Source organism: Streptosporangium sp. NPDC000509 (assembly GCF_042898365.1).
Lineage (GTDB): Bacteria > Actinomycetota > Actinomycetes > Streptosporangiales > Streptosporangiaceae > Streptosporangium.
Window position 1 is genome coordinate 24,722 of record NZ_JBIAYX010000007.1, and the last position, 56,257, is coordinate 80,978.

The window sequence follows — 56,257 nt, forward strand, 5'->3', positions numbered from 1 at the left end:
CGAGCACCGCCATCACCTGGACCGCGACGAGCAGCCACTGTACCCGGACGCGCGCCGGACGCCGTACGAGTACGGCGTCCGGCGCGCGGTCGGTGTCGATCGATGTCACTTGACCTTGTCCGCGGCCTCGGCGAGCGCCTTGACGTAGTCCTCCAGCACCCATGAGATCGACAGGGGGGTCGGGTTCGCGGCGGTGCCCAGGGGCGTGCTGCCGGGCAGGAGGTACACCGAGCCGCGCTTGACCGCGGGAATCTTCGACAGCAGCGGGTCCTCGCGGAGCTTTTCCAGCAGGTCGCCCTTCTCGTCGCCGTATCCGGTGATGATGTCGACGTCGTTGAACAGGTCGACCTGTTCCGCGCTCCGTGTCAGGGCGAACTTGTCCGTGCCCTCGGACGCCTTGGCGATGCTGCCCGGGATCGTCAGCCCGAGGTCCTCGAAGAACAGCGTGCGGGTGTCGTGCGTCGTGTAGAAGCCGACCTGGCTCACGTCGTTGGGGTCGACGTGCGTCATGAACATCGTCGACTTGCCCTTGAGCTGCGGATACTTCGCGACGACCTCGCTGATGTCGCCCTCGATGTCGGTGATGAGCCTCTCGCCCTCGGTGGCGAGCCCGATGGCCTTGCTGTTCATCTCGATGATCTCGCGCCACGGGGTCGCCCACGCGGCCTTCGGGTAGGCCACCACGGGGGCGATGTCGCTCAGGGTGTCGTAGTCCTGTTGGGTCAGGCCCGAGTAGGCGGCCAGGATCACGTCCGGCTTCGTGTCGGCGACGGCCTCGAAGTCGATGCCGTCGGTCTCGTCGAACAGCACGGGCGTCTTGGCCTGGAGTTCCTCCAGGCGCTTCTTCACCCAGGGCAGCAGCCCGTCGCCGTCGTCGTCGCCGAAGTTCGCGGCGGCCATGCCGACCGGGACGACACCGAGGGCGAGCGGCGCCTCGTGGTTCGCCCAGTTGACGGTGGCCACCCGCTCCGGCTTCGCCGGGATGGTGGTCGTCCCCAGCGCGTGCTCGATCGTCACGGGAAAGGCGCTCGCGTCGCTGTTCGCGCTCGGGCTGCCGATCGCGCTCTCGGCCTTGGTCTCCGGGGTGCCCCCTCCGCAGCCCGCGAGGCCCAGCAGGACAGTCGCCACGACGAGGATGCGAAGGCTACGTGGACGCTTCATCCGTACTCCACTTTCAGAAATTTCCGCCGGTGCCGGCGCTCGCACGCTCGGACCGCTGTACGCGGTCGCGGAGCGGTGCGCCGTGACCACCGCGAGCTTTGATCTAGTTAGGCAAGGCTTACCTTCGCTGCACCTTAGGAGAAATGACCGACTTGTCGCAATAAAGCTTTTGGGACAGCCGTTATCGAGATCGGGACACGAAGTCACCGGGGCAGGGGCACGGAAGTGCTCGGGACAGGGACACGAAGGCGCTCGGGATCACGCCACGAAGGCCCGAGAGCGCGCTTCCCAGGTCACCCGTGGTCACCGTGACCGGAACGCTCCAGGGGTCAACCCGGTCGTCCGCCGGAAGGCCGCGCCGAACGCGCTCGCCGAACGGTAACCGACCTCCTCCGCCACGGCGTCGACTCCCCAGCCGCGGGTGAGCAGCGCGACCGCGTGCTGGGCGCGCACCGCGGCGACCCAGCGGGCGAAGCTCGTCCCCGTCTCCGCGTTGAAGGCGCGGGTGATCGTTCGGGCGCTCACGCCGAGGTGGGACGCCCATCCCGCCAGCGTCCGCGAACTGCCCGGATTCCGCTGGATCGCGTCAGCGATCGGGCGCAGCAGGTCGGAGGTGGGCACCTGCAGGAACAGCTCGTGCGAGGAAGGGGTGAGCACGTCGAGCACCATCGCCTCGGTCACCGCACGCGAACCGGAGGACAGTTCCGTGTCGGCGAGCCGTTCCAGCAACAACCTGAGCAGCGGGGTGATCTCGACGCCCACGGGCGTGGGGGAGATCGAGGTCATGGTGTCGAAGCCGAAGAAGCCGGCGCGGCACCGGGTGCCGACGGTCGCCAAGCCGGAGTGCAGCGTGCCCGCGGGCATCCAGAGACCCAGGGTGGGAGTGATCGTCCAGACCCGCTCCCCCACCACGGCCGTGGACGCGCCCTGCTCGTTCCAGAGCAGTTCGTGGAAGGGGTGGGAATGCTCGTTCCACGCGGTGTCGCGGGCGATGGTCTCACCCCAGCCCAGGATCGCGAACGGCATCTCGACCGGCCCCGCCGCGAGGGCGGGCAGCGTGCGGGTCTCCCTGGTCATGGATGGACGCAGTGCGACACAAGCGACATTTCTTCACCCTAATAGCGGATGAGGGGACAACACGCCGAAGAGGAAGCGCGGGTGGCCGCACCGGCCGTTCAGGGGGGAGCGGCCCCTTCCGCGCGTCCGATCACCTCGTGGGCGCTCCTGGCGACCGCCGCGTCGATGAACCGGCCCCTGGCGTCGAGCGCGACGCCGCCCGTCTCGGCCAGGCGGCGGACCAGGTCGCGGGCCTCCTCCAGCTCCTCGGGCGACGGGGTGAAGACCTCGTTGATCGGCGGGAGCTGGCGGGGCGACAGCGCGGTGCGGGCACGGAACCCCTGCCGCAGCAGGGTCCGGGTGCCCGCCACCAGCGCCTCCGTGTCGCGGACGGCGGTCTCGACCGGGCCGACCGGCGGCAGGATCCCGGCCGCCGCCGACGCGACGACGATCCTCGACCGGATCGGCCAGAGTTCCTCGCGCCCGGGACCCGGGCGCAGCCCCAGCTCGCCGGCGAGGTCGGCCTCCCCCACGCCGAGCCGTACCACCCGGGGCGACGCCGCGACGCGTTCGGCCTGAACGACGCCGGAGGCCGACTCGATCAGCGCGAGCAGGGCGAACGTGCCCGGCGCGAGGTCGCGGGCCGTCTCGGCCTCGGTGAGCAGGGCGTCGGCGAGCTCCAGCAGCGCCGGTTCGGCCTTCGGGACCACGATCCCCTTCAGCCCCGGCACGGCCACCGCCGCGATGTCCGCCTCCGGGGTGTCGGCGTTGACGCGTACCCAGACCTCGCCGGGCAGTCGCGGGATCGCGGCGGCGGCGTTCTTCCTGGCGGCGGCCTTCGCCCCGGGCGCGACCGCGTCCTCCAGGTCGAGGATGAGCGCGTCGGCCCCGCGCCCCGCGGCCTTGGCGAGCCTGTCCTCCTGGTCCGCGGGGACGTAGAGGTAACTGCGCGGGGTCATGCGCCGGTCGGCCTGGCCAGGTAGCGGCCCTGCGGGGTGCCGGTGACCTTGCCGTCGGCGAGCACCCGGTGGCCGCGCAGGAACGTGTCGGTGACCCGGGCGGTGAGCTCGAAGCCCTCGAACGGGGTGTACTCCTGCGTCGACTCGGAGTCGGCCGCGCGCACCGTCCAGGTCGAGTCGGGGTCGACCAGGCAGAAGTCGGCGTCCAGGCCCTCGGCGACGGCGCCCTTGGTGCGCAGGCCGAACCGCCTGGCGGGGTTCCAGGACAGCAGGCGGGCGATCTCGCCGTAGCCGAGACCGCGCCTGGAGCCCTCGGTGACCAGGCCGGGCAGCAGGTACTCGGCGCCGCCGAAGCCCGACTTGGCGACGAAGACGTCCTCGCGGGGGTCGCCGAACTTCTGCTCGTCGCGGCAGCAGGCGTGGTCGCTCACGACCCAGTCGACCTTGCCGTCGAGCACGTGGCCCCACAGGGCCTCGACGTCCTCGCGGGGACGCAGCGGCGGGTTGACCTTGCCGCCGATGCCGCTCGCGGTGGTGATGTCGGCCAGCAGGTGGCCGATGGTGACCTCGCGGCGGAAGTCGATGTGCGGGAACGCGTCGGCCATGCGCAGGGCGGCGTCCATCGCCTTCGCCGACGACAGGTGCAGCAGGTTGATCGTCGGCAGGCCGGTCTCGTGCGCGAGGTAGGAGGCGATGCTGACGGCGAGGCCCTCGGAGTGCGGCGGGCGGGAGGCGCTGTAGGCGGCGAGACCGGTGAGGGTGCCCTCCTCCTCGACCATCTTCGTGTACGCCGTCATGATCTCGGCCGTCTCGCAGTGCAGCGAGAGCGAGATCTCCTCGGCGAGGTCGGGGAACCTCTGACGGGCGGCCTGGATGCCGCGCATGACGAACTCGAAGTGGGCGACGTCGTAGCGCTCGCCCTCCGGGATCATCAGGAAGGAGTTCTGGTCGGCCGAGCGGCCGTGCAGGCCGTGGCTGCCGTAGAACATGAACACCTTGAACGAGGTGACGCCGTGGTCGCGGACCAGCGACGGGATCTCCTCGATGTGGCGGCGCATCATCGGGGCCAGGTGGAACGCGTAGTCGACGAAGGCCCTGCCGTCGGAGGCGGCGAGCACCTCGGGGAAGACCTCGGCGTACTCGCCGCCCTTGTTGAGGTAGTACTGCCCGGTGCGCATGTACGTCAGGGCGGAGGTCACGCCGCCCTGCGCGCAGGCGCGGCTCTCGGTCTCGGTGTCCACCGAGAGCGGGTTGTAGATGCCCCAGTGCTGGTGGGCGTCCACGACGCCGGGGAAGGCGAGCCGTCCGCCGCCGTCGACCACCTCGCGACCCTCGGCCGGGTCGATGCCGGGCGCGACGCGGGCGATCCGCCCGTCGAGCACCGCGATGTCGGCGTCCGCCGGCTCGGCGTGGTCGTGGTGGACGACCCGGACGTTCTTGATGATCAGGTCAAACGAGGTCACAGGGAGACTCCTTCGAGGTGGGTGAGCGGGCGCAGCACGTCGGCGACGCCGGGCAGCCGGTCGAGTGCGAGCACCTGGTCGCGGACGGTCTCCGCGGCCTCGTCCGGCAGGCGGCCGGCGACGTTCTCCCGGAACTTGCGCGACAGCTCGGCGTCCGAGAGCGGCCTGGCCGGACCGCCCCGGTTGGCGAGCACCTCCTCGGTCCACTCGCGGCCGTCGTCGGTGCGCACCCGGACCACGGCCGGGAACTGGTGGGGGTAGATCTCGTCGCACCGCTCGTCGGCGACGACGTCGACCTTCGCCATCAGGGCCCGTCGCCACGGGTCCCTGGCGAGGTCGTCGGTGAAGTCGTCCAGTCCCACGCCGAGGCCGGAGCCGCCGACGAGCCCGGCGACCACCGCGTAGGGGCCGCTGAACTGGGCCTGGTAGCCGGTCTCGGGGGCGCGCTTGCCGCTGATCGGCTGGCCGATCGTGCGGATCACCGCGGAGGGCACCCGGAGCTCGATGTGCTCGATCCGGTCGAGCGGCAGGCCCCGCGCGCGCAGCGCGAGCCCGGCGTCGATGGCGGTGTGGGTGAAGTGGTTGGCCGGGTAGGGCTTGAAGAAGACGCCCGGCACCGCCCAGCGGTCACCGAGTCCGTCGAGCACCTGCGACAGGTCGGTCTTGTCGTCGCGGATGAACGCCTCGAAGAAGCCGAACCGGCCCTCCAGCACGGTCGGCGGACCGGTGAAACCCCGTCCGACCAGCGACGCGGCGGTGACGGCCGAGTGGGCGGCCCAGCCGCAGTGCAGCCGCTTCACGGTGCCGCCGGTGCGGTTGGCCTCGATGATGCCCGAGGCGAACGAGGCGGCGACGCCCAGCGCGTCGCGTACGCCGTCCTCGCCCAGGCCCATGAGCAGGGCCGCCGCGGCGGCGCCGCCCATCGTGCCGCAGATGGAGGTGGCGTGCTGGCCGTGTTCGAAGAAGACCGAGTTGCCGAGCGTGGTGTCGTAACCCGCCATGCCCAGCCGGACGGTGATCTCCAGTCCGGCCGCGATCGCCGCGACCGTGTCGGCGCCCGAGGCCCCCGAGGCCTGCGCGGCGGCGAGCGCGGCCGGGATCACCCCGGCGCTCGGGTGCAGCACCGACGGCAGGTGGGTGTCGTCGTAGTCGAGCGAGTGCGCCAGCACGCCGTTCGCGAACGCGGCCTGCGCGGCGGGCAGCGCCTGGGCGACTCCGACGGCGTACGCCTCGGGCCGCCCGCCCTGGTCGGCGGCGTAGCCGGAGGCGGCCACGCTGGTCGGCAGCCGGTAGGCGGCCACGCACAGCCCGAGCACGTCGAGCACCCGCTGCCGTACGCTGGCGATCACGTCGGCGGGCGGCCGGTCGCCCAGGGTGGCGGCGGCGAACCTGGCGAGTTCGGCCGCGAGGATCGGCTCACCCACGGCCCACCACCGCCAGCGGACGGACCGGCGAGCCGGTGGCGCCGAAGATGGGCAGCGGGGCGAGCACGAACGTGAACTCGTGCACCCCCGCGGCGGCGAGTTCCTCCAGGTCGAGCGTCTCGATGATGTAGACGCCGCGCTCGACCAGGAGCACCCGGTGGGCGGGCAGCACGCTGTGGCCGCTGCCGGGTTTGAGGCATTCGAAGGCGATCGTGTCGGCGCCCGCCGCGTGGACGCCCTGGTCGGCGAGCCAGGTCGCGCCCGCCTCGCCGACACCCGGCACGCCCGAGTCGCGGCCGATGTAGACGTTCCGGTCGGGGTCTCCGAAGAGGCGGCCCCAGCCGCTGCGCACCAGCACCACGTCTCCGGGGGCCAGGGGGGTGCCCTGGCTCGCGACCGTCCTCTCCAGGTCGTCGGGGGTGATCTCGTAACCGGCCTCGCAGCCCTCCGGGACGCCGAGGGCGGCGGGCACGTCGAGCAGCACGCCGCGCCGCACCATCGGGGCGATCGTGTGCGCCCCGAGCTCGGCGAACCGGCCGCCGCGGCTCGCCTCGAGGGCGTCGGAGCCGTCGATGAGGCGGCCGTCGTGGGAGACGTGGGCGAAGGCGTCGATGTGGGTGCCGACGTGGGTGCCCATGCTGATCATGTCGTTGGCGGCGGAGCCGCCGTCGGCACGGACCATGTCGCCGTGTCGGCGGGGCAGCGTGTGCCAGAAGGGGGGGTGGTTCGGTGACTGCGGCATTCCGATGGTCAGCGGACGGCCCAGGTCGTAGATGCCGACCCCGTCGCGGACCGCCTGTAGCAGCGGGTCGGTGGTAGCGGTGCCGCTCACGTCGCCTGGCCTTCCGTTTCCGGTGCTCACGCCGGTGGTCCCGGCGTCTGTCGTACGGTTTCCGGTCCTCACACGGGTGGTCCCGGTGTCTGCGGTGTGGTTTCCGGCGCTCGCGCCGGTGGTCCCGGTGTCTGTCGTGTGGTTTCCGGTCCTCACACCGGTGGTTCCGGCGTCTGTCATGCGATCACCTTGCGTACGCGCAGGTCGGTGGTCGTGGCGGCGTCGACCCCGAGCTCCCGCAGGATCTCGTCGGTGTCGGCGCCCAGGGGCCGGCCGGTGAAGCGGACCCGCCCGGGGGCGCCGGGCATCCGCCACATCACGTTGTGCATCAGCACCGAGCCCAGGTCCTCGTCGGGAACGCGGGTGAGCATGCCGGTGCCGGTCACGTGGGGGTCCTCGGCGAGGTCGCGGGCGTCGTATACGGGTGCGGCGGCGGCGCCGACCCGTTCGAACTCGGCCATGACCTCCTCGCGGGTGCGTTCGGCGATCCAGCCGCCGACGTGGGCGTCGAGCAGGTCGGCGTGAGCCGCCCGCTGCCGCCCGGAGGCGAACCACGGTTCGGCGATCACCTCGGGGTGGCCGACCAGCGTCATAACCCGTTCGGCGATGCTCTGGGCGCTGGTGGAGATGGCGACCCAGCTGCCGTCCTTGCAGCGGTAGGTGTTGCGCGGGGAGTTGTTGCCCGACCGGTTGCCCTGGCGGCGGCCGATCACGCCGAGCTGGTCGTAGACGGTGGCGTGGGGACCGACCGCGGTCATGATCGGTTCGAGGAGGTTGATGTCGACGACCTCGCCCCGGCCGGTCCGTTCCCGGGCCCAGAGCGCCATCATCGTCGCCGAGCTGGCCGCGATGCCGCAGATGCTGTCGGCGAGCCCGAACGCCGGGAGGGTCGGGGGGCCGTCGGCCTCGCCCGTGAGGTGGGCGAAGCCGCTCATCGCCTCGGCGAGGGTGCCGAACCCGGGGCGGGCCGCGTAGGGGCCCTCCTGCCCGAAGCCGGTGATCCGGACGATCACCAGGCGGGGGTTGATCTCGTGGAGCGTCTCGGGCCCGACGCCCCAGCGTTCGAGGGTGCCCGGCCGGAAGTTCTCCACGACGACGTCGGCCGTCTTCACCAATTCCAGGAACAGCTGCGCGCCCTCCGGAACGGAAAGGCTCAGTCCGATCGTGCGCTTGTTGCGCGAGATCTCTTTCCACCAGAGCGGGACGCCGTCCTTGGAAGGACCGTGGCCGCGCATGCCGTCCCCGGCGACCGGGTGCTCGACCTTCACGACCTCGGCACCTTGGTCTCCGAGGATCTGGCAGCAGAGCGGGCCGGCGAGGATGGTCGACACGTCGATTACCCGCAGACCCGTCAGAGGTCCGTCTTCCACCATCACTCCTTGTTCCGCTATAGCGAACGCCGGTCCGCTCAGAGAGTATGTCAAGGCGGTTGGTACGGTCAACGCCGTCCCCCTCCTCCGAGCGCCGCCCCGATGGCGTACGCGCGGGCCACGGCCGCGGCCAGGGAGGTGCCGCCACCCGGGTAGTGGTCGCCGAAGACGCTCGCGGAGACGTTCCCGGCGGCGAACAGGCCGTCCACCGGGGTCCCGCCGGGGGTGAGGACCTGTCCGTGGTCGTCGGTGACCACGCCGCCGCAGGTGCCGAGGGTGCCCGGAACGACCGGGACCGCGGTGAACGGCCCTTCCGCCAGCGGCGCGAGGGACGCCGGACCGCGCCCGAACCTCCGGTCGGTGCCCGCGAGGGCGTCGGCGTTGAACTCCGCGATCGTCTCGGCCAGGGCCGGCCCGTCGATACCGCAGGCGCCGGCGAGTTCGTGCGGCGTCGAACCGGTGACCGCCCAGGACGGGGTGCCTCCGGGAGGGCCGCCCGCGACCGGATACCGGGCGCGGTGGACGGCGTCGTACACGAACCAGGCGGGGACGTGCCGGGGCGCGCCGGTGGCGGGGTCGGTCTCGCGGAACACCTTCGTCAGGTCGTGGTAGCTTCCCGTCTCGTCGGCGAACCGGCGGCCGGAGCCGTTGACCATGATCGAGCCCGGCCTGGTCAGCTCCACGGTGGCGAGCCGTCCGGTGGGCAGCCCGTCGTAGCGGGCCTCGGGGTCGCAGAACACGGGCACCCCCCACGAGGCGGTCAGGTCGGTGACCGCCGCCCCGGCGCGCAGCGCCATGAGCAGGCCGTCCCCCTCGTTGCCCGGTGCCCCGATCGGGGTGAGCCCGGCGGGCAGGAACGCCCGCTGGAGCGCCGGGTTCCACTCGAAGCCGCCGCCGGCCAGCACGACCGCCCGGCGCGCGGTGATGTGACCGGAGTCCTCGAAGGTGAGGTCCCACGACCGGCCCGACCGTTCCAGGCCGACGGCGCGGGCATCGAGCAGGAACTCCACACCGCGGGCGCGGGCGGAGACGGCGAGCGAACCGGCGAGCGCCCCGCCCAGCGTGCGCACCCCCCGGTCGCGGCGCTCACGGTCGAGCGCGGCGAGGTCGGCGCCGGTGTCCTGCTCCCGTTCGGCCATGGTGAGCCAGGGCAGATAGGTGGGCGGCCGGAGCAGACGCTCCAGTCCCGGGTACGCGGTGACGTCGAACGGCCGGTTGTCCAGGGCCCGGCCCCCGTGCCTGGCACCGGGCAGATCGGCCCGGTAGTCGGGGCGTTCCAGGGCGAACAGATCCACATGGGTCTCGTCGCACAGGTAGCGTACGGCCTCCCCGATCGTGCGCAGGAACCACTCCAGGCGAGCGCGCGGCACGGTATCCCGGGTGACCGCGACGAGGTGGCGCAGGGCGTCGGCGGCACCGTCGGCAGCACTGTCGGCGTCGGCGAGGTGGTTGCCCGGCGCCCAGATCACGCCGCCCGACACGGCGGTGGTGCCGCCGAGCACGGAGGCCCGTTCCACGACGACGACGTGGTGTCCGGCGTCGGCGGCCCTGCAGGCGGCGGTCAGCCCGGCCGCGCCGCTGCCGACGACCAGCACGTCACACGACGTCGGCGGATGATCGAGGGTGGTGAAGTTCATCAGGTCGCCTCCCATGCGGCCCGGTTGACCAGCACGAGGAGTGCGGCCAGCCCGCAGAACGCCGCCGCCAGCAACCAGCCGGCGGCGTACGAGTGATATTGCGCCACTGCTCCCACGAGCAGCGGCCCGAGAATGCCCCCGGCCGCGCCGCCCGACTGCACGACGCCGGACGCGGCGCCCGGCATGGTGGCGTAGGTCTCTGCGACGGTGAGGGCGACCAGGCCGGTCCAGCCCCAGCCGGCGCCGCAGGCCACCAGCGTGCCGACCAGGAACAACCCCCGGTCGCCGGGAATGAACAGCAGGAACCCGACCCCGCCGAGCGCCATCATCGCGGCGACCGTGAGACGGCCGTACCTGGTACGGCCCAGGGTCAGCCGCACGGCGATGATGACCGCGCTGCTCACGGCGAGCGCGATGCCCGCGAAGGACGGGGACAGGCCGAGCGTGACGCCGTAGTCCACGAAGAAACTGCTCAGCGCGGTCGCGGCGGCCGAACCCAGCAGGAACGCGCCGGTGACCAGCAACAGGGGCATCAGCGGCGTCAGCTTCACCCGCGCGGGGCGTCCCGCCGAGGCCGGAGCCACCGTGCCGGGCACCCGCATCAGCAGCAGCGCGGCGACCGCGACACCACCCACGAGGAAGACCAGCCGCCAGTGCATCACGGTGGCGAGCAGCGGCAGCGACAGCCCGGCGACCAGCGTCGAGGCCGGGATCGACGACCGTTCGAGGCCGAACGCCATCGGTCGCCGGGACGCCCGCACATTTTCGACGATCAGTACGGTGCCGATCGAGGCGCCGACCGCCGAGCCGATCCCGCCCACGGCGAGCGCGGCGAGCAGACCGGCCCATGACCCGCCGAACACGGCCACCCCGACGAGGCAGAGGCCGGTCATGACCGCCGACAACCGCAGGGCCCTGCGCGGGCCCACGCGGTCGGCGATCCGGCCGCCCGGGGACATGGCGACCGCGCCGACCACGTAGAAGACGCTGACGGTGAGGCCGAGGCCCGCACTGTCGAGGCCGATGTCGTGCCGGATCGCCACGCCCAGGGTGCCCACCAGGTAGGCGGGATACATATAGGTCATGCCGAGCAGCACGGCCAGGGCGACCGCCCGACGCGACGTCGGGGAGTCGCTCACCCCCAGATTTCGTCCGCGTAGCTGATGTTCACGTTCGCACGCCAGCCGGTGGCCTCGTCCTGCCCCCACTTGGCCCGCCAGCGAGCGGCGTGGTCGAGGATGACCGGGTCGCCGAAGTGCAGCTTCCCGTCGGCGTGGAAGGCGTCGAGGTCGTCGACGAACATGAGGTCGAAGTGCCGGAAGCTCTCCTCGCCCCGGACGTTCCTCCGCACCACGTAGTTCGCGTAGTCCTGGATGCCGGGGTTCTGGCGGAAGGCGGGGTAGTCCACCGAGCGGGTGAAGTCGGCGTACTCGGTCAGGTCCGATCCGGGCCGGATGTCGTAGGTGAGCAGTACCAGTTTGCGCGCCATGGCGGCGCCTCCTTTGTCCTCTGTCGTTTTCACGGGGCATGGGGGGTGGGGTTCACAGGGCGCGGGCCGTCGTTCTCACGAAGCCGCGGGCCGTCGTTCTCACGGGGGCGCGGGTTCGTCGGACACGGGTTCACGGGGCGCGGGTTCATGGGTTCACAGGGCGCGGGCGAGGGCGTGGCCCTCGTACATGGCGTCGAGCAGGGATCGGGGCGCCACCGCGTCACCGATGACGTGCACGGTCAGCCCGCTCCCCGCGAGGTCGGCGGCGAGGGTGTCGAGGGCGTCCGGAGGGTCGAGTTCGATCACGTCGGTGACCCCGTCGATCACGGTCTCGGCCGAGACGAGGGCGGAGCGCACCACGGCCCGTCCCTCACCGAACTCGGCGACGGCGCCGGTCCAGATGTCGACGCCCCGGTTTCTGAGCCGTTCGAGCGCGGTCATCCGGCTGTACTCGGTCACCCCCCACAGCGGGGACGTCGCCGGGGTGACCACGTGCACCGTCCCGCCGGACCCGGCGATGGTCTCGGCGACGGACGCGCAGGTCCAGGTGCCCTCCCGATCGACCACGACGACGGTCCGTCCCTCCCACGAACGACGTTCGAAGACGGCGAGGGGGCGGCGGCGGGCCGATCCGGTGGCGATCACCACGACGTCGGGAGCCGCCGCGACCACCTCCTGGGCGGTCACCGCCCCCGCCCCGGTCCTGACGGTCACCCCGAGCCTGTCCAGCTCGTGCTCCTCGTAGGTCCGCAGCAGGTCGAGTTCGTGCCGTCCGATCCCCCGCCGCCCGACCCGCACCTGGCCGCCGAGCTCGTCGCCCCGCTCCCACAGGCGCACCCGGTGGCCGCGTTCCGCGGCGACCCTCGCGGTCTCCATTCCCGCCGGGCCGCCGCCGACGACGAGCACCGTCCTGGCCGGGCTCGCGGGTTCCGGGAGAACCGGCCACTCGGCCTCGCGTCCCACGGCGGGGTTCATCATGCAGGTGATGGCGCGGTGCCCGGCGATCTCGCCGATGCAGAAGTTGCACGACACGCAGGGCCGTACCTCGCCCTCGCGCCCCTCGGCCGTCTTGGCGAGCAGGTGCGGGTCGGCGATGTGGGCGCGGGTCATCGCGACGGCCGCGATCTCGCCGCCCGCGAGGACCCGTTCGGCGTCGTCGACGTCGACGAACCGGCAGGCCGCGAAGACCGGAACGTCACCCGCGACCTCGGCGATCGCGAGCGTCTCCGGCAGGTAGGGCGTCCGGCCCTCGCTCATGTCGGCGACGTGGTGGCCGATGGACGGCACCGTGTAGGAGGCGACCGACACGTTGAGGAACGCGATCGGCCGGGTCCGGCACAGGAGTTCCGCGATGCGCCGCCCCTCGGCGAGGTCCTGCCCGCCCGGCAGCAGCTCGTCGGCGCTCATCCGCACCCCCACCAGCGCCGACGACCCGACCGCGTCCAGCACGTCGTCGAGCACCTCCAGCGGGAACCGCAGCCGGTTCTCCTCGGTGCCGCCGTAGTCGTCGGTCCGCGTGTTCGCGGCGGGTGAGATGAACTGGTGCAGCAGGTGCCCGTGCCCGAAGTGCACCTCGATCCCCTGGAACCCCGCCTCCACCGCGAGCAGCGCCGCCGCGACATAGGCCCGTCGCACCTCTTTCCTGTCGGCGGCGGTCATCACGTGCGGGACCTGGCCGGTGGTGTGCCAGGGCACGGCGCTCGGCCCCCACGACGCGGTCCGCCGGAAGAGGTTGTCGCTGTGGCGCCCGGTGTGGGTGATCTGGGTGAAGATCGCGGCGCCCTCGTCGCGTACGGCGGTGACGATGTCGGCCAGGCCCGGCAGGGCGGCCCGGGAGGCGCTCAGCCCGCCCACGCGGCCCAGGCTCGTGTCGTGCACGCGCAACGGCTCGGTGATGATCAGCCCGGCCCCGCCCCTCGCCCGTTCCCTGTGGTAGGCGACGTGGCGGGCGGTCGGCAGGAAGTCCACTCCGAAGTTGGTGGTGTGGGCCGACACGAAGACGCGGTTGCGCAGGGTCAGGCCGCCCAGGTTCAGGGGGGCGAACACGTGCGGGTGACGTTCAGTCATCCCGCTGCTCCCGTACGGTGACCGTGACGACGGCGTTGCCCTTCACCACGTTGGAGATCGCGCAACGGCGTTCGGCGACGGGGATCGCGGTCTCCAGCGCGTCGCGCGGCACGCCCCTGGTGGTCACGTCGAGACGGATGGCGTCGATGGTCCAGCCCGCCGCGTCGATGCGCAGCACGCACGTGCCGGTGACCTCGACGGCCTGTTCCGGGGTACCGGGGGCGACGGCGTCGAGGGCGCCGCGCAGGGCCATCGCGAAGCAGGCGGCGTGCGCGGCGGCGAGCAGTTCCTCGGGCGAGGTCGCGGGCGCGACGCTGTTCTTCCTGCTCTCCAGGGAGATCGGCAGCGGATCGGTGGCACCCGAGGCGAGGGCGAGGCGGCCGGCTCCGCCGCGCAGCGCGCCGTCCCAGGCGGCGGTGGCGACGCGGCGTACCGTCGCGGTCGTCGTCGGCACGGCCGGCGTCGTCGCCGTCGGCGCGGCCGTGCGCCAGCGCGGGTCGATCTCCTCCGCGGTACGTGCCCGGAGCACGCCGCTGATCTCCAGGTCGTTCCAGACCCGCTGCTCGACGATCCGGCCCGCGCTCAACCGGAACCGGTCCACGTAGCGCACGCCGTCGTACCCGACGCCCTGGTTGTTCTCGCCGTACAGGGTGCCCATCGACCAGACGACGACGTCACCCGAGGATTCGGTGAACGCCTCGTACTCGGTGCGGTGCTTGTCGACGTGCCGGTAGCGGGTGGCGGAGGCGTCGGCCAGGTCGCGCAGGGTGGTGTAAAGGCGGTCGCCCGGGAAGATCATCACGGCGTCGGGGGCGAGGTGGGTCCCTGCCGACTCCAGATCTCCCCGGCCGACCGCGGCCAGGAAATCCTCGACGATCGCGATGGCCGCGTCGGTGGTGCTCATGGGGTGTCCTTCATCCGGTCGGCGGCGCAGCGGATCGAGCGCACGATGGCGGCGTAGCCGGTGCAGCGGCACAGGTTGCCGTTGATCGCCTCGACGATCGCGTCGTCGTCGGGGTCGGGGTCGTCCTCCAGCAGCTCACAGGCGGTGAGCAGCATGCCGGGCAGGCAGTAGCCGCACTGGAAGCCGAACTCGTCCCAGAACGCCCGCTGCACCGGGTGCAGTCCGTCCTCGCCCGCGAGGCCCTCGATCGTGGTGAGGTCGGCGCCCTCCGCGCCGACCGCGAGCACCGAGCACGACTTGACGGTGGCGCCGTCGACGCGCACGGTGCAGGCGCCGCAGTCTCCGGTGAGGCAGCCGACGTGGGTGCCGGTCAGTCCGAGGTCCTCGCGGATGGCGTGGACGAGCAGTTTCGACGTCTCGACGTCGATCTCGCGCGCCCGGCCGTTCACGGTGAGGTTGACCCTGGTCATCGCGGTTCTCCTTCCTGGGCGGAGCGCGGTTCCCGGATGCCCCGCGATTCCTCGACGGCCTGCACTTCCTCGACGGCCCGCAGTTCCCGGACGGCCCGCAGGGCCGCCACCGGTGCGACCCGGCGGCGGTAGTCGCCGTCCGCGAGCACGTCGCTCCACGGTTCGGTGAGCACCCGCCCGACCTCCGCGCGCACGTGCCCGGGGTCGTCTGATTCGAGGTGCACCGGCAGCGGTGTGGCCGCGACCCCGCCGAGGGCGAGCCGCAGCCCTCCTCCGGGCAGGCGCACGCAGGCCGCCGTCGCGATGGGCCAGCTGCTCTCGGCGAGCTTGAGCTTGTGGTAGCCGAAGGGGCCGGCCGGGTCGGGCAGCACGAGCGCCGCCAGCGCCTCGTCCGGCCGCCGCGCGGTGGTGAAGGCGCCGGTGAAGAAGTCGGCCGCCGCGACCTCGCGAACCCCGGCGGCCGAGACCAGCCGCAGCTCCGCCCCGAGGGCGACCAGCACGGCCGGGACCTCGGAGGACGGGTTGGCGTAGCAGGCCGACCCGCCGACGGTGCCCCGGTTGCGGATCTGCGGGCCGCCGGTGATCCCGCCCGCGATTCGCCGCAGCGGTGGCACCTGCTCGCCGCCGTCGCGCAGAAGACGGGTGTACGTGGTCGTCGCGCCCACGACCACGGTGTCACCGGCCCGGGTGATCCCGGACAGTCCGGCCCGTGACAGGTCGACGACGACGTCCGCCGAGGTCCGGCCGTGGGTGAGGTCGGGGACGACCATCGTGCCGCCGCCCACGATCACGGCGTCGTGCCCGGTGAGCGCGGCCACCACCCCTTCGAGGTCGGTGGGTGCGTGGTAGGCGAAGTTCTGGGTGATCATTTCGAGCGGGCCCGTTCGATGAGGTCGAGCACGACCGGCGCCGGCAGCGGCACCTGTGTCACGGTGACGCCGAAGGGCGCGAGGGCGTCCTCGATCGCGTTGGCCACCGCCGCCTGCGCGCCGCCGACCCCGGCCTCGCCCGCACCCTTGTTGCCGTACATGGTGAAGGGGCTCGGGGTGACCTGGTGTTCGAGGCGGACCTTCGGCAGGTCGCCGGCGCGAGGCAGCAGATAGGACTTGAAGCGGTCGCTGAGCAGGCGGCCCTCGTCGTCGTAGACGAGTTCCTCGGTGAGCGCCGCGCCGAGGCCCATCACGATCGCGCCGTGGGCCTGGCCCTCGACAAGGGCGGGGTTGATGACGACCCCGCAGTCGTGGGCCATCACGAAGTCGACCAGTTCGGTGAGGCCGGTGTCGGCGTCGACCTCGACGACGGCGGCGTGCAGACAGTTGGAGTAGGTGGGGTAAGGCTGGATACGTCCGCGTTCGTCCGGGACGTGGTTGATGTTGCCCGGCTTGAAGGCACGGGTGGCCTCCAGAACCGGCTCGACCTCCGAGGCCACGGCGAACGCGCGGGTGAGCACGGCCGCGGCGACGTCGGGCACCGGCACCGACCGGTCGGGCTCGCCGGAGACCCGCACCACGCCGCCGGTCACCTCGACCTCGTCGGAGGAGACGCCCAGCATGCGGGCGCCGACCGTGGCGATTTTGGCCCGTACGTCGCGGGCGGCGAGCGCGGCGGACCCGCCGCCGACGACCATGCCGCGCCCGCTGAAGTTGCCGAACCCGCTCGGGCACCGGTCGGTGTCACCCTGGACGACCTGGATCCAGCTCAGCGGCACCCCCAGCTCGTCGCAGACGATCTGCGCGATCGCGGTGTCGTTGCCGCCGCCGGGGCTGGTCACCCCGGTCAGCACGGTGACGCCGCCGCTCATGTTCATCCGGACCGTCGTCACGTCGAACCCGGAGACGAAGGTGCCGGGACCGTCGGCCGACTCCGGCGTGAGCTCGAAGGCGAGCCCGATCCCGAGGTGCCGGCCCAGGGAGCGCAGCTCGCGCTGGCGGTCGCGCAGGGCGTCGTAGTCCAGCGCCTTGAGCGCCTTGTCGAGCAGGCCGGGGAAGTCGCCGCTGTCGATGTTCAGGCCGGTCGCGGTGCGGAAGGGGAATCGGTCGGGCGGTACGAAGTTGACCCGCCGCACCCGCGCCGGATCGGCCCCCAGCCCGCGGGCCACCAGGTCGACGACCCGTTCCATCACGAAGTGGGCGCCGTCCTTGCCGAAACCCCGCGCGGCGTTCAGCGGCGGCTTGTTGGTCGCCACCACGTGCAGTTCGGCCTCGACGTTCGGTACGAGGTAACCGGAGGCGAGCGTGGTCGCCGACATGTTGGGCATCGCCCAGCCCGGCTGGGCCGTCACCGCGCCCGCGTTCGCGACGATCCGGTCCCTGACCGCGACGATGCGCCCGTCGCGCATCGCGCCGACGGTGACACGGTGCACCTGTTCGCGGGCCCCCGACAGGAAACACTCGCGGCGGTCCTCGATCCACTTCACCGGCGCGCCGGTGAGCCTGCTGAGCAGGCAGATCAGGGTCTCCTCCGGGTGGCCCTGCATCTTCAGCCCGAAACTGCCGCCGACCCGCGCGGTGACGACCCTGATCCTGGTCTCGTCGAGACCGAGGCTGCGGGCCAGCATCCAGCGAAGCTGGTGGGGGTTCTGGACGGAACCGTGCACGGTCAGCGACTCGTCGAAGCGGTCCCAGGAGGCGAGGTAGCCGCGCGGCTCCATGGGCGCGGTGGTGGTACGGCCGATGCGGATCGTCTCGGTGACGACGAGGTCGGCCGTTTCGAGGGCGGCGTCGACGTCGCCGGTGCCGTAGTGGTTGTGCAGGATGACGTTGTCGGGCCAGTCGTCGTACAACCGGGGCGCGTCGGGCCGCAGCGCGGCGTCGGCGTCGAGCACGTGGGGCAGCCGCTCGTAGCCGACCCTGACCAGCCCGGCCGCCGCCTCGGCCTCGCGGCGGGTGCGGGCGACCACGGCGGCGACGGCCTGACCGGCGTGGACCACCTTGTCCACGGCGAGGCAGCGCACCTCGGCGCGGCGTCCGCCCCGGGCGGCCGGGTCGATGAAGTGCGGGATCGGCCCGCTGTGCCGAGCCGCCCTCTCCCCGGTCAGCACCAGCTCGACACCCGGGGCACGCTCGGCCTCGGAGGTGTCGATCCCGGTGATGCGCGCGTGCGCGACGTCGCTGCGGACGATCGCGGCGTGCATCATGCCGGGCAGGACGTAGTCGTCCACGAACCGGCCCCGCCCGGTCAGCAGGACCTCGCCGTCCGCCTTGCGGACCGAGGTGCCGATCGCCGTCACGGCAGCCGGACCCTGACCCGCTGGCCGGTGCGGTGGAACGGATTGCGCTTCTCGACGTCGAACTTGTCGAGCTCGCCGTTCTCGTCGAGGCGGCACTGCAGGCCCTGGGTGAGCCGTTCGTGGCTGGTGATCAGGAAGAGCTGGCCGTCGACCGAGGGGAACGGCGGCTCGTGCCAGGTGCCCCGGTAGAGGTTGATCGACACGTCGCCCGGCACCACGAACGCCTTCACCTGGTCGAGCGGCGGGAAACCGTGCTCCAGCGGCACGTCCGGCGGCGCGACGACGGCGACGTAGGGCTTGCCGCCGAGCGGGATCATCGTCTGCGTCATCTCGACGTGGCGCTCCAGGTAGCGCAGGTTGTCGCCCCGCATGCCGACGCGGAACACCAGGAACTCCGGCGGGGTGTCGGAGTCGAGCCGGATCGGCCCGTGCACGGCGTTCTTGCCGGAGTAGAAGTCGATCGGCAACCGGGGGGTGGCCTCCAGCGACATCACCTCGCCGTAGGGGGCGAAGTCGGCGGCCGTGAGCGGCTGCGGGGTGATGACGTGCTGCGGACTGTCCGGGCTCAGCATGGCTGTCCTCCTGTCGTGATCGTGACCAGGGCGCGTACGGGGGTGTCCTCCGCCGTCAGGAGCAACTCGGCGGCGCGGTCGGCGGCCTCCTCCCCGGCGACGGGGACGGCCGAGCCCCGATACTTGCCGAGCAGCTCCTGGCTGGTCAGCGGGTTGCGGCTGTCTCCTGCGGGCAGGTCGATCTGGCGGGTGTGCGTCCCCTTCCCGGTCGTGACGGTGACGCGGGTCGCGGTGTACTCCGGGTAGCGCGCGTCGAGGTCGGGGGCGACCCGGATGCGGACCGAGGCGGCCACCCGGTTGACGAGCGGATCCGAGGTGCGCTCCGGGGCGTACTGGGCGGCGGTGACGTCGCGGTCGGCGAGGGCGACGGCCGCCACGTACGGCAGGCTCAACGTGCACGGCACCACCGAGCCACCCGCAGGTCGGTCGACCAGGACCTTGGCGACGTCGTAGGTCTCGACGTCGACGGCGGTCACCTCGGCCACGTCGAGGTCGTGTTCGGCGGCGAGCTCGGCGCACGCCTGGGCGGCGCCGTGGGTGTGGCGGCACCCGGCGAAACGCTTCTGGTGGACCTCCAGGACCGTCCACTCCTCGCCCAGTCCGTCGGTGAGGCGGGAGTCCGTGGGGTCCCCGCGGAACAGGGCGACCAGCCCTCTCGGGTGTTCGACGACCTCGTCCCAGCCGGTGAGCCCGGCCTGGGCGTGCAGGGCGCCCTCGACCCCCGCGCGGGCGATCTGCCCGGCGAACGCGGGCTTCACGGTGAACCCGGCGAAGATCTCCTCGATCATGACGGCGGGCACGAAGAACCCGGCGGCGCCGACGGCCGAGACGATCCCGTCCTCGTCGAGGCCGAGCAGCTTCGCGCATCCGGCGGCGGCGCCGTACCCGGCGGCCACCGGGAACCATCCGGCGACGGTCGCGCCGGGGTGCATGACCCGGCCGATCCGGTTCGCCACCTCGTACGCCGCCACCACCGCCGTCAGCAGCGCGCGCAGGTCGGCGTCGCGGGACTCGGCCACCGCGAGCAGCGCGGGAAGGGCGTGGGAGGGATGGAATCCGCCGAACCGGTACCCGTCCTGGTGTTCCAGTACGTCGGCCGCGCATCCGTTCGCGTAGGCGGCGTCCGCCAGGGTGGTGGAGAAACCGGCACCGAGCACGGTCGCCTCAGGGATACCGCCCCTGGCGCGGACCAGTTCGGTGATGGTGGCCGCCTCCGGGACCCGGCCGCCCGCCAGTGCCGCCCCGAAGAAGTCGAGCAGCAGGTGGCGGGCCTTGGCGACGACCGGCTCCGGCAGGTCGTCGAAGGTCAGCTCCGCGACGAAGCGGGCCAGCGCGCGGGTCGCCCCGCGGGTCGATTCGTCCGTCGTCCCGCCCATCAGATCTCACCGAGCTGGGAGCGCAGGTGCTGGACGATCTCCCCGAACTGCGGTGTCTTGACGATGTCGAGCGACCTCGGGCGGGGGAAGTCGATCTCGACGACGTCCTGGATGCGTCCGGGCCGCTGCGAGAGCAGCACCACCCGGTCGGCGAGGAAGACCGCCTCGGAGATCGAGTGGGTGACCAGCACGGTCGTCTTCCCCGTGTCCATCCACAGCTGCTGGAGCATGGAGTTCATCCGGTCGCGCGTCATCGCGTCGAGGGCACCGAAGGGCTCGTCCATGAGCAGGATCGACGGCCGGTGGATCAGCGCCCGCGCGATGGCGACCCGCTGCTGCATGCCACCGGAGAGCGCGCGCGGGAAGTGTTCGAGGAAGTCCGCCAGGCCCATCATGTCGGCGAGTTCCTCGGCCCTGCGGCGGCGCTCCTTGCGGCCGACGCCCTTGCCCTCCAGCGGCAGGGCGATGTTCTTCCAGATCTTCCGCCACGGCATCAGCGTCGCCTGCTGGAAGACGAAGCCGAGCGAGCCGAGCGCCTCCCGCGAAGGAGTGTTGTCGCCCTCCGAGTACAGGAGTTTGTCGCCGATGACGATCGTGCCCTCGGTCGGCGCGATGAGCCCGCCGAGCATCCGCAGGAGCGTCGTCTTCCCGCAGCCGGAGGGGCCGAGCAGCACGACGAACTCGCGCGGCTTGATCTCCAGGTCGGTCGGGACGAGGGCGCGGACCGGTCCGGCGTCGGTGGTGTACTCCTTGCCGACGCCCTTGATCGAGATCGCCGCCCCGCCGTCGATCATCCGTTCATCGGACATACGCACGCTCCGACAGCTCGTCCCAGGTGTTGCCGGGTTCGGGGACGCGGTACTCGGTGGTCGGCGCCGCGTCGGAGCGGATGAACGACATCGTCCCGCCGCGTGAGTAGAGCGGGCCGTGGAAGACGCCCGGGGAGCGGAAGAAGTAGCCGCCCTCGCGGATCACGCCGAGCGGGCCCATCAGCACGTCGCCGTAGATCTTGAACGACTCCTCGTAGACCGGGTGGGCCTCGGCCATGGGCGACTTCCAGCCGGGCATCATCGCGGCGAGGTAGATGTAGACCTCGCCGTCGGAGCGCAGCGTCTTCGACATCGCCCCGACCTCGAGCTCCACCTCGCCGCTCCAGCCGGCCGGGATCCACGGTTCCCGCTCGGGGGTGATCCGCAGGAGCGGCTCACCGGAGCCGACGCCGGCGGCGAAGCCGGGCTCGCCCCAGAATCCGGCGTAGACGGTGAGGCCGCGTACCGACGCGACCAGGTCGATCGCGCTGCCCGCCCGGGCGTAGACGTAGTCGCCGGTGCGGAGCGGCTCTCCGTCGAGCAACCCCTCCCCCGCGACCACGAACAGATCCACCCCGGCGGACAGCACACCCTGGTGACGGCCGGTCAGCCGGTGGACCGCGGTCTCCGCGCCCGTGCCGGCGTCGCGGCTCAGCAACCGCTTGAGCCCGCCCTGTGCCGCGCCGAACGCCCCGTCCTGGACGGGCTGCCACGGCACGTCCTGGGTCTGGACGAAGTCGACGTCAGGCCTGTTCCACATCACATGCTCCCTGGATCGGTGGTGGCGCCGGCCGCCCGGCGTCCGAGCATCCGGCCGAACCCGAGTGCGGGAGTGACGCTCATCCCGCTCACGAACGACTTGCCGGACAAGGTGCTGCCGCCGATGACCTCGCCCGCGGCCCACAGGTTCGCGAACGGGCCGTCGGGCCCGATGACACGCAGCCGGCTGTCGACGGCGAGCCCCGCCGGGCTCTTCAGCGTGGTGCCGTGGTTCAGTACGGCGTAGTACGGCGGTTCTGCGATCGGCGCGGGCAGGTGGGCCCGGCCGAAGGGGTCGTCGCCCGAGGCGACGGCCGTGTTGTAGGCGGCCACGGTGTCGGCCAGGACGCCGGGATCCATCCCGGCGGCCCGCGCCAGCGTCGTCAGGTCGAGCGCGGTGACGAACGACGGATGGCCGTCGAAGGCCCGGTCGAGCTCCGTCTCGTCCCAGGTGGGGAACAGCGCCGGCGCCGATCGGCGGATCGCGGCGTCGTACACCACCCAGAACTTCAGCTCGGGCTGGGCGAGCAGGGCGTTCTCCCGGTCGTCGACGCTCGGGGCGTCCTCGGCGACGAACCGCTCGCCGCGGGTGTTCACGTGGATCTCCCACGGGGCCCGCGCCTGCGGGGTGAGGGCCGGATAGTCGTCCAGCCCCACCGTCTCCCAGGTGCTGCCGGACCGCAGCACCCCGCCGTACGTGGGAAGGAAGCGGTCCTGACCGCGCACCCGGCCACCGGCGTCGACGGCGGCGAGGATGCCGGAACCCTCGGCGCCCGGCGAGGCGGGGCCCGCGAGCGGCGCCCCCGACGTGAGCCGGGGGAACAACTCGGGGTTGCCCGCGTAGCCGCCGCTGGTGAGGATCACGTTCGTCGCGTCGATCTCCCGGAACGTTCCATCGGGGTCCCGGACCGTCACCCCGGCCACCCTGGGCTCCCCGGGCTTTCCGGTCTCCACGGCGCGTTCCGCGGTCCGGAACGCCACCAGTTCGGTGCCGAGCGCCAACGTCACCGATCCCGCGCACGCCTTCTCGAACGCCGGGAGCAGCACCTCCAGCACCGACCGCCCCGCGTCGCGCCCCCAGTAGGTGCGCGGCAGCAGGTAGGGCTCGTGGAAGTGCAGCACCGCCGGGGCGTCGGGGTCCATGTCGAAACCCGAGGCCATCAGCCATTCGATCGTCGCGGGCGCGTGGTCCACCGCGAGCCGGACCAGCTCCGGATCGGCGGTGTTCCTGCTGATCCGCATCACGTCGTCGAAGTGCAGGTCGGGGCTGTCACGGATGCCCTTGGCACGCTGCAGGGCGGTGCCGCCCGCCGAGAGCTGTGCCCAGGACCGCCACAGGGTGCCGCCGGGCCGGTCGCCCTTCTCGACGACCGTGACCCGCAGACCGTGTGCCGCGGCCTCGATCGCGGCCGGCAACCCGGCGGTGCCGGCGCCGACCACCACGAGGTCGGTGGTCGTGGTGCGCTGCATCAGGAGCGGCCTTTCACACGGAGTCGATGAACGTGGTGTCGACGAAGTCGGTGACCGGCCGCTTGGTGTCCTTGATCATTCCGGACTTGCGCATCAGCTCGATCCCGCTCTCCCAGACGGCGGTGTCCATCGACAGGAAGTCACCGTTCTTGGCGGTGCTGACCTTGACCTCGGCGGCGACCTTCGCGGCGGCCAGCGCCTTGTCGGAGACCTCGATCTCGTTGAGCACGCCCACGGCCTCCAGCACCTTGTCGGTGTTGGCGGTGTCCGCCATGAACTTCCACGCCTTGCGGCAGGCCCGCAGGAAGCTGGTGATCGCCTCGCCCTCGGCCTGCGCGGTCTCCCTGGTGACGAAGTAGGAGTCGCCGGGGAGCGGCGCGAACAGGTCGGTGTTCAGGTAGTTCAGCTCGATGTTGCGCTGCCTGAAGGCCGTCTCGGAACCGATGAAGGTGATGAAGCCGTCCACCTCGCCCCGGTTGAGGAACTCCAGCGAGCCGACGTCGGCGCCGGTGACGACCTTCTTCACCTTCGTGGGGTCGAGCCCCGCGGCGACCGACATCGCGTCGAGCAGCAACTCGGTGGTGCCGCCCTTGGAGATGACGCCGATGGTCTTGCCCTGCCACTGCTCGGGGCTGGTCAGCGGCTTGTCCGGCAGGGACGCGACGCTGTACTGGCTGACCTGGTCCTTCTGGCCGACCGTGACGATCGGGGTGTCCTGGTCGGCGATGAGCGGGCAGGTGATGACGGAGGCGGCCTTGCCGAACATGGCCTGCTTGCCCGCCACCTGGGAGACGGAGCTCGCCGTGCCGGTGCCGCCGATCGACGTGATCAGCAGGCCCTCCTCGGCGAAGAACCCCTGGGCCTGGGCGACGTACACGTCGGAGTGGGCGATGATGTGCTGGAACGGGGTCATGTAGACGAGGTTGCGCAGCTGCTCACCCGAAGGGCCGGTGCTGGCGGCGGTGTCCCCGCCGGAGCCGTCCGACGAGCACCCGATGAGGAACTGGCTTCCGGTGGCGGTGGCGACGAGCAACCCGGCCCCACGGAGGAAGTTGCGGCGGTCCATGTAGGTGTTCCTGTTCTAGAGAGACGTGGGACGGCCGGACGACTCGTGCCAGGGGATCGCGAACCTCCGGATGGCCGCGGTGACGGCGTAGAGGAGGAAACCGAGCACCGTCATCACGATCACGACCGCGAAGAGCATGTCGGTGCGGAGACCGGCCAGCATCATCGTCGCGAGGGCACCCAGGCCCTCGTCGCCACCGAGGTACTCGCCGACGACGGCGCCGGTGATGGCGAAGACGATGCCCAGCTCCACGCCGGTGAGCACGTAGGGCAGCGAGGACGGGATGTCCAGGGAGATCACACGCTTCCACCAGGGTGCCTGGATGACGCGCATGAGATCGCGGTGACCGGGTTCGATCGACCGGATCCCGAGGATCGTGTTCTGCATCATCACGAAGAACGCGATGATCGCCGCCATGAAGATCTTGGATGTGGGTCCGAAACCGAACCACAGAAGGAACAGCGGGACGATGGCCACCTTCGGTACGACCTGGGTGGCGATGAGGAACGGCGACAGGACCCGTTCCAGTCTGCGTGCCTTGCCGAGGATGATGCCCAGGGCCACCCCGACGACGGCGGCGAGGGCGAACCCGACCAGCGTCTCGTAGAGGGTGACCTTGATCGCCTCGTAGATGAGCGAGCCCTGCATCAGCTCGACCAGGGCCGCGCCGACCGTCTCGGGCGGGGGAAGCATCAGCTCTCCGACGCCGAACAGCACGGTGTAGGCCTTCCACGCCCCGATGAAGACCAGAAGCAGCAGAGGGGTGGTGATCCACAGCATCAACGAGGAATCGGTCCACTTACGTCGAGGCGCGCGGGGCCGCATCTCCTCCGAAGTGCGGACTGAGGTCGACATGTGCTGCCCTCCAGGCTCCCGGTGTATCGCTGGGCGGAACGCCGTACCGGATACCGTGATGCTAGGCGCGCCACCAAAAGCAGGTCAAGGGATCCATCACTGTTTTTCGAGTTTGTAACACGCAGGGGCGATTTGCCGCTTTTATCACCATATCTGAGGGTGACCGGTGCACAATCGATCGCTACACAGAGTGATATCAGCAGGTAAAAGAGCCGCCGTCACATCGACGGCGGGCGCCTGTCCGGGCTTTCGGTCAGTCGGCCCTCAGGGGCGGTCGGCCCGAACGGTGAGCCGGTCCCGAGGATCAACCGCGTTCCGCTCAGGAAACCGGGCGGCGAAGCCGGGAAGGCGACGGAGCCAAGGGCGGTGAGACCAAGGAGGGCAGGAGGACAGCGAAGCGGGGAAGGCAGTGAAGCGGGGAAGGCAGTGAAGCCAGGGGCGGTGAGGCCAGGAGGGCAGCGAAGCCAGGAAGGTCGCGAGGTAGGGAGATGGAGCCAGGAAGGCGGCGAGGTCAGGAGGAACGGTAACCGAGCTGGCGGGAGACCTCGGTGGCGGCCTCGTGGACGAGGCGGCCGTACTCCTCGATGTTGCCGACGCTGAGCCGGCTCACCGGCCCGCAGACCGAGATCGAGCCGTAAACCCGGCCGGTCGCCTCGTGGACCGCCGCCGCGACCGACGCCGCCCCCTGCTGGCGCTCGCCGAGGCTCACGGCGTAACCGCGCTGCCGGATGGTCTCCAGCTCGTCGGCGAGCCGGACCGGGTCCTGGATCGTGATCCCGGTCAGCGCCTCAAGCGGCTGCGAGGACAGGTAACCGCGGATCTCCTCGGCCTCCATCGCGGCCAGGATCGCCTTCGACGACCCGCCGGCGTGGAGCGGGTAGAGCCGCCCGAGCTGCACCGACATGCGGATCTCCTGCGGTGAGAGCACCTGGGTGAGATACATGCGCTGGGTGCCGTACCGCACCGAGAGGGTCGCGGTCTCCTTGGTGTGGGCGACCAGCCGTTCGAGGTAGGGCTGGGCGATCCTCGGCACCTCCATCTGCGCCATCGCCGCCAGGCCCACGCTCACCGCGCCGGGCCCCAGGCGGTAACGCCGGGTGCGCTCGTCGAAGGAGAAGAAGTCGGCCGCCACGAGGGTGCGGACCACCCGGTGGACCACCGCCTTGCTCAGCCCGAGCGACCTGGCCAGCTCGGAGACGCCGATGTCGGGCTCCTTCGCCGCCGCGACCGCGAAGATCACCTGCAGTGCCCTCTCGACACCGCTGCTGGTCTGCCCGTCGTCGGCAGGGGTCCCGTTCGCCGTACTCTCCTCCGCCCGCACAAGCTCAGAGCATAGCCCGCCCCCGGGTCGTCCGGCCTCACCCATCCCTGATACAAATGTCCGGATGGCGAAGACTTCCCTGGTGGTGGGGGGTGCGGGTGGCATCGGCCGCGCCTGCGCCGACCGCCTGCGCGCCCTCGGCCACGACCTGATCGTCATCGACAGAGCCCTCGGCCACGACGCGAGCGCCCCCTCCTCGGTACGTGAGGCACTCGGTGACACCCCGATCCTGGACAACGTCGTCCACGCCGCCGGCTCCGTCGGCGAGGGCAGCATCGAGGACCTCGACCTGGCCCAGTGGCGCCGGGTGCTCGACGACAACCTGACCTCCGCCCTCGTCGTCACCCAGGCGGTGCTCCCCCTGATGGGCGAGGGTGGCTCGGTCGTCCTGTTCAGCTCGGTCAACGGCCGCCACGGCGGCAACCGCCTGTCAGGCCCCGCCTACGCCACCGCGAAGGCCGGGCTGATCGGCCTCACCCGCCACCTGGCCAAGGACCAGGCGGCGAGGGGGATCCGGGTGAACGCGGTGGCCCCCGGCCCGGTGGCGACCCCGATGCTGACCCGCCTGTCCGAGGAGGAGATGGACGCCCTGCGACGCCAGATCCCCCTCGGCCGGGTGACCAGCCCCGAGGAGATCGCCGGCACGGTCGAGTGGTTGTGCTCCCCCTCCGCCGCCTCGGTCACCGGGGCGGTGATCGACGTCAACGGCGGCATGTGGATGGGCTAGCCCCGTACGGGGACGGGGCTCACCAGTCGTAGAAGCCCCTACCCGTCTTGCGCCCGAGGTGTCCCGCGGCGACCAGTTCGCGCAGGATGCGGGGAGGTTCGAAGCGCGCCCCCAGTTCGCGGGCGAGGTGTTCGGCGATGGCGAGCCGGACGTCGAGTCCGACGACGTCGGTCGTCTTCAGGGGGCCCAGGGGGTGCTTGTAGCCGAGCGTCATCGCCGTGTCGATGTCTTCCGCCGACGCGACCCCCTCCTCCAGCATCCGCATCGCCTCCAGGGCGAGGGCCACCCCCAGCCGGCTGCTCGCGAAACCCGGCGAGTCGCTCACCGTGATCGCGGTCTTGCCGAGGGCGGTCACCCAGGTCTGCGCGTCCGCGACGAGGTCCCGTGAGGTCTTGGTGCCGACGACGACCTCCACCAGCTCACTGGCCGGTACGGGGTTGAAGAAGTGCAGGCCGACGAAGCGCTCCGGCCGGGCCAGCTCCCTGGCCAGGTCGTCGATCGACAGGCTGGAGGTGTTGGTGGCGAGCACGGCGTCCGCCGCGACCTCCTCCACGTCGCGCAGCACCCGCCGCTTGAGGTCGGGATCCTCGGGGACCGCCTCGATCACCAGGGCACACGCCCCCAGCGGGGTGCGGTCGGTGGTGACGACCAGCCGTGAGAGGAGCTCGGTCGCGGGCGCGGGGAGTTTCCCCCTTCGCTCGGCGTTCGCCACGCTGCCCTCCACCCGCTCACGGGCGGCCCGCACGGTGTCGTCCGAGGTCTCGACGATCCGCACGTCGGCGCCTGCCAGCAGGAACGCGTGCGCGATGCCCGCGCCCATCCGCCCGCCTCCGTACACCCCCACCGTCGACGGAGCGCTGGTGGACCGCATCATGACCACTTCCCTGTGTCGGTGACGTTTTCCAGTACGACGGCGAGGGCCTGTCCCACGCCGATGCAGATGGCCGCGACGCCCCAGCGCTCCCCTTCCGAGGCGAGGCGCCGGGCGAGCGTGCCGAGGACGCGCGCGCCCGAGGCCCCGAGCGGGTGCCCGATCGCGATCGCGCCGCCCTTGGTGTTGACGATGTCGGGGTCGATCTTCCAGGCGTCGACGCAGGCGAGTGACTGCGCGGCGAAGGCCTCGTTGAGCTCGACCGCGCCGACGTCGGACCAGCCGATCCCCGCCCTCGCCAGGGCGACCCCTGCCGCCTCGACCGGTGCGAATCCGAAGTCCTGCGGATCCAGCGCGTGCACTCCCCGGCCCGCGAAGCGGGCCACCGGGTCGGAGCCGATGAGCGATCCGGCCTCCTCCGACCCGACGACCAGGGCGGCCGCCCCGTCGCTGAGCGGGGACGCGTTGCCCGCCGTGATGGACCCGCCGGGCCTGAACGAGGGTTTCAACCCGGCCAGCGTCTCGGGGGACGAGCCGGGTCTGATGCCTTCGTCCCTGTGCAGCCCGGTGTTCTCGATCGGAACGACCAGATCGTCGTAGAACCCGTCCTCCCAGGCGGCGTGGGCGAGCCGGTGCGAGCGCGCCGCGAACTCGTCCTGCCGCTCGCGGGTGATGCCGTACCTGTCGGCCAGCTGCTCGTTGCACTCACCCAGGGAGATCGTCCACTCCTTCGGCATACGCGCGTTGACCAGCCGCCACCCCAGCGTCGTGGAGACCGCGCTGAGGTCACCCGCGGGATAGCCGCGCCTGGGCTTGGGGAGCACCCACGGCGCCCGCGTCATCGACTCGGCACCGCCGGCCACGACGACCTCGGCGTCACCCGCCTCGATCATCCGGGACGCCGTCATCGCCGCGTCCAGCGACGAGCCGCAGAGCCGGTTCACCGTCGAGCCGGGCACCGAGGTGGGCAGCCCGGCGAGCAACACCGCCATGCGCGCGACGTTGCGGTTGTCCTCACCGGCGCCGTTGGCGTTGCCGTAGATCACATCGTCGATCAGCGCGGGATCCAGCGCCGGCACCGTGTCGAGCACCCCCGTGAGCGCGGCCGCGGCCAGGTCGTCGGGACGCACCTCGGCGAGGGCGCCGCCAAAACGGCCGAACGGCGTACGGACGGCGGCGTAGAGAAACGAGGTGGTCACCCGTGGAGTCCTTCCTTCATGGTGCGAACGTGGTGCGGGCCCGGTTTCCGGTCCGGTACGAGTCCGGAAACCGGGTCCGGTTTCGGTCCCGGCGCGATCCCGGTCGCGGGTCTGGCGCGATCCCGGTCGCGGGTCTGGCGCGGGTCCGGTCGCGGACCCGGCGCGAGGCGCCGGGCGCGCGGATCGGCGTGGCCGGATCGCGGGCGAGGCTCAGCCCAGGCCCGTCGTCAACACGACCTTGCCCTTGACCCGGCCCTCCTTGACGTACTGCAGGGCGTCGCCGGCCTTCTGGAGCGGGAACGTCGTGTCGACCGCCGCGTCGACCTTCCCGTCGACGAACAACCGGAACACCTCGGCCATGGTCGAGCGCATCAGTTCCGGCATCCGGTCGCGGTAGTCGCTGCTCTGGAGTCCCACGATGCTGATGCTCTTCACCAGGATGTGTCCGGGCTTGATGGGGTTCTGACCACCCGAGGCGAATCCGACGATCACGATGCGGCCCTCCCAGGCGGTCGCCCGGATGATCTGGGTGAGAAAGTCACCGCCGAGCATCTCGAGGACCACGTCGACGCCCCTGCCGTCGGTGGCCGCCAGCAGGTCGTCGCGCAACGTCTCCGGGGTGGAGGTGAGCACGACGTCCGCACCCTGCCGACGGGCCAGCTCCGCCTTCGCGTCGTCCTGGGCCAGCGCGATCACCCGCGCGCCGTACGCCTTGGCGAGCTGGACGCCGGCGGAACCGACGCCTCCGCCCGCGCCGGTGACCAGAACGGTCTCCCCCGGCTTCATCCGGCCTCGGCGCAGCAGCCCGAAGTAGGCGGTGGAGTAGACGAGGCCGGAGGCGGCCGCCGACTCGTAGGACATCGCGTCGGGCAACTCCATGACCAGTTCCTCGGGGACGCGCAGCTGCTCGGCGTAGCCACCGAACTCGACCAGCGCGAGGACACGCTGGCCGACCCGGAGTCGTTCGACGCCCGCACCGACCGCCTTGACGCGTCCCGCCGCCTCCTTGCCGGGGCTGAAGGGCCGTTCCGGCAGGTTCTGGTATTTGCCCTCGACGACGAGAATGTCGGGGAAGTTGACGCTGACGGCACCGACCTCGATCACGACCTCGCCCGGACCCGGTACCGGGTCGGGTACGTCTTCGACGACGAGGCTGGTCGGGGGGCCGAACTCCTTGACGAGTGCAGCGCGCATGGATGTCTCCTTCGGTTGGTCGGGCGTCAGGACCAGGGCGACTCTTCGCCCAGATCGGCGAGTGCGGGGTAGGGCACGGTGCCGGGTCCCTGACGTAGCGTCGGCGAGATGGGGCTGGGGAGGGTCGCGAACGAGTCCCGCGTTCCGGGTGCGGACACCCGCTGGGGCGCGTCGACGTCGACGAGGTTCGCCTCGACCGCCTCGTCCCACGTCGCGACGACGACGGTGCACACGTCCTCACCGTCGAGTACGGACCGCCAGTGGTCGGCGGACTCGGAGGCGAACCGTCCGGCCAACGCGCCGATCACGGCCCGCTCCTGGCCTCGGTCGTCGTGGAAGCTCGGGTCGAGCCCCACCAACTCGACCAGCCGGTCCCAGAACTTCTGCTCCAACGCCGCGCAGGCGACGTGACGGCCGTCCGCGGTCTCGTACACCTGGTAGCGCGGGCTGCCGCCGGTGAGGAGTTCGGCGCCGGGACGAGGCCAGCCCCCGCCCGCCTGGTGGGTGGCGAAGTAGCCGTACGCGAGGAGCTGCAGGTTGTGGGTGATCGAGATCTGCAGGTGGACCGGGTCACCGGTGACGTCCCGCTGTCGCAGGGCGAGCAGGATGTTGACGACCGCGGGGTAGGTGCCGCCGGCGATGTCGGCGAGCACGGTCACCGGCAGGCCGGGGGATCCGGTGCCGTCGACGGCCACCCCGAGCAGGGCGGACTCGGCGAGATAGTTCAGGTCGTGGCCCGCGCGGGTGGCCCGTGGGCCCGTCGGGCCGTACCCGCTGATGGAGCAGTAGACGACGTCGGGGTTCACCGCGCGCACGTGCTCGTACCCCAGGCCGAGCCGGTCGGCGACGCCCGGCCGGAACTGCTCGACCACGACGTCGGCCTCGGCGGCGAGTTCGAGCACGCGGTCCCGCTGGGCGGGGTCCTTGAAGTCCGCGGCGTACGCCCGTTTCCCCCGGTTGAGTACCGCGTAGTTCGCACTCGCCTCGCCGAAGCGCGGCTCATAAGTGCGCATCTCGTCCCCGCGGCCCGGCCGTTCGAGTTTGACGACGTCGGCGCCCGCGTCGGCCAGCATCAGGGTCGCGAGGGGTCCCGGCAGCAGGGTGGAGAGGTCCAGGACCTTCACTCCGTGCAGGGGGAGCCGAGGCCGCGAGGTCGGTACGGGGGGTGTCATGACGCCTCGGCCTCACGGAGCGGGCCCAGACCGACGAGGGTACGGGCGGTGAGAGCGGTGGCGGCCTGGGTGTCCGTCGCCGCGCGCAGCGAGACCGCGTCACGCAGGTGGCGTTCGACGGGGTACTCGGCCAGGTAGCCGTAGCCGCCGTGGGACTGCAGGGCCGCGGCGGCCACCTCGATCGCGGCGTCGCAGGCGTGGCGTACGGCGGCGAGCGTCCGCACCGAACCCTCGACGCCCCCGACGCCCCCGACGCCCCCGCCGCCGTTGTCCCCCCGGTCGCCCTCGCCGTCCCCGTCGCTCTCGTCCGCGGCGAACGCCATCGCCAGCGCCACCGAGGTCCGCATCGCCTGGTCGAGCAGCGACTGCCGCACGGTCGGCAGATCGGTGAGGGGTCCGCCGAACTGGTGGCGCTCCGCGGCGTAGGCGGCCGCGGCGTCGGCGGCGGCCCCGGCGATTCCCGCGGCGACCGCCGCGGCCCCCTGGCGCAGCCGGGTCCGCGCCGCGCCGACGTCGACGTTTCCCATCCGGTGAACCGCGCCCGCGGGAACGGTGTCCTTGAGCCGCACCGATCGTGTCAGGGCGCCGCCCAGCCCGGTCCGCTCCAGCGGCCGGGCGGTCATCGCCTCCGGTCCGACCAGCACCGCGGTGTCGTCGTCGCCGAGCAGCAGCAGGTAGGGGGCCTCGGCGGCCGGATCGATCCGGTCCACGGAACCGCTGAGCGCATCCGCCGACCAGTCCAGCCGCACCTGCGGCGACGTCGCGTCCACGACGGCGATCGCCACGGCGGCCGTGTGCACGGCGGCGACCACCTCGGCGAACCGGTCGTCGCCGCCGAGGACGTCGACCGCCGCGTGCGCCTGGGTGGCCGCCCAGCCGAGGGCCGGCCAGGCACGTCCCAGCCGCTCCATCGCCACGGCGGTGGTGAGGCGGCCGGCTCCGCCGCCGCCGTGCCGCTCGTCGGTACCGATGGTCCAGACGCCCAGTTCGGCGAGCTCGGTCGCGAGCCCGCCGACGACGTCCGCGTCGTCGGACAACACCACGTCGTGATCGGCGACGAAGGCGTCCAGCATCGCCACCAGGTCGCGCTGCTCCTCGTCGAGGGCGGGGCCGAACCGGCTCATCATGGTCCTTTCCGCGTGGAGATCCCTGCCGTGAGGTGCGGAGACGACGTCACGACCAGAAGCTTTCCGGGTCGGGCGCGCGACGCTCGCCGAACGAGTCGCTCAGCTCGTGGGCCTCACGGGTCTGCAGGTAGAAGGAGAGCTGCTGGTCGTGGGCCATCCGCGCCTGGCCGGAAACGCCGTTGTGGCGAGCCGAGAACGCGGCCTTCATACCGGCGATCGCCATCGGACCGCGGGAGGTGAGTGCGCGGGTCACCTCGGCGACCCGCTCGCGCAGCCGGTCGGCGGGCACCACCTCGTTGACCAGCCCCATCGCCAGCGCTTCCTCGGCGGAGTACTTCTGGTTGAGGTACCACATCTCCTTAGCCCGCTTGCGGCCGATGGTGTCCTCCAGATACCAGGATCCGTAACCGGCGTCGAAGCTGCCCACCATGGGCCCGACCTGCCGGAAGACCGCGTTCTCCGAGGCGATCGTGAGATCGCACACCGTGTGGAGCACGTTGCCTCCGCCGACGGCGAACCCGTTCACGGCGGCGACCACGGGCTTGGGGATGGTGTCGAGCGCCTGGTAGACGTCGACGATCGGCAGGACCTGCGACTGGTCCAGGGAGGTGACCGGGTCGTGCTCGCCTCCGATGCAGAAGAACTTCTCTCCAGCCCCGGTGAGGACCGCGGCGCGCAGGGCGGGGTCGAGGCGGAAGCGCTGGAGCGCGTCGAACAGCTCCAGGCAGGTCCGGTGGCGGAACTTGTTCCCCGCCTCCGGCCGGTTGATCGTGATCGTGACGACCGGGCCTTCGAGGTCGATGAGGATGTCCTCGTAGTGCGATGGTTTCATCGAGTCCTCTTCTCTCCGGCGCGGAAACCCTTGCCGTTCTTGGTGCCGAGCCGGCCGGCGGCGACCATCTGCCGCAGCAGCGGGGGCGGCGCGTAGCGGTCGTCGGAGGTGGCGGCGTACGCGTTCTCCGTGGCGTGCAGGTGCACGTCGAGGCCGATCATGTCGAGCATCTCCAGCGGGCCCGACCTGTAGCCCAGCCCCAGCTTGAGCGCCAGGTCGATGTCCTCGGCGGTGGCGAGCCCCTCGTCGTACTCCTGGATGACGTCGTTGAGGTACGGAAGGAGCAGCGCGTTGATCAGAAATCCTGGGCGGTCCTTCACGACGACGGGCTGCTTGCCGTCCAGGCTGTTCACGAGCGCGACGAGCCGGTCGACGAGGCCCTGGTCCGTCTGCAGGGCGCGGACCACCTCGACGGTGCGCATCACCGGCGCCGGGTTGAAGAAGTGCAGCCCGGCGACCCGCGCGGGGTTGGGCAGCAGGGCCGCGAGCTCGGTCACCGACAGCGCCGAGGTGTTGGTCACGATCGGGGTCTCGTCGCCGACGGCGAGAGCGGCGGCGGCGAGGACCTCGCGCTTGACCTCGAGGTTCTCGGTCACCGACTCGACGACGAGGTCCACGCCGGCCAGGTCGCCCGGCGACGTGACGGTGGTGATGCGGGCGAGTGCGGCCCGTTTCTCCTCGCCGCTCACCTTGCCGCGGGCCACGCCACCGTCGAGGAAGGCGCCGATCGCGGCGACGCCCGCCTCGGCCCGTGTCCGGTCGGCCTCCACGGCGACGACGTCGCGGCCGGACATGGCGAACACCTGGGCGATGCCGCCGCCCATGGTTCCCAGGCCAACCACTCCGATTCTGTGGAACTGGTTCATCGTCTGCCTCCTTCAGGATCCGAAGAGCCGGGTGTCGTCGTACTCGTAGAAGCCACGACCGGTCTTGCGACCGAGGTCGCCGGCCGCGACCATCCGCTCGACCATCGGCGGCGGGAAGAAGCGCGGGTCGCGCAGTTGCTCGTACAGCCGCGTCGCGACCTGCTGGTGGATGTCGAGGCCGACGATGTCGAGCAGCCGGAAGGGGCCCATGGGGTGGCCGACGGCGCCGAGCACCGCGGCGTCGATGTCCTCCTTGGTGGCCACGCCCGCCTCGAGCGCCCGGATGCACGAGTTCTCCCACGGGATGAGGAACCTGTTCACGATGAACCCGGGGCTGTCCTTGGTGACGACGCTCACCTTGCCGAGGGAGCCGAGGAACTCCTCGGTCGCCCTGTGCGCCCAGCCGGCGGTGTGCCGTCCGTCGGCCACCTCGACGAGTTTCATCAGCGGCGCGGGGTTGCAGTAGTGGGTGCCGACGACCCGTTCCGGCCGGCGTGACCCGGACGCGATGCCGGTGACCGAGAGCGTCGAGGTGTTGGTGTGGAACAGCGTCGAGTCCGACACGATCTCGTCGAGGCGGCCGAACATCTCCTTCTTCACCCGCAGGTCTTCGAAGACCGCCTCGACCACCACGTCGCAGGGCGCCAGGTCGGTGAGGTCGGTGCTGCCCACGAGGGCGTCCTTCGCCCTCCGCGCCGCTCCCTCGTCCATCTTGCCGAGCCGGACGCCCTTGTCGAAGAAGCCGTGCACGGTCTCGATGCCGCGTTTGAGGTTGTTCTCGTCGACGTCGAAGAGGATGGTCCGGTGCCCGGCTCGCGCCATCACGATGGCTATGCCGGAGCCCATGGTGCCGGCGCCGAGCACGGCGACGGTCTTGCTCTCGTTCCTCACGGGGTCTCCTCCTCGCTGTGGCCGGGGTTGTGGCTGCGGCCCGGGCCGGGGCCGGGGCCGGGGCTGGAACCGGGGCCGGGGCTGCGACCGGGGCTGGGGCCGGTCATCGGACGCTCTGGCCGCCGTCGACGACGATGACCTCTCCGGTCATGAAGTCCGAGGCGCTACCGGCGAGCAGCAGCAGCCACGGCCTGAGCTCGTCGGGCTCGCCGATGCGACGTGCCGGGATGGTTCGTACGACCTTCGCCAGGACGTCGGCGTCCTCGCGCATCCCGGCGTTGAGCGGGGTGGCGAAGTATCCCGGCGCGATCGCGTTGACCTGCACTCCCGAGCGCGCCCACTCGATCGCCATCGAGCGGGTGAACCCGATCACGGCCGCCTTGGAGGCCGAGTAGGCGGCGTGGTCGGCGACGCCCTGGAGCGCGAAGTTGGAGGCGATGTTGATGACCTTGCCCGCTCCCTGGGCCACCATGTGCCGGCCGGCCGCCCGGGTGGCGAGGAAGGTGCCGCGCAGGTTGGTCGCGACGACGCGGTCCCACTCGGCGGCCGGCTGGTCGAGCAACGGCGTGGAGGCGACGATCCCGGAGTTGTTGACGAGCACGTCGACGCGCCCGAAGGTCTCCACGGTCGCCGCGACCATGCGTTCCACCGCCGCCTCGTCGGTGATGTCGGTCGGGCAGGCGAGCGCCCGGCCTCCGGCGTTCCCGGCCTCCTCGACGAACGTGTCGAGCTCGGCGGCGGTGCGTGCCGCGACCGTCACCGAGGCTCCGGCGTCGACGAGCGCCGCCGCCATCGAGCGGCCGAGCCCGCGACCGGCTCCCGTGACGATCGCGACCTTGCCCTGCAGGTCGCTCATGTCGCTCCCTTCATCGAACGGGTGATCTCGCGGCCGATCAGAATTCGCTGGATCTCGTTCGTGCCGTCGTAGATCTGGGTCACCTTGGCGTCGCGCAGGCAGCGTTCGACGCCAAGGACCGCGAGGTCGCCGTAGGGCCCCAGGATCCGGGTGGCCTCGACCGCCGCGGCGAAGCCCAGGTCGGTGCACGCCTGCTTCATCATCCCGATCTGCCCGGTCGAGATGTCGTCGGCGGCGTCCGCCCGGCGGGCCACCGCGTGCAGGAGCAGCCTGCCCTGCAGGATGCGTCCGCGCAGGTCGGCGAGTGCGAAGACGTGCTCGTCCGGCAGGCGCGTCCCGTGTGTCCTGGTCAGGACGGCGAGTGTGCGCGCGTAGGCGGCTCTGGCCAGCCCGACGCCCTGCGCCGCCGCGCTGATCCGTGACTTCACGACCGAGTTCATGACCACGCGCCAGCCTTCGCCTTCCGCGCCCAGGCGGTGGTCGGCCGGGACGCGCACGTCGTCGAAGAAGAGTTCGGCGGTGCTTGAGCCGTGCATCCCCATCTTGTCGAACGGCCGGCCGGGGCGGACTCCGTCCCAGCCGGCGTCGACGACGAAGGCGCTGACGCCGTCGCGGCCGAGGGTCTTGTCGGTGGTCGCGAAGCAGACGATCACGCCGGCCCTGTCACCGGTGGTGATGAAGGTCTTGGAACCGTTGAGCAGGTAGCCGTCCCCGACGGGCCGGGCGGTGGTGCGCAGGCCGGACACGTCGCTGCCGGCGTTCGGCTCGGTGATGCCGAGCGCCCCGTACACCGACCCGTCGAGCAGGCCGGGAACGTGGCGCCGTGCCAGGTCGTCGCTTCCGGCGATCATGATGGGGTACGCCGCGTGGGTCTGCGTCATGAACACCAGGGACGTGGCGGCGCAGCCCGCGGTGATCTCCTCCATCGCGACGGCGTAGGCGACGTTGGTGTCCCCGGTTCCGCCCAGGCTCTCCGGGAAGATCAGCCCCATCAGGCCCGCCCGGGCGAGCGCCTGGACGCTGTCGTGCGCGAAGGCGTGGGTGCGGTCGAGGTCGTGGGCTCGCGGCGCCACCTCGCGGGAGACGACGTCCCGGGTGAGGGCGCGCACCTCCAGCTCCCTGTCGCTCAGTGCCACGTCGGCGACGGGTTCGTCGAGCCGCTCGTGAAGGGCCAGGTACGCCTTCGGGTCGGTGTCGAGGTCGAGTCGTGCCAGTCGTTCCGTGTTCACGCGGACTCCCCGGGGCTGGACGCGGGGTCGGTGAACCGGGGCGGCCGCCGCTCCAGGAAGGCGGTGATCCCCTCGTCGGACTCGGCGCCGGCGACGGCGAGTGCCGCCAGGCCGGTCTCCATCTGGAGTCCGGCGTCGAGCCCGGCGTCCCGGCCGCATTCGAGGGCGGTGAGGATGGAGCGGACCGCGATCGGCCCCTGGGCGGCGATCTTCTCCGCGAGTGCCGTCGCGGTGGACATGAGGTCGGCGGGGGCGACGGGAGGGATCGGGGTGAGTCCCAGTTGGTAGGCGCGTTGCGCGTCCAGCCGCGCTCCGGTGAGCATGAGGTGCGCGGCCGCGGGGGCGCCGATCGCGCGGGGCAGCCGCTGCGTGCCGCCGTACCCGGGCATCAGCCCGAGCCCGGACTCGGGCAGCCCGAGGGAGGCCCCGGTCGACAGGACCGGGAACGTCGAGGCGAGCACGAGCTCGAAGCCGCCGCCGAGCGCGACGCCGTTGACCGCCGCGATCACGGGTACGGTCGCCCGCTCGATGTCCCGCAGGATCCGCTGTCCGGTGCGGAGCGTCTCATGGGCGCGGTCCGCGCCCATCCCGGCGAGTTCCTTGAGGTCGGCGCCGGCGCAGAACGCCTTCTCACCGCTTCCCGTGACGACGACGGCGCGGACCGCGGGGTCGGCGTCGGCGTCGAGGACCGCGGCGCGCAGCCGGGACAGGACCTCGGCGTTGAGCGCGTTGTACGCCTCCGGCCGGTTGACGGTCACGATCGTGACCGGGCCGGTCCGCTCGACGAGGACGCTCTCGGACGGGGTCATGACGCGATCTCCGCTGCCTCCAGACCGACGACGCGGGCCGCCGCGAGCTCGTCGATCTGCTCCTGTGTGTATCCCAGATCCAGCAGGGTCGTCCGGGTGTCCGCCCCCAGCGCGGGGAACCGCTCGTTACGCGGTTTCTCCTGCGAGGCGAGGCGGAACGGGCTGCGAACGCTGACGAGGTCGTCGTGGCCCCCCGGGACGGGAAGGATCGCGCCGCGCGCCACGACCTGGGGGTCCTTCGTGACCTCGGAGAGGGTCTGCACCAGCGCGGCCGGCACCTCGACGTCGGCGAGCAGCCGGAGCCACTCCGCCGCGGGCCGCGTGGCGAGTCGCCGCGCGACCAGTTCGGTGATCCGTGAGCGGTCGGCACGGCGGCTCGCGTTGTCCGACAGCCCCGGATCGGCGCCCAGCTCGGGAAGCTCGATGGCGTCGCAGAACCGCTGCCACATGGAGTCGTTGCCGATCGCGATCACGATGGTCCGGTCGGCGGCCTCGAAGGGCTGGTACATGGCGAGGACCGAATCGGTGCCGCCGCTGGGCGCCGGTTCCGGCTCGCCGGCGAGGAACGCGGCGACCCGCGGCGCCATCAGGGCGAGGTCGGTGTCGAGCAGGGACACGTCGATGGCGTCGCCCTGTCCGGTACGGCACTGACGGACCAGTGCCGCGTTGACGGCGATCGCCGCGGCCATCCCCGTCGCCACGTCGGAGAGCGCGGTCGAGACGCGCTGGGGTGCCCCGCCCTTCTCCCCGGTGACCGACATCAGCCCGGACCGCGCCTGGGCGACGAGGTCGTATCCGGGCAGGTCGCTGTCGGGGCCGGTGAGGCCGAACCCGGACATGGCGCAGTACACCAACCGGGGGTTGCGGCGCCGGAGGGTCTCACCGTCGATCCCGATGCGGCTGAGCTTCGCGGGGTTCATGTTCTGCAGGAAGACGTCCGCGGTGTCGAGCAGCCGCAGGAGCACCTCGCGCCCCTCGGGCGCGCTGAGGTTGAGGACGACCGACCGCTTGTTGCGATTGGCGGAGGCGAACCACGCCGAGACCCCGTCGACGAACGGCGGGCCCCAGGACCGGGCGTCGTCCCCGCTGCCGGGGCGCTCAACCTTGATCACTGTCGCGCCGAGGTCGGCGAGGTACATCGCGGCGGTGGGGCCGGCGTAGGAGGTGGTCATGTCGACCACGCGCACGCCGTCGAGAGGCCCCGACGGCTCGTCCACAGGCCCACTGCTGGTGTCCAATGAAATCACCTACTAATAATGTTGGACATTTATCGATTGGTCAACACCGTCTGGTTTGTCCTCATAGAGCTCAGGAGGCGTCGGAAGATCCGGCCGACGGCAGGGCCGGCGTCAGGACGGCGACCCCGGACAGGACCGGACGGTCGGACTGGCGGGCCTCGACGCGTACGGACTCCCGGCTGTCACCGCGCTCGAACCGCACCCGGATGGGCGCTCCCGGCAGCATCGGCGCCTGGAACCGGCACTCGAACGAGGCGAGACGGCCTCCGTGTCCGTCCGCGTGACGCCCGAGGTAGGTGGCCACGTATCCGTAGACGTACATGCCGTGCAGGATCACACCGGGCAGGCCGACGCGGCTCGCCACCGCCTCGTCGAGGTGCACGGCACTGTGGTCCCGAGAGACCCGCGCGTAGTCGCGCGGCACGTCGGCGGCCGGCTCCCACACGAGAGGAGCGGGCACGGGGACCTCACCCATGACGCAGAGCCTGGGTGCTGGTGCCGCGCAGGCACATCCGGCCGTCTTCGGTGAAGGACTCGGTCTCCACATCGAAGAAGACGGCGCGCGCGCCTTCCTTGATACGGCCGATCCAGGCTCGGGTCTCGATCGAGGCGCCCACCGCGATGGGCGCGTGCCACGTCAGGGACTGCGCCGCGTGGACGTTGTGGTCGAACGGCAGGTCGAGGCGGTGATCGTGCAGTACGCCGAGTACGGCGCGCATCGTGAGAGCGACGGCCAGGCCGGGCGGCACCTCCCGAGTGCCGGTGAGGTCTTCCCCGCCGTGGCCACCGGCGTCGGCGCGGTCCCCCCTGCCATGGTCACCGACATCGGCGGAATCCTCCCCGCCGTGGTCACCGGCACCGGCGCGGTCCTCCCCGCCGTGGTCGCCGACGTCGGGACCGTCCGGCGGGGTGCCGCCGGTCACCCCTTCCTTCTCGCGGTCGCCGAAAACGGATCGGCCGGCCGGAACGTCGCAGAGGCGGGCGTGGCCGAGCGCGTCGGCGGGCTCGATGATCTCGCGGGTCCGCCACGACTCCTGGCGCTCACGCAGCGCGGCGAGCCGGGCGAGCACCGGAGCGGGGTCCCAGGTCACCGTCATTGGGGCGCCGTCTCCACCAGTGCCAGCCGCTGACGGAGCTCGACCTTGCGGATCTTCCCGCTGGGCGTCTTGGGCAGACTCGGCACCAGCACCAGGCGCTCCGGCAGGAAGTGCCTGGACACGCCGCTGTCGAGCAGGTGCCGGTTGAGCTCGTCCAGGGTCAGATCATCGGTGCGGGAGTGCACCACGGCGCAGGCCCGCTCGCCGAGACGCTCGTCGGGGACACCGACGACGGCCACGTCGACGACGTCGGGGTGGGTGTAGAGCACGCTTTCCACCGCGACCACCGGGATGTTCTCCCCACCGCGGATGACGATGTCCTTGCTGCGCCCTTCGAGGTAGACCAGCTGGTTCTCGTCGATGCGGGCGGTGTCGCCGGTGTCGAACCAGCCCTCCGCGTCGATCTCCTCGCGGGTCCTGTCGGGCAGGCCCTGGTAACCCAGGAAGAGTCCCGCGCTGCGAACCTGCATCCGTCCCGGCGTGTCGGCGGCCACGGGCTCGCCGTCCGTCCCGACGATGCGGACTCCGACGCCGGGCACCGCCCGGCCGTCGCTCGCGAGCTCAGGGTCGGACATACCGGGCCGGCAGGAGACCCCGATCCCGATCTCGGTCATTCCCCACGCGGAGCCCACCCAGCAGCCGAAGGCGCTGCGCCCGGCACCGGGAAGCGCACGCGGGACCGGCGATCCCGTCGTGATGACGGCGCGCAGCGCGCAGCGCGGGTCACCGACGAGGTCGGTGGTGAGCAGGTCCTGGAGGAACGTCGGGGCACCGAAGAACACCGTGGCCCCTTCCTCGCGCAGGAAGGTCGCGGCCGTCGCCGGGCTCCACTTCTCCAGGTAGACGGCCGTCCCCCTGAGGTAGGCGGTCATCAGGACTCCCCACAGGAAGCCGCTGTGGTGGCCGACGGGTGAGACCACGGCGTTCACCATCGGGGCGCCGAGGTTCTCCGCCCCGAAGTAGGCCAGCCAGTTCCGAAGCACCGCGATCAGGGTCTGGTTGGTGTTCATCACCCCCTTGGGGGCGCCCGTCGTACCGGAGGTGAAACCGATGTGGCACAGGCCGCGGGGGTCCACGTCCGGGAGTCGCGCGCCGTCGGCGGCCGGGGCGGCCAGATCCCCGAGCGCGATCTCGCCCTCGCCCCTGCCCGAGTCTCCGCGCACGACGACCAGCGGCGCCGCCTCTCCGTACGAGGCTCGTACGACCTCCAGCGGGGTGGCGCTCGCGACCCGTTCCTGCGTCACCACCACCTTCGCGCCGGTCGAGGCGAGGATGTGGCGGACCTCCTTGGTGCCGTAGGCGACCGGGATACCGGTGTAGACGGCGCCGGCGCGGTTGATGGCGAAGATGAGCGCGGCGAACTCGATGCAGTTCGGCAGCATGACCACGACGGAGTCACCCTCGGTGACTCCCCGGGCCCGCAGGCCCACGGCGAGATCGGTGACGTAGGCGTCGAGCTCGGCGTAGGTCATCGCGCGGCGGCTTCCCCCCGGCCCGGCGGAGTCGACCGCCGCGGTCAGCTCGGGGTGTGCGACGGCCGCGTCGGTGAGCAGGGAGGTCAGCGTCTGTGAGGTCCACTGGCCGCCGGTCTCGTAGGTGGTCGCGAGATCCCGGGTCAGCCTGCTGTCCGGGCGGATGCCCGGGTGCTCGCCCGCGGCGGGTGTGTTCTGCGAACTCACGATGCGCTCCTCATTGGTTGGTGTTGCTCGACCGCTCAGCGCGCGGTCTCTCCTCCGTCGACGGTCAGCACGGCTCCGGTGAGAAACGTGCTGTGGGGGTCGCACAGTGGTCCCATCGCGGCGACGACGTCGTCGACCGTCCCGAACCGGCGCGCGGGCACGGCCCTCGTCACACGGGCGCTCTGTTCGGGGTCCGCGCGGATGCTCGCGTTGAGGTCTGTCGCGATGAACCCGGGGGCGATGGCGTTGACCTGGACTCCGTGGCGCGCCCACTCGACCGCCATGCTACGGGTGAACGAGACGACGGCCGCCTTCGACGCGCAGTAGGCGGCGTGCCCGCTCACCCCTTTGAAGGCGTAGTTCGAGGCGACGTTCACGACCCTGCCGGAGCCCTGGGCGGTGAGGAGGACCCCCGCGGCGCGTGTCACCCGCACCGTGCCGAGGACGTTCGTTTTCCACACCGCGTCCCACGGCTCGTCACCGGCGTCCAGGAGAGAGCCCGAGGCGAGCACCCCCGCGCAGTTGACCAGGAGATCCAGTCCGCCGAGGCCGTCCACCGCCTCCGTGACGAAGCGCTCAATGGAGTCGTGATCGGAGACGTCGACGATGTGTGGGTGGGCGGTGCCCCCCTGGGCGGCGATCTCGTCGGCCACCGCGCTCAGCGCCGCGGAGTCGCGGCCGCCGATCGCGACCGTCGCGCCGGCCGCGGCCAGCGCTCGCGCGATCGCCCGGCCTATCCCCCTGCTGGCACCCGTGACGACGGCTCTTCGTCCGGCCAGATCCGGGAAACCCGACATGCTGTTGCTCCTCATCGCGCGGGGGCGTCTTTGCCGCCCTCTCTCGGGAACGAGTCGACCACGTCCGCGAAGCGGTGCCGAGTAAGCATAATGTCGAACATTCATCACATAGGCAAGTAGCATCCGTTAGGAGCTACGACATACTGCCGCCCTGGGAAGCCAGTAGACTTCTGCTTCGGCGGTTGACTGATGTAGGACACTTGTCAACCCCCCGGAAACGAGAGGCCCACATTGGAGACCTTTGGTGAGCCCCGTGCTCTCGGGCAGGCGGTCGTGCGCCCGCGCCAGCAGGTGGAGGACCGCATCCGTCGGGCGATCCTCGACGGCGAGCTCAAGCGCGGCGAGCGTCTCCCCTCCGAGACCGAGCTCGCACGTCAGTTCGAGGTGAGCAGGACGACGGTGCGCGAGGCGCTGCGCTCGCTGTCGACACAGAACTTCATCGAGAAGGTCCCCGGGGCGGGAGGCGGCAGCTTCGTCCGGGCCGTGGACCACGAGGCACTCAGCGAGATGCTCTCGGAGTCCATGAAGAACCTGCTCAGCCTCGGCAGCATCGGGGCCGACGAGGTGCAGTCGGTGCGCGAATACCTTGAGGTCCCCGCGGTCCGGCTCGCCGCCGGCCACCGCAGCGCGGAGGACCTCGCCCAGATGCACAGGATCATCGAGCGCCAGAAGTCGGTCCGCGTGACGGACCCGTCCGTACCCCAGCTCGACGTCGACTTCCATTCCGCGGTCGCCCGCGCGTCCGGCAACCGGGTGCTGGGCTCCTTCGTCCAGGCCCTGCACGAGCAGACGATGCCCGTACGGTTCCTCGACCTCTCCGAGCAGGTCGGCGCCGAGACCGTGCTCCAGCACCTGCAGATCGTGAAGGCGATCGAGGCGGGCGACGAGGACGCGGCCCAGAACGCCATGGTGACGCACCTTCGCTACCTGCAGGCTCACCGCGTGGCCGCGGCGGAGCACGACTGACCCGGCGCCTCCGGCTCCGGCCCGTACGAGCGCCTCTCACCCCCGTGCGCCCCTGACGTCGGGCCCGCACGGGGCGTCTCTCCGATCGCGCGACCCTGGCTCCGGGCCCGTACGGGGCGTCTCCTTGACCGGGCGCCCCTGACTCCGGCCCGCCCGGAGCATCTCCGACCCGCCGCCTCCGATCCCTGGTCCCGTACGGCGATTCGGCACACCCCGGCTCCGGCCCGCGCGGCCGAAAACGCGTTGATTTCTCCCCCCTTGCCGCATTCCGAACTGTCCGACAATAATCGGTTAGTCCTTAAATAGCCGATGCAGGGAGTACGCGATGGGTTTCGAGGGGCAGGTAGTGGTCGTGACCGGTGCGGCGGGAGGTCTGGGACGCTCGATCGCGGGCGAGTTCCTCGAAGCCGGCGCGAGTGTGGTGCTCACGGATCGGGACGTCGGCCGCCTGGAAGAGGTCGCCCTGCGGCTCGGCCTGCCCGACCGCGTCATGGCCCACGCCGGGGATCTGACCGACGAGCAGGACGTCGTCGGTCTCGCGGAGGCGACGGCCGGCAGGTTCGGGACCTGCCACGTGCTGGTGAACAACGCCGGCATTCTGGGCACTCCCGGGCCGTTGGCGTCGCTCTCCACGGCGGCGTGGAACGAGACGATCGCGGTGAATCTGACGGCCGCGATGCTCTGCACTCGCGAGCTGGGCCGCCTCATGATCGACAACGGCCGCGGCGCCGTCGTGAACATCGCCTCGGTGGGCGCCCACTCGCCGAACACCTCCCCCACCTACGGCGTCTCCAAGGCGGGCCTGGTCGCACTGACGCGACACACCGCCGTGGAGTGGGGCCCGCTGGGAGTGCGGGCGAACGCGGTGAGCCCCGGGTTCGTGCGCACGGAGATGTCGGCGGCCCACTACGCCGACCCCGATCTGCTCGCGTTGCGCACCCAGCTCACCCCGGTGCGCCGCATCGGCGGCGCGTCCGACATCGCGAGCGTGGTCGCCTACCTGGCGAGCGACGCCGCCGCGTTCGTCAACGGCCAGGAACTGGTGGTCGACGGGGGGTTCCTGTCCGCCCCACTGATGCACGTGCAGCGTCACGCGGATCAGTACGGCGGCCATTCGGCCCCCCAGCCCGCGCTCTTCGCGGATCGCCTGCGCTCCACGGAGACTCGGCGATAGCGCGACATCACCATCATGTCATGATCGAACGTTACGAATCCATCACATCTCGTAACGAACATCAACCAGAAACCGTGCGATAAAGTCCCATGACCTGGGGCTTTCACACAGAGCCTCCGACCGGACACCCAGAGCGCCCCCCGGATCGACGACCAGGCAGGGCAAGGCGCCACCGCACACCCCCACGCAGCGCGGCCACCCCTCGGGCGGGGGGCGGGAGATCGCGATTCACCGCCGGAAAACCCGGCCGGCCCCCTCACCGCAGCCGAAGCGAGCCGGTGAGCACGACAAATAAGACTGTTGCCTTCATCACGGCCCACCGGTATCGTCCGTCCATCAGGTCGAATGTCGAACATTAGGAATCCGGTATGACACAAGACGCTGTCGCCGCCACCAACAAGGGCGCCCCCCAAGCCAGCAAGAACTCCATCCGCAAAGTCACCACCGCCTCCATGGTCGGCACCGTGATCGAGTGGTTCGACTTCAATCTTTTCGGCGCCATGGCCGCGCTGGTTCTCGGGCCGCTCTTCTTCCCCTCGGACAACCCGCTCACCAGCACGCTGCTCTCCCTGGCGACGTTCGGCGTCGCGTTCGTCGCGCGGCCCTTCGGCGGCATCGTGTTCGGCCACTTCGGCGACAAGTACGGCCGCAAGAAGATGCTGGTCCTCGCGCTGCTCATGATGGGTATCGGCACGTTCGCCATCGGCCTGCTCCCCACCTACGCCTCGATCGGGATCGCGGCCCCGATCCTCCTCGTCACGCTCCGCCTGATCCAGGGTCTGGCGCTGGGCGGCGAGTACGGCGGTGCGGTGCTGATGGTGGTCGAGCACGAAGGGGCGGCCAAGCGTCGCGGCTTCTTCGGAGCCTGGATGGGCAGCGCCTCACCGATCGGATACATCCTCGCCGCGGGACTGATCGCCCTCACCTCGGCGTTCATGCCGGAGGACGCCTTCAACTCGTGGGGCTGGCGTATCCCGTTCCTGCTGAGCGCCATCATGGTCATCGTCGGCCTGTACATCCGCCTGTCCCTGGAGGAGTCGCAGGCGTTCAAGGAGGTCGTCGAGCAGTCGAAGACCACGGAGGTCGTCAAGATCCCCCTCATGGAGATGTTCAAGCGCTACCCGCGCAGCGTCCTCTCCTCCATCGGCGCCTCGCTCGGCATCCACGCCGGCTACTACCTGTCCATCATCTTCGCCCTGTCGTACGCCCGTAACGAGGTGGGCTTCAGTGCGACGGCCGGCCTGGTGATGGTCCTGATCGCGTCCGTCTTCTACTTCAGCGCGATCATGGTTTCCGGCCACATCTCGGACAAGGTCGGCCGCAAGCCTCCGATGCTCATCGGCGTCATCGGCTTCGCCGTCTGGGTGTTCGCGCTGTTCCCCCTCATCGCCACCGGCAACCCCCTGTTCGCGGGCATCGGCTTCTCGGTCGGCCTGATCTTCCTCGGGTTGCTCTACGGCCCGATGAGCACCTGGCTCGCCGAACTGTTCGGAACGCAGGTCCGCTACACCGGCATCTCGTTCGGCTACACCATCGCGGCCGTCATCGGTGGAGGCATCACGCCGGCGCTCGCCGTCGCGCTGATGGACAGCTACGAGAGCACGATCCCGATCTCGTTGTTCGCCGCGGGCATCTCGATCATCGCGTTCCTCACGATCCTGTTCACGCGTCGTGGGCTGTCCCACGAGGAGGAGGACCTGAGCAATGTCTGAGATCGGCACCGCGAAGCCGGGAGTGTTCCTGGTGCGCGCCGAGGTTCGTGACGACCTGCGTGACGACTTCGACCACTGGTACGAGACCGACCACCTCCCACTGGTGATCAGGACGCTCGGGGCCAGGTCGGGGCGACGCTGCTGGAGCGTGACCAGTCCCGGGGTCCACTTCGCCGAGTACGAGTTCGACGACCTCGACGCCCTGGTACGGATGGTCGGGTCCCCGACGCTCCAGCCGCTGCTCGACGACTTCGACGCCCGATGGCCGGAAGGGGTCGTGCGCACGCGGGAGATCCTCGAACCGGCGGGCGCGAAGCGGTGAATCACCCCGGATGAACGCCTCCGGCTGCCCGTCAGCCGAAAAGGCGGACCGAATCAAAGGCCCGGGGCGGCGAAGACCGCCCCGGGCCTCCGCTTTCCCGCACCCAGCCGCCCCGCTCCACCGCCTCACGCAGGGGCCGCACGCCTCCCTCGGCCACCGCCGCGCCATAACCCCCGGCCAGGCGGCGTTCCCGTCGCAGGCGTGCGTTCTCTCCACAGGCGGCGTTCTCTCCCCGGACGACGTTCTCTCCGCGGACGGCGACGCGAGCGACGGGCCCGGCTCCCCCCGAAGCCACGGGTCACCCCTCGGCCTGGACACCCGGCCGGACGTACGCGGCGAAGAACCGCAGGACGGCATCCGCGATCTCGCCGGGCTTCTTCTCCGGCGCGAAGTGGTCGAGCGTACCGAACGTCGCGGTCTCGGAGCGCGGAATCGTCTCGGCCAACCGGGCGAGGGCGACGCTCTGCCGAGCGGTGTCACGCCCCTTGCCTCGCATAATCAGAGCGGTCGCGGAGATCTCACGATAGTCGGCCAACCGGCCGTCGAGCCGCCCCACCTCGGTGTGCTCGTTGATCGCCTGGGGCATGAGCGCGAGTTTCTGCCGCTTCTCCGCGCGGGGAATCGCGTACCGCAGGATGATCCGGAAAAGCCGGCGTGGAAGGTGTCCGGTCTGATCGGGGTTGGCCCCGTGAGCGAAGGTGACGAACGCCTCGAAGTTCGCGCCTTTGGAGATCTCATCGCGTGCTCGCTCGATCCAGTCGACCGGGACCGACCCGTCGACCGACACCCCGGGCTCGTAGACGGCGACCGCGTCGAACGCCGAGGTCTCACACGCGGCTCGCAGGGCCACCAGTCCGCCGAAGCTGTGCCCGAAGATCAGCCGCGCACCGGTTCGTGCGCGTACCGCCTCGACGTCCTCGCACTCCCGCGCGATGCCGTACCGATCGCCCTGCGGGCCGCTGCCGCCACGGCCACGCCGCTGCACGATGTGCACGGTGTGCCGGGCCGCCAGGAGTCCGGCGAAGGCGGCGAGGTCGGACGCCACCGCGAGCGCTCCGGGGACCACGATGACATCGGGCCCGCACCCCACACTGAGGTATTCGACGGGCGTGCCGTCCGCCGATGTCACCGACCGAGTGTCCAGACCAGACATGGTGTTCTCCGTTTCTCTCGTCGCCCGGACCCACCCCCGAGCGGTGCTTACAATGTACGCAGCGACGAAGAAGCCCCACCACCCAGCACCGCTGCGAGCTAGTGCACTTCGCATGTCATCGCAGAACAGCGGGGTAGTACAGGGATCCGTCGGCTCACGACCGCACTAGTGCACTGGAGAGTCATGACAGACCGACCGCTCTATCTGCGCATCGCCGACGAGATCGCCGGCGACATCCGGAGCGGGCGACTGCCGGAAGGCCGGCCGGTGCCGTCCACCCGGCAGATCGTCCGGGACCGTGGGGTCGCGATGGCCACCGCCACCAAGGTCCTCGGCGCCCTGCGCGAGGCGGGCCTGGTCGAGGCGGTCCCGGGCCGCGGGACCGTCGTCCGGCGGCGAGACGAGCCTGCGACCGGGAGGACCGGCCCGTCCACCGGCGAGCGGACACGGCGCCCCGGGCTGACCCAGCGCGAGATCGTCGAGGCCGCCGTACGGATCGCCGACACCGACGGGCTGCCGCTCGTCACGATGCGACGGGTGGCCGTCGCCCTGGACGTCTCCACGATGGCGCTCTACCGCCACGTCCCGAACAGGAACGACCTGACGCTGCGAATGGCCGACAGCGTGTTCGCCGGCGCCAGGCTGCCCGAGATCCCGATGACGGCCTGGCGACGACGCCTCGAAGCGGCCGCGCACCTGTTCTGGACCGTCTTCGGCCGTCACCCGTGGGCCGCCGAGGTGTTCTCGCTGAGCCGCCCGCAACTCATGCCCAACGTGCTGCCGATCGCCGAGTGGTCGCTCAGCACACTGCGCGCGATGGGGTTCGGCGCGCACGACATGCTGTGCACGCACATCAACCTGTTCGGGCACGTACGCGGCATGGCGCTCGTCCGTCTCGCGGAGGCGCAGGCGGAAGAGGACACCGGGATGTCGGCGGACGACTGGATGAACTTCCAGGACGGCCCGCGCCGGTGGGCCTCCACCGGCAATCCCGGACTCGGCTACGCCGCGCGGGAACCGTTCGACTTCGACCTGGACGCGGTCTTCGAGTACGGGCTGCAACGCCTGCTCGACGGCATCGACGCCCGCCGCCGCGAGCTCGGGCGGGCGACCTGACGCGCGGTCCGGGACGGTGGAGAACGTTCGGTGATGAAACGCGGGTGAAGCGCCGGGATGTTCAGTGATGCAGCGCGGGTGAAGCGCTGGGATGACAGGCACAGCCGGCCACCCGTGCCGCGGCCGGGACGGCCTCCCGAGCGGCCGTGATCACATCGTCCAGCATGCGCTGCCGCTGTGCGCGATCGATCAACCGGCCTCGAACGAACACCGCGCCGATGCGCGTCGTGTTGCGGATGTCGCGCAGCGGGTCGGCGTCCAGCAGCACCAGGTCCGCCACCTTTCCGCGCTCGACGGTCCCGTGGTCACGCAGCCCGAGCTGCCTCGCCGGTTCCAGGGTCGCCGCCCGCAGGATGCTCATGCCGCTGAGCCCTGCCTGGGACAGCAGCTCCAGCTCGTCGTGCAGGCCGAAGCCGGGCATCACATACGAGGTGCCGGTATCGGTGCCCGCCAGCAGCGGCACCCCGGCGCGATCGAGTTCGGCGACCAGCCGCAGCCGGCGTTCGAAAAGCTCCCTGCGTGACGCGGCCTGCTCCGCAGGACGGTCTTTCAGATACACCTCCCGCATGGTCATCTCCCACAACTGCCGTATCTGAGCGGGGAAATAGCGGTGACGTGGGTCATCGGTGCGCACACTCGACGGTGTGTCGACGACCCGGTGGTTGGTCAGCGTCGGCGTCAACCGGGTCTGGTTGCGCGCCAGGCGGTCGAAGACGCGGGCGACCATCCGCCTCCACCGCGCCGTACCGCACCCGACCGGCGGGCGAAGGCCCTGGACGCCGACGGTGACAAGAACGCCACAGCCTTGGATGCCGCGCGACTGGAAGCGTGCTCACCGGATGGGACGCTTCCGGTACGTGACCCGCTTGTCCCCCTCGCCGGGGAACGCCATGATCAGCAGACGCTGGCCGTTCTCGTGCACACCCTTCCAATCGAACCAGTCGTAGTGCACGCGGATCCGGTAGTGCCCCGCACGGCCGTTGAGCGACAGGTCGGGAAACTCGGTGCCGCTCAGCCGGAAGGAGCACACGAATCGCTGATCCCGGGTGAGGTCGGGTTCCTCGGGCTCGCCCGTCCACGTCTCGCGTGGCCCGCAGTCCTCGGCTGCGGTGACCAGGCCACGGGCCTGGTCCGCGGCGGGTACGAAACCGAGCGCGACCAGTGTGGCGAGCACGGCCGGCAGCACGCGACGGCGTACACGCGGGGCGGGCGCGGCCGGGTACAGAAGCACCAGGAGCAGGGCGGAGCCGAGCAAGGCCACGCTGTACCACAGCGGTGAGATGCCGAAGAAGATCTCACCGTCCTTCCCCGGGGTGAACATCTCCTCCGGGTAGATCTGTGCGCCTTCGTAGAAGAAGTCGCCGGACTCCCCTGACCTCGGCGTCGCCGTGAGCGCGCTGACGAGGCCCACGGCCGCGGCGACGGTCAACGCCCGCGTCGTGAATCGCACGAGAGGGCGGGTCCTGCGCAGGACGGCGACCAGGATCAGCAGCGCCGCGCCGCCGACACCGACGGAGACGTCCAGGGCGAGCCATGTCAGAGCATGCCCGTTGCCTCCGTACCTGCGGACGAACTCCTCGATCGCGCCCCTGGGGCCGATCCAGTGGTACATGCCGTACGCGAGGTTGACGGCGGCGGGGATCAGCGGGAGCGCGACCGCCGCGGCGGCCAGCGGCCACCACCTGGCCGCCGACCGCGCAGGCGCCTGCCGGGGAACCGACCCCGGAAGAGGGTTCGCCAACTCATGAGCGGTCCTGGCGTTCCACACCAGCCCGAAGACGCCGGCGGCGCCGAGGAGCGTATAGACCGTGAGGATGTCGAGGGACCCGTTGTCGCCGAAGGAGACGACCCCGTTGGGCTGGAGGATGAACGCCATCTGCGCGATGACGCCTATCCGGACGGTCGCCGCGCTCCATCGGGGATCCCTGGCCTGGGCGATCAGAATCGACACGAACCATGCCAGCCAGACATATCCGTACCCTCTGGCAAGGGCGAGGATCTGCGCGACGGAGCTCATATCGAAGACGCCCGCGATCTCCTGGCCGATGCCGCTCACGCAGGCGATGCTCCCGACGACGAGTGAGAACAGCCGAAGCCCGCGGGAGACGATGTCACGGAGCACCAGGAAGAACAGCCAGACGACGGCCAACTGCACGAAACCGGAGACGATCCCCGTCACCGACCAGAGCCAGTAAATCTCCAGTGCGAAGACCAGCGGGGTACTGACGATGCCGAGCAGGCCACAGCCGACGCCGAGGTACAGGGCGAGTCGCAGCAGGCCGACCTTCCTGCCCCGGTGTGTCAGCTCGCCGCGGGCGCGCCCGCGCAGCACTTGCCACAGAGCCCACGCCTGGAGCGCCCCGATGAGGATCAGGACGAGCGCCAGCCCCCACGAGACGGTGAACGTGTCTCTGTCGGGGCCGAAGAACCAGCCCATGTCGGACTCTCGGGTGACGACTCTCCAAAGGAGATCACCGCGGTCGGTGGTGAGCGCGAAGGCGCCCAGTACGGCGACCGAGACGAGGTAACCCAGCGCGATCAGGGCGGCGATTCTGCCGAAACGGTAGCGACGCATGGCCATCTCTTGGGGACGGGGCGGTCAAAGCGCCCAACCATAGCGAGTCACCAGGAAATTGACCAAGGCATCGCGAATTTCGATGCTTTTTCGATCGCCTTCCGGATATCGCGCAACAGGCGGGAGTAGTGAGCCGTTTTGTCGTCGGCGGAAAGAGAGAAGCCGTCCAGGAAAGGGTTGTCGATGACGGGCACGCCTTGTCCGCGCATTCTCTGTCGCGCGGGTCGCGGCCAGCCCCGTACGGCCAGGCCGTGTTCTTCGGCCGACGCGACCGTCAGGTCGAGAATGTCGTCTCGCCCCCTCGGCCAGGCAGTGGAAGTCCAGATGCGTCGGCGTGATCTTCGCGCTGTACAGTTCCGCTTCATGCGTACCCCCCATATCGCCCTGTCGGCCGGAGTTCTGGTCGGCCTGTTGCTTACCGGCACCGCCCACGCCGACGCCGGTATCGGCGCACCGGTTCCCACCGGCACCAAGGCATTGACCCATAATCCCCTGTATCGCAGCGGCAAACTGACGCTGCCCTGTGCGCGGCACCCCGAAGACTCCGGCAGTGTCGCCGCCGCGAAAAAACACCTGACGGCGATACTGGGCTGCTTGAACGCCTCATGGTCCAAGCAGTTGAAGAAGACAGGCATGCCGTTCAAGAAACCGACGATTCAGTTCATGACCAAGCCCGGCCGCGCATGCGGATCGGCATGGGGCAGGTACCACACCGGCCGCTACTGCACCAGCCAACAGCGGCTGGTCATCATGATCAGCGACTATGCCGTCAAAGCACCGGCCGACCCGGTGATGCTGCATCTGATGGCACACGAGTACGCCCACCACGTGCAGAACCTCACCGGCATGTGGAACGCCTACAAATACATGCCGGCCCGCACCAAGGCGCAGGCACTGACGCAGAGCCGCCGCCTGGAGCTGCAGGCCGACTGCCTGGGAGCGGCGTTCATGGCCGGTGTCTGGTCATCGCAGAACTACCGGGACGAGGACTGGAAGGAGGTCGTGGACCACTACCGGATCAGCGGCGACGAGGAGGTCAACAAGGAACGCAGTCACGGCACAGGCAAGAACCGGGCCGCCTGGCTGCAGCGGGGCTTCACCGGCGCTTCCCCAGCCGCGTGCAACACCTGGACCGCACCGGCGTCCCACGTCGCCTGACCCGCGGGAGAACACGCTCTTCCCGGCGCATGCCCGGCGGTGGGCGGCTCAGCTTGAACTGGTCCGACCGAAGACGATGCAGAACGGGTGACCGACGGGATCGGTGAAGGCCCGAAAGCCCGACTCGTGTTCACTCGGGACACGGGTGGCGCCCAGGGCGAGTAATTCCCGCTCGGCCTGATCGGGGTCGGTCACCCGGATGTCGAGGTGCATCTGCTGGGGATGCGCGGGGTCGGGCCAGCGCGGTGGAATCCACGGGACGGCCCGCTGGAAGGCCACCTGCCGAAGACCCGGTTCCGCGCCGATGACCACCCAGCCGCCGATGTCCTCGTTGATCCTCATCCCCAGCACCCGGCAGTAGAACTCCGCGAGAGCGCGCGGATCGGGGCAGTCGATCACGGTCTTTTCGAGGCGTCCGATCATACCGACAGCATGCCGGCGTGCCGGTGACGACCGCTCCCCCTCATCGGCATGAGCGGGTGTCGGACCCGCGTGCCGAACAGCGCACGCCACGGCGTCGGCGACCGCGCATGTAAATAAACTTTGACATGATGTCGGCGGCGTTTTACATTGAGCGGTGTCGGCTTTGTTTTACATGGGGAGCGGGCATGGCTTTCGAGGAAAAGCGCGCCGGGTGATGACCGTGGTCTCCGCCGACGCGTACGCGATCCACGTGGCGACCTCCCGGGCCGGCGACAGCCCGACCCCGGCGTCGCCCACGCGGGAACTTCAGGGGCCCCGCTGGAAACGGCGTTCCGCGTCACCCGGTGTTCCAGGTCGGCCCCGATGACGTCCTCCAGTTCCCCGGCACCGAAGGAGACCCCTCATGAGAGCGATCGTCCAGGACGAGTACGGCCCGCCGCACACACTGAGTCTCGGCGAGGTCCCGACCCCGACGCCCGGCGCCGACGACGTGCTGATCCGGGTGCACGCGGCCGGCGTCGACTACGGCGTGTGGCACATCATGACCGGGTTGCCGCTCATCGCCCGCCTCGGCCTCGGCCTGCGCCGGCCCCGCAGCCGCGTGCCGGGCATGGACGTGGCCGGCGTCGTGGAGTCCGTCGGCGCGAACGTGACCGCGTTTCGCCCCGGCGACGAGGTGTACGGCGAGGCGACCGGCGCGTACGCGCAGTTCGCGCTCGCCCGCCCGGCCAAGCTCGCCCGCAAACCCGCCAACCTGAGCTTCACCGAAGCGGCGGCCGTACCCACCTCGGGGGTGACCGCGTTGCGGGCCCTCGGCCAGGTCACCGTCGGCGAGAAGGTGCTGGTCATCGGCGCGGGCGGCGGAGTGGGCAGCTTCGCGACGCAACTCGCGACCGCCGCCGGCGCCCACGTCACCGCCGTGTGCAGCACGGCCAAGGCCGACCTCGTCCGGTCGCTGGGCGCCCGGGCCGTCATCGACTACACGCGCGAGCCGCTCACCGGAACGTACGACCTGATCATCGACATCGCGGGCAACCGGCCGCTGCCCCTGCTGCGCGGGCTGCTCACCGAACGCGGCCGGCTCGTCGTCGTCGGCGGCGAGGGCGGCGGCCGGTGGTTCGGCGGGCTCGGCCGGATGCTGGCCGTCCGGCTGATCACACCGTTCACGCGCCAACGCCTGGACGCGCTGATCGCGCTGACCCGCACCGCCGACCTGGACACGCTGCGCGACCTCATCGAGGCCGGAGCCGTGCGACCGGCCGTCGGGCGCACGTACCCCCTCGCGGAGACCTCCACCGCGGTGAGCGACCTGGCGGCGGGCAACGCGCCGGGAAAGCTCGTCATCACGGTCGATTGACCCTACGACGCGTCTTGGGAAGCCGGCCGAGGGGTTGAGTCCCACCACTCGGATCCGTGTCGGCCGCGTCGGGGAAGTCAGTCCAGCGCGGCCGCCTTGCGCAGCAACACCGAACGTTCGCACTGATTGGCGCACAGACGGACGGCCAACTCCAGCTCGGCGCGCGCCTCCGGTCGTCGGCCGAGGCGGGTCAGCAGTTCCCCGCGTACGGTCGGGACCAGATGCGAACCGGGCAGCCGGTTCGAGGCGATCAGCTCGTCCACGATGGCCAGGGCCTGCGTCGGTCCCGAGGCCATGGCCACGGCAACGGCCCGGTTGAGCTCGACCACCGGCGAGGGCGCGACCCGGCCGAGCGCCTCGTAGAGCAGCACGATCCGGTCCCAGTCGGTCGCCTCGACCGAGGGCGCCGACGCGTGGACGGCGGCGATCGCGGCCTGCAGACCATAGGGACCGAGGCCGCGGGACGATGCCTTGGCCAGCGCGGCGAGCCCCCGTCGGATCGCCGAGAGGTCCCACAGCCGCCGGTCCTGGTCCCCGAGCAGGACCGGCGTGCCGTCCGGGCCGGTCCGGGCCGGGAAGCGTGCGGCCGTCAGCTCGCACAACGCGAGCAGGCCGTGCACCTCCGGCTCCTCGGGTTGTAGCGCGGCCAGCGTGCGGGCCAGCCGGATCGCCTCGTGCGCGATGTCGGGGCGCAGCAGCCGGTCACCCGATGTGGCCGTCGACCCCTCGGTGAAGATCACGTAGAGGACGCTGAGCACGCCGCCCAGCCGTTCCCTGCGCTTGTCGGCCGGTGGTAACTCGAACGGCACCCGGGCCGCCGCGATCGCCTTCTTGCCCCGGGTGATGCGGGCCTGCACGGTCGGTACGGGCACCAGGAACGCGCGAGCGATCTCTTCGCTGGACAGGCCACCGACCACGCGCAGGGTCAGCGCCACCCGGGCCTCGCGGGAGAGCACCGGGTGGCAGCCGATGAACATCAGCGCCAGAACATCGTCACCGATCTTGTTGGGATCGACCTCTTGGTCGACCGCAGGGGCCACCGCCAACAGGGCGTATCGGTCCTGGAGGGCGGTCCGGCGGCGGATCGCGTCGATCGCCCGCCGCCGGGCCGTGGCCATCAGCCAGCCGGCCGGATTGGCCGGAGAGGCACGCGACCACGACACCAGCGCCTCAGCGACCGCCTCCTGGGCCGCGTCCTCGGCCAACCCGAAATCGCCGGTGATCCGGGTCAACGCGGCGACGATCCGGGCCGACTCGATCCGCCAGACGGCCTCGACGTCGGCCGTACCCATCAGATCCGGCCGTTGTTCTCGCTGCCCGGCGGGACCTCGTCGGCCTCGGCCACCCGGCGGACCTCGATCTTGGACCCGCGGACCGCCGGGACCCGCTTGGCCCACTCGACCGCCTCCTGTTTCGTGGCGACATCGA

Annotated in this window: 54 protein-coding genes (1 of these 54 only partly in view); 8 read left to right on the plus strand and 46 right to left on the minus strand. The window is 71.1% G+C overall.

Annotated elements, in window-relative coordinates; all coding sequences use genetic code 11:
• Positions 1-105: 105 nt before the first annotated feature.
• From ACFY3D_RS14380 to ACFY3D_RS14490, 23 genes are all read right to left on the minus strand, one after another.
• On the minus strand, positions 106-1,161 hold the full coding sequence (locus ACFY3D_RS14380; protein ID WP_389979257.1) for an iron-siderophore ABC transporter substrate-binding protein: 1,056 nt from the start codon (positions 1,159-1,161) through the stop codon (positions 106-108).
• Between the two features lie 303 nt (positions 1,162-1,464).
• A complete protein-coding gene (locus tag ACFY3D_RS14385; protein ID WP_389979260.1) occupies positions 1,465-2,238 on the minus strand; it encodes an AraC family transcriptional regulator in 774 nt (257 codons plus the stop codon).
• Between the two features lie 98 nt (positions 2,239-2,336).
• Positions 2,337-3,176 carry an HpcH/HpaI aldolase/citrate lyase family protein gene (locus tag ACFY3D_RS14390; RefSeq protein ID WP_389979263.1) on the minus strand — a complete coding sequence of 280 codons (840 nt, stop codon included), beginning with the start codon at positions 3,174-3,176 and terminating at the stop codon, positions 2,337-2,339.
• Complete coding sequence (locus tag ACFY3D_RS14395; RefSeq protein ID WP_389979266.1) at positions 3,173-4,639, minus strand: dihydroorotase family protein; 1,467 nt, start codon at positions 4,637-4,639, stop codon at positions 3,173-3,175. The genes ACFY3D_RS14390 and ACFY3D_RS14395 overlap by 4 nt, the downstream gene beginning before the upstream one ends.
• On the minus strand, positions 4,636-6,063 hold the full coding sequence (locus ACFY3D_RS14400) for an MmgE/PrpD family protein (RefSeq protein ID WP_389979268.1): 1,428 nt from the start codon (positions 6,061-6,063) through the stop codon (positions 4,636-4,638). The genes ACFY3D_RS14395 and ACFY3D_RS14400 overlap by 4 nt, the downstream gene beginning before the upstream one ends.
• Positions 6,056-6,895 carry a cyclase family protein gene (locus ACFY3D_RS14405; RefSeq protein WP_389979271.1) on the minus strand — a complete coding sequence of 280 codons (840 nt, stop codon included), beginning with the start codon at positions 6,893-6,895 and terminating at the stop codon, positions 6,056-6,058. The genes ACFY3D_RS14400 and ACFY3D_RS14405 overlap by 8 nt, the downstream gene beginning before the upstream one ends.
• Before the next feature lie 176 nt (positions 6,896-7,071).
• Complete coding sequence (locus ACFY3D_RS14410) at positions 7,072-8,265, minus strand: CaiB/BaiF CoA transferase family protein (protein WP_389979274.1); 1,194 nt, start codon at positions 8,263-8,265, stop codon at positions 7,072-7,074.
• Between the two features lie 68 nt (positions 8,266-8,333).
• Positions 8,334-9,902, minus strand: coding sequence for an FAD-dependent oxidoreductase (locus tag ACFY3D_RS14415; RefSeq protein WP_389979277.1), 1,569 nt, complete (start codon positions 9,900-9,902; stop codon positions 8,334-8,336).
• Complete coding sequence (locus ACFY3D_RS14420) at positions 9,902-11,041, minus strand: nitrate/nitrite transporter (protein ID WP_389979280.1); 1,140 nt, start codon at positions 11,039-11,041, stop codon at positions 9,902-9,904. Before ACFY3D_RS14420 ends, ACFY3D_RS14415 begins: the two co-directional genes overlap by 1 nt.
• Positions 11,038-11,391, minus strand: coding sequence for a hypothetical protein (locus tag ACFY3D_RS14425; RefSeq protein WP_389979283.1), 354 nt, complete (start codon positions 11,389-11,391; stop codon positions 11,038-11,040). Before ACFY3D_RS14425 ends, ACFY3D_RS14420 begins: the two co-directional genes overlap by 4 nt.
• Positions 11,392-11,544: 153 nt before the next feature.
• Complete coding sequence (locus ACFY3D_RS14430; protein ID WP_389979286.1) at positions 11,545-13,458, minus strand: NAD-binding protein; 1,914 nt, start codon at positions 13,456-13,458, stop codon at positions 11,545-11,547.
• Positions 13,451-14,362 carry an OsmC family peroxiredoxin gene (locus tag ACFY3D_RS14435; protein WP_389979289.1) on the minus strand — a complete coding sequence of 304 codons (912 nt, stop codon included), beginning with the start codon at positions 14,360-14,362 and terminating at the stop codon, positions 13,451-13,453. Before ACFY3D_RS14435 ends, ACFY3D_RS14430 begins: the two co-directional genes overlap by 8 nt.
• Complete coding sequence (locus ACFY3D_RS14440; protein ID WP_350945416.1) at positions 14,359-14,832, minus strand: (2Fe-2S)-binding protein; 474 nt, start codon at positions 14,830-14,832, stop codon at positions 14,359-14,361. The genes ACFY3D_RS14435 and ACFY3D_RS14440 overlap by 4 nt, the downstream gene beginning before the upstream one ends.
• Positions 14,829-15,701 carry an FAD binding domain-containing protein gene (locus tag ACFY3D_RS14445; protein WP_389979292.1) on the minus strand — a complete coding sequence of 291 codons (873 nt, stop codon included), beginning with the start codon at positions 15,699-15,701 and terminating at the stop codon, positions 14,829-14,831. Before ACFY3D_RS14445 ends, ACFY3D_RS14440 begins: the two co-directional genes overlap by 4 nt.
• Positions 15,698-18,061, minus strand: a complete 2,364-nt coding sequence (locus ACFY3D_RS14450; RefSeq protein ID WP_389979295.1) for a xanthine dehydrogenase family protein molybdopterin-binding subunit — start codon at positions 18,059-18,061, stop codon at positions 15,698-15,700. The genes ACFY3D_RS14445 and ACFY3D_RS14450 overlap by 4 nt, the downstream gene beginning before the upstream one ends.
• Positions 18,058-18,633, minus strand: coding sequence for an ureidoglycolate lyase (locus ACFY3D_RS14455; RefSeq protein WP_389779111.1), 576 nt, complete (start codon positions 18,631-18,633; stop codon positions 18,058-18,060). The genes ACFY3D_RS14450 and ACFY3D_RS14455 overlap by 4 nt, the downstream gene beginning before the upstream one ends.
• Entirely contained in the window at positions 18,627-20,009 is a 1,383-nt protein-coding gene (locus ACFY3D_RS14460; protein WP_389979298.1) for an MmgE/PrpD family protein, read from the minus strand. Before ACFY3D_RS14460 ends, ACFY3D_RS14455 begins: the two co-directional genes overlap by 7 nt.
• Complete coding sequence (locus ACFY3D_RS14465; RefSeq protein WP_389979301.1) at positions 20,009-20,818, minus strand: ABC transporter ATP-binding protein; 810 nt, start codon at positions 20,816-20,818, stop codon at positions 20,009-20,011. The genes ACFY3D_RS14460 and ACFY3D_RS14465 overlap by 1 nt, the downstream gene beginning before the upstream one ends.
• A complete protein-coding gene (locus ACFY3D_RS14470) occupies positions 20,808-21,578 on the minus strand; it encodes a hypothetical protein (RefSeq protein ID WP_350945422.1) in 771 nt (256 codons plus the stop codon). Before ACFY3D_RS14470 ends, ACFY3D_RS14465 begins: the two co-directional genes overlap by 11 nt.
• Positions 21,578-23,047: an FAD-dependent oxidoreductase gene (locus tag ACFY3D_RS14475; RefSeq protein ID WP_389979304.1), complete on the minus strand. Its 1,470-nt coding sequence runs from the start codon at positions 23,045-23,047 to the stop codon at positions 21,578-21,580. Before ACFY3D_RS14475 ends, ACFY3D_RS14470 begins: the two co-directional genes overlap by 1 nt.
• Before the next feature lie 13 nt (positions 23,048-23,060).
• Entirely contained in the window at positions 23,061-24,113 is a 1,053-nt protein-coding gene (locus ACFY3D_RS14480; RefSeq protein WP_389979307.1) for an ABC transporter substrate-binding protein, read from the minus strand.
• A 15-nt stretch (positions 24,114-24,128) separates the two neighbouring features.
• Entirely contained in the window at positions 24,129-24,968 is an 840-nt protein-coding gene (locus ACFY3D_RS14485) for an ABC transporter permease (protein WP_350945425.1), read from the minus strand.
• A gap of 511 nt (positions 24,969-25,479) precedes the next feature.
• Positions 25,480-26,289 (minus strand): IclR family transcriptional regulator, encoded by an 810-nt coding sequence (locus tag ACFY3D_RS14490; protein WP_389979309.1) that lies wholly within the window; start codon positions 26,287-26,289, stop codon positions 25,480-25,482.
• Between the two features lie 64 nt (positions 26,290-26,353).
• Here ACFY3D_RS14490 and ACFY3D_RS14495 point away from each other — a divergent pair, with 64 nt between their 5' ends.
• A complete protein-coding gene (locus tag ACFY3D_RS14495) occupies positions 26,354-27,016 on the plus strand; it encodes an SDR family NAD(P)-dependent oxidoreductase (RefSeq protein ID WP_389979312.1) in 663 nt (220 codons plus the stop codon).
• Between the two features lie 19 nt (positions 27,017-27,035).
• On the opposite strand, the gene ACFY3D_RS14500 is transcribed toward ACFY3D_RS14495, so the two are convergent.
• The 16 genes from ACFY3D_RS14500 to ACFY3D_RS14575 form a co-directional block, all read right to left on the minus strand.
• Entirely contained in the window at positions 27,036-27,890 is an 855-nt protein-coding gene (locus ACFY3D_RS14500) for a 3-hydroxyacyl-CoA dehydrogenase family protein (protein WP_389979315.1), read from the minus strand.
• The gene (locus tag ACFY3D_RS14505; RefSeq protein WP_389979318.1) at positions 27,887-29,086 is read right to left on the minus strand and encodes a thiolase family protein; all 1,200 of its coding nucleotides are present in this window, start codon (positions 29,084-29,086) and stop codon (positions 27,887-27,889) included. Before ACFY3D_RS14505 ends, ACFY3D_RS14500 begins: the two co-directional genes overlap by 4 nt.
• A gap of 210 nt (positions 29,087-29,296) precedes the next feature.
• Positions 29,297-30,280 carry an NADPH:quinone oxidoreductase family protein gene (locus tag ACFY3D_RS14510; protein WP_389779095.1) on the minus strand — a complete coding sequence of 328 codons (984 nt, stop codon included), beginning with the start codon at positions 30,278-30,280 and terminating at the stop codon, positions 29,297-29,299.
• Positions 30,281-30,306: 26 nt separating this feature from the next.
• Positions 30,307-31,404: a CaiB/BaiF CoA transferase family protein gene (locus ACFY3D_RS14515; protein WP_389979321.1), complete on the minus strand. Its 1,098-nt coding sequence runs from the start codon at positions 31,402-31,404 to the stop codon at positions 30,307-30,309.
• 44 nt (positions 31,405-31,448) lie between these two features.
• Positions 31,449-32,576: an acyl-CoA dehydrogenase family protein gene (locus tag ACFY3D_RS14520; RefSeq protein WP_389979324.1), complete on the minus strand. Its 1,128-nt coding sequence runs from the start codon at positions 32,574-32,576 to the stop codon at positions 31,449-31,451.
• Positions 32,577-32,625: 49 nt separating this feature from the next.
• Positions 32,626-33,411 carry an enoyl-CoA hydratase-related protein gene (locus ACFY3D_RS14525; protein WP_350945433.1) on the minus strand — a complete coding sequence of 262 codons (786 nt, stop codon included), beginning with the start codon at positions 33,409-33,411 and terminating at the stop codon, positions 32,626-32,628.
• Positions 33,408-34,277: a 3-hydroxyacyl-CoA dehydrogenase family protein gene (locus ACFY3D_RS14530; protein ID WP_389779088.1), complete on the minus strand. Its 870-nt coding sequence runs from the start codon at positions 34,275-34,277 to the stop codon at positions 33,408-33,410. The genes ACFY3D_RS14525 and ACFY3D_RS14530 overlap by 4 nt, the downstream gene beginning before the upstream one ends.
• A 12-nt stretch (positions 34,278-34,289) precedes the next feature.
• The gene (locus tag ACFY3D_RS14535) at positions 34,290-35,168 is read right to left on the minus strand and encodes a 3-hydroxyacyl-CoA dehydrogenase family protein (RefSeq protein ID WP_350945435.1); all 879 of its coding nucleotides are present in this window, start codon (positions 35,166-35,168) and stop codon (positions 34,290-34,292) included.
• A 103-nt stretch (positions 35,169-35,271) separates the two neighbouring features.
• Positions 35,272-36,024 carry a glucose 1-dehydrogenase gene (locus ACFY3D_RS14540; protein WP_362903696.1) on the minus strand — a complete coding sequence of 251 codons (753 nt, stop codon included), beginning with the start codon at positions 36,022-36,024 and terminating at the stop codon, positions 35,272-35,274.
• Positions 36,021-37,253: an acyl-CoA dehydrogenase family protein gene (locus tag ACFY3D_RS14545; protein WP_389979327.1), complete on the minus strand. Its 1,233-nt coding sequence runs from the start codon at positions 37,251-37,253 to the stop codon at positions 36,021-36,023. Before ACFY3D_RS14545 ends, ACFY3D_RS14540 begins: the two co-directional genes overlap by 4 nt.
• Positions 37,250-38,062, minus strand: a complete 813-nt coding sequence (locus tag ACFY3D_RS14550) for an enoyl-CoA hydratase/isomerase family protein (RefSeq protein WP_389979330.1) — start codon at positions 38,060-38,062, stop codon at positions 37,250-37,252. Before ACFY3D_RS14550 ends, ACFY3D_RS14545 begins: the two co-directional genes overlap by 4 nt.
• Entirely contained in the window at positions 38,059-39,309 is a 1,251-nt protein-coding gene (locus ACFY3D_RS14555) for a CoA transferase (RefSeq protein WP_362924790.1), read from the minus strand. The genes ACFY3D_RS14550 and ACFY3D_RS14555 overlap by 4 nt, the downstream gene beginning before the upstream one ends.
• Positions 39,310-39,370: 61 nt before the next feature.
• Positions 39,371-39,775, minus strand: coding sequence for a MaoC family dehydratase (locus ACFY3D_RS14560; RefSeq protein WP_389979333.1), 405 nt, complete (start codon positions 39,773-39,775; stop codon positions 39,371-39,373).
• Positions 39,768-40,397, minus strand: a complete 630-nt coding sequence (locus ACFY3D_RS14565) for a MaoC family dehydratase N-terminal domain-containing protein (protein WP_389979336.1) — start codon at positions 40,395-40,397, stop codon at positions 39,768-39,770. The genes ACFY3D_RS14560 and ACFY3D_RS14565 overlap by 8 nt, the downstream gene beginning before the upstream one ends.
• Positions 40,394-42,076, minus strand: coding sequence for an AMP-binding protein (locus ACFY3D_RS14570; protein WP_389979339.1), 1,683 nt, complete (start codon positions 42,074-42,076; stop codon positions 40,394-40,396). Before ACFY3D_RS14570 ends, ACFY3D_RS14565 begins: the two co-directional genes overlap by 4 nt.
• 35 nt (positions 42,077-42,111) lie before the next feature.
• Entirely contained in the window at positions 42,112-42,873 is a 762-nt protein-coding gene (locus ACFY3D_RS14575; RefSeq protein ID WP_389979342.1) for an SDR family NAD(P)-dependent oxidoreductase, read from the minus strand.
• A gap of 231 nt (positions 42,874-43,104) precedes the next feature.
• Here ACFY3D_RS14575 and ACFY3D_RS14580 point away from each other — a divergent pair, with 231 nt between their 5' ends.
• The 4 genes from ACFY3D_RS14580 to ACFY3D_RS14595 all read left to right on the plus strand — a co-directional run bounded on the left by ACFY3D_RS14580 (position 43,105) and on the right by ACFY3D_RS14595 (position 47,047).
• A complete protein-coding gene (locus ACFY3D_RS14580) occupies positions 43,105-43,839 on the plus strand; it encodes a FadR/GntR family transcriptional regulator (protein WP_389979345.1) in 735 nt (244 codons plus the stop codon).
• Between the two features lie 325 nt (positions 43,840-44,164).
• Positions 44,165-45,013: an SDR family NAD(P)-dependent oxidoreductase gene (locus tag ACFY3D_RS14585; protein WP_389979348.1), complete on the plus strand. Its 849-nt coding sequence runs from the start codon at positions 44,165-44,167 to the stop codon at positions 45,011-45,013.
• A 368-nt stretch (positions 45,014-45,381) separates the two neighbouring features.
• Positions 45,382-46,725, plus strand: coding sequence for an MFS transporter (locus ACFY3D_RS14590; protein WP_389979351.1), 1,344 nt, complete (start codon positions 45,382-45,384; stop codon positions 46,723-46,725).
• Positions 46,718-47,047, plus strand: a complete 330-nt coding sequence (locus tag ACFY3D_RS14595) for a hypothetical protein (protein WP_389779076.1) — start codon at positions 46,718-46,720, stop codon at positions 47,045-47,047. The genes ACFY3D_RS14590 and ACFY3D_RS14595 overlap by 8 nt, the downstream gene beginning before the upstream one ends.
• Before the next feature lie 298 nt (positions 47,048-47,345).
• Here ACFY3D_RS14595 and ACFY3D_RS14600 read toward each other — a convergent pair whose 3' ends face one another.
• Positions 47,346-48,176, minus strand: a complete 831-nt coding sequence (locus ACFY3D_RS14600) for an alpha/beta fold hydrolase (RefSeq protein ID WP_389779072.1) — start codon at positions 48,174-48,176, stop codon at positions 47,346-47,348.
• Positions 48,177-48,383: 207 nt separating this feature from the next.
• On the opposite strand from ACFY3D_RS14600, the gene ACFY3D_RS14605 reads away from it, so the two are divergent.
• Positions 48,384-49,316 (plus strand): TetR/AcrR family transcriptional regulator C-terminal domain-containing protein, encoded by a 933-nt coding sequence (locus tag ACFY3D_RS14605; RefSeq protein ID WP_389979354.1) that lies wholly within the window; start codon positions 48,384-48,386, stop codon positions 49,314-49,316.
• A 61-nt stretch (positions 49,317-49,377) separates the two neighbouring features.
• Here ACFY3D_RS14605 and ACFY3D_RS14610 read toward each other — a convergent pair whose 3' ends face one another.
• The 3 genes from ACFY3D_RS14610 to ACFY3D_RS14620 all read right to left on the minus strand — a co-directional run bounded on the left by ACFY3D_RS14610 (position 49,378) and on the right by ACFY3D_RS14620 (position 52,085).
• Complete coding sequence (locus tag ACFY3D_RS14610) at positions 49,378-50,043, minus strand: amidohydrolase family protein (protein ID WP_389979357.1); 666 nt, start codon at positions 50,041-50,043, stop codon at positions 49,378-49,380.
• 105 nt (positions 50,044-50,148) lie between these two features.
• Complete coding sequence (locus ACFY3D_RS14615) at positions 50,149-51,891, minus strand: hypothetical protein (protein WP_389979360.1); 1,743 nt, start codon at positions 51,889-51,891, stop codon at positions 50,149-50,151.
• A 47-nt stretch (positions 51,892-51,938) separates the two neighbouring features.
• A complete protein-coding gene (locus ACFY3D_RS14620; RefSeq protein ID WP_389979362.1) occupies positions 51,939-52,085 on the minus strand; it encodes a hypothetical protein in 147 nt (48 codons plus the stop codon).
• 169 nt (positions 52,086-52,254) lie between these two features.
• Between ACFY3D_RS14620 and ACFY3D_RS14625 the strand changes: the two genes are divergently transcribed.
• Positions 52,255-53,049, plus strand: a complete 795-nt coding sequence (locus ACFY3D_RS14625) for a neutral zinc metallopeptidase (protein ID WP_389979365.1) — start codon at positions 52,255-52,257, stop codon at positions 53,047-53,049.
• 48 nt (positions 53,050-53,097) lie between these two features.
• Here ACFY3D_RS14625 and ACFY3D_RS14630 read toward each other — a convergent pair whose 3' ends face one another.
• Complete coding sequence (locus tag ACFY3D_RS14630) at positions 53,098-53,472, minus strand: VOC family protein (protein ID WP_389979367.1); 375 nt, start codon at positions 53,470-53,472, stop codon at positions 53,098-53,100.
• 403 nt (positions 53,473-53,875) lie between these two features.
• Here ACFY3D_RS14630 and ACFY3D_RS14635 point away from each other — a divergent pair, with 403 nt between their 5' ends.
• Positions 53,876-54,829 carry an NAD(P)-dependent alcohol dehydrogenase gene (locus tag ACFY3D_RS14635; RefSeq protein WP_389979370.1) on the plus strand — a complete coding sequence of 318 codons (954 nt, stop codon included), beginning with the start codon at positions 53,876-53,878 and terminating at the stop codon, positions 54,827-54,829.
• Between the two features lie 77 nt (positions 54,830-54,906).
• On the opposite strand, the gene ACFY3D_RS14640 is transcribed toward ACFY3D_RS14635, so the two are convergent.
• Positions 54,907-56,121, minus strand: coding sequence for an RNA polymerase sigma factor (locus ACFY3D_RS14640; protein WP_389979373.1), 1,215 nt, complete (start codon positions 56,119-56,121; stop codon positions 54,907-54,909).
• On the minus strand, positions 56,121-56,257 hold the end of the coding sequence (locus tag ACFY3D_RS14645) for a YciI family protein (protein ID WP_389979376.1). The gene runs 250 nt beyond the window's last position; only the last 137 of its 387 coding nucleotides appear in the window; the start codon falls outside the window, past its right edge; its stop codon occupies positions 56,121-56,123. The genes ACFY3D_RS14640 and ACFY3D_RS14645 overlap by 1 nt, the downstream gene beginning before the upstream one ends.

Coding starts and splice junctions, on each gene's coding strand:
- ACFY3D_RS14525 (WP_350945433.1), bottom strand. CDS start 33,411: ATGAAACCATCGCACTACGAGGACATCCTCATCGACCTCGAAGGCCCG.
- ACFY3D_RS14430 (WP_389979286.1), bottom strand. CDS start 13,458: ATGACTGAACGTCACCCGCACGTGTTCGCCCCCCTGAACCTGGGCGGC.
- ACFY3D_RS14550 (WP_389979330.1), bottom strand. CDS start 38,062: ATGACCCCGTCCGAGAGCGTCCTCGTCGAGCGGACCGGCCCGGTCACG.
- ACFY3D_RS14445 (WP_389979292.1), bottom strand. CDS start 15,701: ATGATCACCCAGAACTTCGCCTACCACGCACCCACCGACCTCGAAGGG.
- ACFY3D_RS14625 (WP_389979365.1), top strand. CDS start 52,255: ATGCGTACCCCCCATATCGCCCTGTCGGCCGGAGTTCTGGTCGGCCTG.
- ACFY3D_RS14530 (WP_389779088.1), bottom strand. CDS start 34,277: ATGAACCAGTTCCACAGAATCGGAGTGGTTGGCCTGGGAACCATGGGC.
- ACFY3D_RS14475 (WP_389979304.1), bottom strand. CDS start 23,047: ATGCAGCGCACCACGACCACCGACCTCGTGGTGGTCGGCGCCGGCACC.
- ACFY3D_RS14575 (WP_389979342.1), bottom strand. CDS start 42,873: ATGTCGGGTTTCCCGGATCTGGCCGGACGAAGAGCCGTCGTCACGGGT.
- ACFY3D_RS14425 (WP_389979283.1), bottom strand. CDS start 11,391: ATGGCGCGCAAACTGGTACTGCTCACCTACGACATCCGGCCCGGATCG.
- ACFY3D_RS14465 (WP_389979301.1), bottom strand. CDS start 20,818: ATGTCCGATGAACGGATGATCGACGGCGGGGCGGCGATCTCGATCAAG.
- ACFY3D_RS14610 (WP_389979357.1), bottom strand. CDS start 50,043: ATGGTCGCCCGCGTCTTCGACCGCCTGGCGCGCAACCAGACCCGGTTG.
- ACFY3D_RS14485 (WP_350945425.1), bottom strand. CDS start 24,968: ATGTCGACCTCAGTCCGCACTTCGGAGGAGATGCGGCCCCGCGCGCCT.
- ACFY3D_RS14630 (WP_389979367.1), bottom strand. CDS start 53,472: ATGATCGGACGCCTCGAAAAGACCGTGATCGACTGCCCCGATCCGCGC.
- ACFY3D_RS14560 (WP_389979333.1), bottom strand. CDS start 39,775: ATGGGTGAGGTCCCCGTGCCCGCTCCTCTCGTGTGGGAGCCGGCCGCC.
- ACFY3D_RS14480 (WP_389979307.1), bottom strand. CDS start 24,113: ATGGACCGCCGCAACTTCCTCCGTGGGGCCGGGTTGCTCGTCGCCACC.
- ACFY3D_RS14520 (WP_389979324.1), bottom strand. CDS start 32,576: ATGAGCCGGTTCGGCCCCGCCCTCGACGAGGAGCAGCGCGACCTGGTG.
- ACFY3D_RS14640 (WP_389979373.1), bottom strand. CDS start 56,121: ATGGGTACGGCCGACGTCGAGGCCGTCTGGCGGATCGAGTCGGCCCGG.
- ACFY3D_RS14440 (WP_350945416.1), bottom strand. CDS start 14,832: ATGACCAGGGTCAACCTCACCGTGAACGGCCGGGCGCGCGAGATCGAC.
- ACFY3D_RS14470 (WP_350945422.1), bottom strand. CDS start 21,578: ATGTGGAACAGGCCTGACGTCGACTTCGTCCAGACCCAGGACGTGCCG.
- ACFY3D_RS14565 (WP_389979336.1), bottom strand. CDS start 40,397: ATGACGGTGACCTGGGACCCCGCTCCGGTGCTCGCCCGGCTCGCCGCG.
- ACFY3D_RS14605 (WP_389979354.1), top strand. CDS start 48,384: ATGACAGACCGACCGCTCTATCTGCGCATCGCCGACGAGATCGCCGGC.
- ACFY3D_RS14380 (WP_389979257.1), bottom strand. CDS start 1,161: ATGAAGCGTCCACGTAGCCTTCGCATCCTCGTCGTGGCGACTGTCCTG.
- ACFY3D_RS14435 (WP_389979289.1), bottom strand. CDS start 14,362: ATGAGCACCACCGACGCGGCCATCGCGATCGTCGAGGATTTCCTGGCC.
- ACFY3D_RS14390 (WP_389979263.1), bottom strand. CDS start 3,176: ATGACCCCGCGCAGTTACCTCTACGTCCCCGCGGACCAGGAGGACAGG.
- ACFY3D_RS14385 (WP_389979260.1), bottom strand. CDS start 2,238: ATGACCAGGGAGACCCGCACGCTGCCCGCCCTCGCGGCGGGGCCGGTC.
- ACFY3D_RS14455 (WP_389779111.1), bottom strand. CDS start 18,633: ATGCTGAGCCCGGACAGTCCGCAGCACGTCATCACCCCGCAGCCGCTC.
- ACFY3D_RS14635 (WP_389979370.1), top strand. CDS start 53,876: ATGAGAGCGATCGTCCAGGACGAGTACGGCCCGCCGCACACACTGAGT.
- ACFY3D_RS14590 (WP_389979351.1), top strand. CDS start 45,382: ATGACACAAGACGCTGTCGCCGCCACCAACAAGGGCGCCCCCCAAGCC.
- ACFY3D_RS14495 (WP_389979312.1), top strand. CDS start 26,354: ATGGCGAAGACTTCCCTGGTGGTGGGGGGTGCGGGTGGCATCGGCCGC.
- ACFY3D_RS14510 (WP_389779095.1), bottom strand. CDS start 30,280: ATGCGCGCTGCACTCGTCAAGGAGTTCGGCCCCCCGACCAGCCTCGTC.
- ACFY3D_RS14615 (WP_389979360.1), bottom strand. CDS start 51,891: ATGCGTCGCTACCGTTTCGGCAGAATCGCCGCCCTGATCGCGCTGGGT.
- ACFY3D_RS14595 (WP_389779076.1), top strand. CDS start 46,718: ATGTCTGAGATCGGCACCGCGAAGCCGGGAGTGTTCCTGGTGCGCGCC.
- ACFY3D_RS14500 (WP_389979315.1), bottom strand. CDS start 27,890: ATGATGCGGTCCACCAGCGCTCCGTCGACGGTGGGGGTGTACGGAGGC.
- ACFY3D_RS14460 (WP_389979298.1), bottom strand. CDS start 20,009: ATGGGCGGGACGACGGACGAATCGACCCGCGGGGCGACCCGCGCGCTG.
- ACFY3D_RS14585 (WP_389979348.1), top strand. CDS start 44,165: ATGGGTTTCGAGGGGCAGGTAGTGGTCGTGACCGGTGCGGCGGGAGGT.
- ACFY3D_RS14540 (WP_362903696.1), bottom strand. CDS start 36,024: ATGAGCGACCTGCAGGGCAAGGTCGCGATCGTCACGGGAGCCGGTCGC.
- ACFY3D_RS14415 (WP_389979277.1), bottom strand. CDS start 9,902: ATGAACTTCACCACCCTCGATCATCCGCCGACGTCGTGTGACGTGCTG.